Origin of the sequence: Serratia sp. ME47 (assembly GCF_903970925.1) — a bacterium.
In the GTDB taxonomy this organism is placed as follows: domain Bacteria; phylum Pseudomonadota; class Gammaproteobacteria; order Enterobacterales; family Enterobacteriaceae; genus Serratia; species Serratia ureilytica.
In genome coordinates this window covers 220,615-276,759 of the sequence record NZ_CAJCKE010000004.1, presented here as the reverse complement: position 1 = coordinate 276,759, position 56,145 = coordinate 220,615, and the positions used below count along the sequence as shown (strand labels likewise).

55 protein-coding genes and 4 tRNA genes (2 of these 59 cut by a window edge) are annotated in these 56,145 nt (G+C 58.8%); 29 read left to right on the top strand and 30 right to left on the bottom strand.

The window, feature by feature from the left end; genetic code table 11:
* The 5 genes in view from H7A77_RS07040 to H7A77_RS07020 are tightly spaced (at most 15 nt apart) and all read right to left on the bottom strand, a layout consistent with a single transcriptional unit that may run on beyond the window.
* Positions 1-516, bottom strand: the 5' portion of a protein-coding gene (locus tag H7A77_RS07040) for an enoyl-CoA hydratase-related protein (RefSeq protein ID WP_033650705.1). The gene continues 204 nt to the left of window position 1, outside the view; only the first 516 of its 720 coding nucleotides appear in the window; the start codon lies at positions 514-516; the stop codon falls past the left edge of the window.
* On the bottom strand, positions 509-1,681 hold the full coding sequence (locus tag H7A77_RS07035; RefSeq protein WP_033642618.1) for an MFS transporter: 1,173 nt from the start codon (positions 1,679-1,681) through the stop codon (positions 509-511). Before H7A77_RS07035 ends, H7A77_RS07040 begins: the two co-directional genes overlap by 8 nt.
* Positions 1,678-2,889: a 5-aminolevulinate synthase gene (gene hemA, locus H7A77_RS07030; protein WP_094141843.1), complete on the bottom strand. Its 1,212-nt coding sequence runs from the start codon at positions 2,887-2,889 to the stop codon at positions 1,678-1,680. Before hemA ends, H7A77_RS07035 begins: the two co-directional genes overlap by 4 nt.
* A gap of 15 nt (positions 2,890-2,904) precedes the next feature.
* Positions 2,905-4,116 (bottom strand): acetyl-CoA C-acyltransferase, encoded by a 1,212-nt coding sequence (locus tag H7A77_RS07025; RefSeq protein ID WP_147837868.1) that lies wholly within the window; start codon positions 4,114-4,116, stop codon positions 2,905-2,907.
* A gap of 9 nt (positions 4,117-4,125) precedes the next feature.
* Positions 4,126-5,655, bottom strand: coding sequence for a 3-hydroxyacyl-CoA dehydrogenase NAD-binding domain-containing protein (locus H7A77_RS07020; protein ID WP_099782744.1), 1,530 nt, complete (start codon positions 5,653-5,655; stop codon positions 4,126-4,128).
* A gap of 347 nt (positions 5,656-6,002) precedes the next feature.
* Between H7A77_RS07020 and H7A77_RS07015 the strand changes: the two genes are divergently transcribed.
* From H7A77_RS07015 to H7A77_RS07005, 3 genes are all read left to right on the top strand, one after another.
* On the top strand, positions 6,003-6,719 hold the full coding sequence (locus H7A77_RS07015; RefSeq protein WP_182073975.1) for an autoinducer binding domain-containing protein: 717 nt from the start codon (positions 6,003-6,005) through the stop codon (positions 6,717-6,719).
* 179 nt (positions 6,720-6,898) lie between these two features.
* Entirely contained in the window at positions 6,899-7,327 is a 429-nt protein-coding gene (locus tag H7A77_RS07010) for a universal stress protein (RefSeq protein WP_033642623.1), read from the top strand.
* 177 nt (positions 7,328-7,504) lie between these two features.
* Complete coding sequence (locus H7A77_RS07005; RefSeq protein ID WP_033642624.1) at positions 7,505-8,185, top strand: hypothetical protein; 681 nt, start codon at positions 7,505-7,507, stop codon at positions 8,183-8,185.
* A gap of 46 nt (positions 8,186-8,231) precedes the next feature.
* Here H7A77_RS07005 and H7A77_RS07000 read toward each other — a convergent pair whose 3' ends face one another.
* The 5 genes from H7A77_RS07000 to H7A77_RS06980 all read right to left on the bottom strand — a co-directional run bounded on the left by H7A77_RS07000 (position 8,232) and on the right by H7A77_RS06980 (position 14,527).
* Positions 8,232-9,245 carry an Ldh family oxidoreductase gene (locus tag H7A77_RS07000; RefSeq protein WP_033642625.1) on the bottom strand — a complete coding sequence of 338 codons (1,014 nt, stop codon included), beginning with the start codon at positions 9,243-9,245 and terminating at the stop codon, positions 8,232-8,234.
* A gap of 18 nt (positions 9,246-9,263) precedes the next feature.
* Positions 9,264-10,829, bottom strand: a complete 1,566-nt coding sequence (locus H7A77_RS06995; RefSeq protein WP_182073974.1) for an APC family permease — start codon at positions 10,827-10,829, stop codon at positions 9,264-9,266.
* A gap of 44 nt (positions 10,830-10,873) precedes the next feature.
* Entirely contained in the window at positions 10,874-12,490 is a 1,617-nt protein-coding gene (locus tag H7A77_RS06990; protein ID WP_182073973.1) for an aldehyde dehydrogenase (NADP(+)), read from the bottom strand.
* 54 nt (positions 12,491-12,544) lie between these two features.
* Positions 12,545-13,465, bottom strand: coding sequence for a dihydrodipicolinate synthase family protein (locus H7A77_RS06985; protein ID WP_182073972.1), 921 nt, complete (start codon positions 13,463-13,465; stop codon positions 12,545-12,547).
* Positions 13,466-13,672: 207 nt separating this feature from the next.
* Positions 13,673-14,527, bottom strand: a complete 855-nt coding sequence (locus tag H7A77_RS06980) for an AraC family transcriptional regulator (RefSeq protein WP_033642629.1) — start codon at positions 14,525-14,527, stop codon at positions 13,673-13,675.
* A gap of 387 nt (positions 14,528-14,914) precedes the next feature.
* On the opposite strand from H7A77_RS06980, the gene H7A77_RS06975 reads away from it, so the two are divergent.
* The 4 genes from H7A77_RS06975 to H7A77_RS06960 are packed head-to-tail and all read left to right on the top strand — an operon-like array spanning position 14,915 to position 18,504.
* A complete protein-coding gene (locus tag H7A77_RS06975; RefSeq protein WP_033642630.1) occupies positions 14,915-15,862 on the top strand; it encodes a 4-hydroxyproline epimerase in 948 nt (315 codons plus the stop codon).
* Complete coding sequence (locus H7A77_RS06970) at positions 15,862-16,986, top strand: FAD-binding oxidoreductase (protein WP_182073971.1); 1,125 nt, start codon at positions 15,862-15,864, stop codon at positions 16,984-16,986. The genes H7A77_RS06975 and H7A77_RS06970 overlap by 1 nt, the downstream gene beginning before the upstream one ends.
* A complete protein-coding gene (locus H7A77_RS06965; RefSeq protein WP_033642632.1) occupies positions 16,983-17,243 on the top strand; it encodes a (2Fe-2S)-binding protein in 261 nt (86 codons plus the stop codon). Before H7A77_RS06970 ends, H7A77_RS06965 begins: the two co-directional genes overlap by 4 nt.
* Positions 17,236-18,504 (top strand): FAD/NAD(P)-binding oxidoreductase, encoded by a 1,269-nt coding sequence (locus H7A77_RS06960; RefSeq protein WP_033650712.1) that lies wholly within the window; start codon positions 17,236-17,238, stop codon positions 18,502-18,504. Before H7A77_RS06965 ends, H7A77_RS06960 begins: the two co-directional genes overlap by 8 nt.
* A 47-nt stretch (positions 18,505-18,551) precedes the next feature.
* On the opposite strand, the gene H7A77_RS06955 is transcribed toward H7A77_RS06960, so the two are convergent.
* Positions 18,552-18,911 carry a hypothetical protein gene (locus H7A77_RS06955; protein ID WP_033642634.1) on the bottom strand — a complete coding sequence of 120 codons (360 nt, stop codon included), beginning with the start codon at positions 18,909-18,911 and terminating at the stop codon, positions 18,552-18,554.
* A 542-nt stretch (positions 18,912-19,453) separates the two neighbouring features.
* Here H7A77_RS06955 and H7A77_RS06950 point away from each other — a divergent pair.
* On the top strand, positions 19,454-19,768 hold the full coding sequence (locus H7A77_RS06950; protein WP_033642635.1) for a hypothetical protein: 315 nt from the start codon (positions 19,454-19,456) through the stop codon (positions 19,766-19,768).
* A 173-nt stretch (positions 19,769-19,941) separates the two neighbouring features.
* Complete coding sequence (locus H7A77_RS06945; RefSeq protein ID WP_033642636.1) at positions 19,942-20,373, top strand: hypothetical protein; 432 nt, start codon at positions 19,942-19,944, stop codon at positions 20,371-20,373.
* A 17-nt stretch (positions 20,374-20,390) separates the two neighbouring features.
* Here the strand turns inward: H7A77_RS06945 and H7A77_RS06940 are convergent, their stop codons facing one another.
* Together H7A77_RS06940 and H7A77_RS06935 are read right to left on the bottom strand one after the other, a co-directional pair.
* Complete coding sequence (locus tag H7A77_RS06940) at positions 20,391-20,732, bottom strand: GlpM family protein (protein ID WP_025302360.1); 342 nt, start codon at positions 20,730-20,732, stop codon at positions 20,391-20,393.
* Between the two features lie 122 nt (positions 20,733-20,854).
* Positions 20,855-21,079: a DUF2594 family protein gene (locus H7A77_RS06935; protein ID WP_004927950.1), complete on the bottom strand. Its 225-nt coding sequence runs from the start codon at positions 21,077-21,079 to the stop codon at positions 20,855-20,857.
* 694 nt (positions 21,080-21,773) lie between these two features.
* Here H7A77_RS06935 and uvrY point away from each other — a divergent pair.
* The 7 genes from uvrY (at position 21,774) to H7A77_RS06900 (ending at position 26,415) form a co-directional block, all read left to right on the top strand.
* Positions 21,774-22,430, top strand: coding sequence for a UvrY/SirA/GacA family response regulator transcription factor (gene uvrY, locus H7A77_RS06930; RefSeq protein ID WP_004927947.1), 657 nt, complete (start codon positions 21,774-21,776; stop codon positions 22,428-22,430).
* Entirely contained in the window at positions 22,423-24,255 is a 1,833-nt protein-coding gene (gene uvrC, locus H7A77_RS06925; protein ID WP_071845073.1) for an excinuclease ABC subunit UvrC, read from the top strand. The genes uvrY and uvrC overlap by 8 nt, the downstream gene beginning before the upstream one ends.
* A gap of 58 nt (positions 24,256-24,313) precedes the next feature.
* The gene (pgsA, locus tag H7A77_RS06920; RefSeq protein WP_033642639.1) at positions 24,314-24,862 is read left to right on the top strand and encodes a CDP-diacylglycerol--glycerol-3-phosphate 3-phosphatidyltransferase; all 549 of its coding nucleotides are present in this window, start codon (positions 24,314-24,316) and stop codon (positions 24,860-24,862) included.
* A gap of 144 nt (positions 24,863-25,006) precedes the next feature.
* Positions 25,007-25,082 (top strand) — tRNA-Gly (locus H7A77_RS06915).
* Positions 25,083-25,441: 359 nt separating this feature from the next.
* The gene (locus H7A77_RS06910) at positions 25,442-25,894 is read left to right on the top strand and encodes a hypothetical protein (protein WP_047026313.1); all 453 of its coding nucleotides are present in this window, start codon (positions 25,442-25,444) and stop codon (positions 25,892-25,894) included.
* 351 nt (positions 25,895-26,245) lie between these two features.
* Positions 26,246-26,319 (top strand) — tRNA-Cys (locus H7A77_RS06905).
* A 10-nt stretch (positions 26,320-26,329) separates the two neighbouring features.
* Positions 26,330-26,415 (top strand) — tRNA-Leu (locus H7A77_RS06900).
* A gap of 164 nt (positions 26,416-26,579) precedes the next feature.
* Here the strand turns inward: H7A77_RS06900 and H7A77_RS06895 are convergent.
* A complete protein-coding gene (locus H7A77_RS06895) occupies positions 26,580-27,920 on the bottom strand; it encodes an anaerobic C4-dicarboxylate transporter (protein ID WP_033642641.1) in 1,341 nt (446 codons plus the stop codon).
* Positions 27,921-28,157: 237 nt separating this feature from the next.
* On the opposite strand from H7A77_RS06895, the gene H7A77_RS06890 reads away from it, so the two are divergent.
* The 3 genes from H7A77_RS06890 (at position 28,158) to H7A77_RS06880 (ending at position 29,551) form a co-directional block, all read left to right on the top strand.
* Positions 28,158-28,610 carry a PaaI family thioesterase gene (locus H7A77_RS06890; protein WP_033642642.1) on the top strand — a complete coding sequence of 151 codons (453 nt, stop codon included), beginning with the start codon at positions 28,158-28,160 and terminating at the stop codon, positions 28,608-28,610.
* Between the two features lie 142 nt (positions 28,611-28,752).
* Positions 28,753-29,034, top strand: a complete 282-nt coding sequence (locus tag H7A77_RS06885; RefSeq protein ID WP_182073970.1) for a hypothetical protein — start codon at positions 28,753-28,755, stop codon at positions 29,032-29,034.
* Entirely contained in the window at positions 29,000-29,551 is a 552-nt protein-coding gene (locus tag H7A77_RS06880) for a hypothetical protein (RefSeq protein WP_033642644.1), read from the top strand. Before H7A77_RS06885 ends, H7A77_RS06880 begins: the two co-directional genes overlap by 35 nt.
* A gap of 56 nt (positions 29,552-29,607) precedes the next feature.
* On the opposite strand, the gene H7A77_RS06875 is transcribed toward H7A77_RS06880, so the two are convergent.
* The 8 genes from H7A77_RS06875 to H7A77_RS06840 all read right to left on the bottom strand — a co-directional run bounded on the left by H7A77_RS06875 (position 29,608) and on the right by H7A77_RS06840 (position 39,463).
* Positions 29,608-29,877, bottom strand: a complete 270-nt coding sequence (locus tag H7A77_RS06875; RefSeq protein ID WP_033642645.1) for a hypothetical protein — start codon at positions 29,875-29,877, stop codon at positions 29,608-29,610.
* A 102-nt stretch (positions 29,878-29,979) separates the two neighbouring features.
* The gene (locus H7A77_RS06870) at positions 29,980-30,147 is read right to left on the bottom strand and encodes a hypothetical protein (protein ID WP_154219868.1); all 168 of its coding nucleotides are present in this window, start codon (positions 30,145-30,147) and stop codon (positions 29,980-29,982) included.
* 129 nt (positions 30,148-30,276) lie between these two features.
* Positions 30,277-31,902, bottom strand: coding sequence for a GMC family oxidoreductase (locus H7A77_RS06865; RefSeq protein WP_182073969.1), 1,626 nt, complete (start codon positions 31,900-31,902; stop codon positions 30,277-30,279).
* A 108-nt stretch (positions 31,903-32,010) separates the two neighbouring features.
* A complete protein-coding gene (locus tag H7A77_RS06860) occupies positions 32,011-32,937 on the bottom strand; it encodes a LysR family transcriptional regulator (protein WP_182073968.1) in 927 nt (308 codons plus the stop codon).
* A gap of 98 nt (positions 32,938-33,035) precedes the next feature.
* Positions 33,036-34,538: a glycine betaine/L-proline transporter ProP gene (gene proP, locus H7A77_RS06855; RefSeq protein WP_025302375.1), complete on the bottom strand. Its 1,503-nt coding sequence runs from the start codon at positions 34,536-34,538 to the stop codon at positions 33,036-33,038.
* A 414-nt stretch (positions 34,539-34,952) separates the two neighbouring features.
* Positions 34,953-36,320 carry a TolC family protein gene (locus H7A77_RS06850; protein ID WP_169539529.1) on the bottom strand — a complete coding sequence of 456 codons (1,368 nt, stop codon included), beginning with the start codon at positions 36,318-36,320 and terminating at the stop codon, positions 34,953-34,955.
* A 3-nt stretch (positions 36,321-36,323) separates the two neighbouring features.
* Positions 36,324-38,261: a MacB family efflux pump subunit gene (locus tag H7A77_RS06845; protein ID WP_042784175.1), complete on the bottom strand. Its 1,938-nt coding sequence runs from the start codon at positions 38,259-38,261 to the stop codon at positions 36,324-36,326.
* The gene (locus H7A77_RS06840; RefSeq protein ID WP_080280844.1) at positions 38,258-39,463 is read right to left on the bottom strand and encodes an efflux RND transporter periplasmic adaptor subunit; all 1,206 of its coding nucleotides are present in this window, start codon (positions 39,461-39,463) and stop codon (positions 38,258-38,260) included. The genes H7A77_RS06845 and H7A77_RS06840 overlap by 4 nt, the downstream gene beginning before the upstream one ends.
* A 216-nt stretch (positions 39,464-39,679) precedes the next feature.
* Here H7A77_RS06840 and cho point away from each other — a divergent pair, with 216 nt between their 5' ends.
* From cho to H7A77_RS25570, 5 genes are all read left to right on the top strand, one after another.
* Positions 39,680-40,528: an excinuclease Cho gene (cho, locus tag H7A77_RS06835; protein WP_033650719.1), complete on the top strand. Its 849-nt coding sequence runs from the start codon at positions 39,680-39,682 to the stop codon at positions 40,526-40,528.
* A 112-nt stretch (positions 40,529-40,640) separates the two neighbouring features.
* Positions 40,641-40,737: transfer RNA gene (locus H7A77_RS06830), tRNA-OTHER, on the top strand.
* Between the two features lie 186 nt (positions 40,738-40,923).
* The gene (locus H7A77_RS06825) at positions 40,924-41,223 is read left to right on the top strand and encodes a sigma-S stabilization anti-adapter protein IraP (protein WP_033642650.1); all 300 of its coding nucleotides are present in this window, start codon (positions 40,924-40,926) and stop codon (positions 41,221-41,223) included.
* A gap of 123 nt (positions 41,224-41,346) precedes the next feature.
* Positions 41,347-41,850: a YlaC family protein gene (locus H7A77_RS06820; RefSeq protein ID WP_047026308.1), complete on the top strand. Its 504-nt coding sequence runs from the start codon at positions 41,347-41,349 to the stop codon at positions 41,848-41,850.
* A gap of 69 nt (positions 41,851-41,919) precedes the next feature.
* A complete protein-coding gene (locus tag H7A77_RS25570) occupies positions 41,920-42,051 on the top strand; it encodes a hypothetical protein (RefSeq protein ID WP_015377413.1) in 132 nt (43 codons plus the stop codon).
* A 60-nt stretch (positions 42,052-42,111) separates the two neighbouring features.
* Here the strand turns inward: H7A77_RS25570 and H7A77_RS25565 are convergent, their stop codons facing one another.
* The 5 genes from H7A77_RS25565 to mdoC all read right to left on the bottom strand — a co-directional run bounded on the left by H7A77_RS25565 (position 42,112) and on the right by mdoC (position 47,380).
* Entirely contained in the window at positions 42,112-42,240 is a 129-nt protein-coding gene (locus H7A77_RS25565) for a hypothetical protein (RefSeq protein WP_033642652.1), read from the bottom strand.
* A 243-nt stretch (positions 42,241-42,483) separates the two neighbouring features.
* Complete coding sequence (locus tag H7A77_RS06815; RefSeq protein ID WP_004927894.1) at positions 42,484-44,205, bottom strand: potassium/proton antiporter; 1,722 nt, start codon at positions 44,203-44,205, stop codon at positions 42,484-42,486.
* A 283-nt stretch (positions 44,206-44,488) separates the two neighbouring features.
* Positions 44,489-44,713 carry a hypothetical protein gene (locus tag H7A77_RS06810; RefSeq protein ID WP_033642653.1) on the bottom strand — a complete coding sequence of 75 codons (225 nt, stop codon included), beginning with the start codon at positions 44,711-44,713 and terminating at the stop codon, positions 44,489-44,491.
* 302 nt (positions 44,714-45,015) lie between these two features.
* On the bottom strand, positions 45,016-46,032 hold the full coding sequence (locus H7A77_RS06805) for an acyltransferase (RefSeq protein WP_182073967.1): 1,017 nt from the start codon (positions 46,030-46,032) through the stop codon (positions 45,016-45,018).
* Positions 46,033-46,249: 217 nt separating this feature from the next.
* Entirely contained in the window at positions 46,250-47,380 is a 1,131-nt protein-coding gene (gene mdoC, locus H7A77_RS06800) for a glucans biosynthesis protein MdoC (protein WP_042784177.1), read from the bottom strand.
* Between the two features lie 259 nt (positions 47,381-47,639).
* Between mdoC and mdoG the strand changes: the two genes are divergently transcribed.
* From mdoG to H7A77_RS06785, 3 genes are all read left to right on the top strand, one after another.
* A complete protein-coding gene (mdoG, locus tag H7A77_RS06795) occupies positions 47,640-49,208 on the top strand; it encodes a glucans biosynthesis protein MdoG (RefSeq protein ID WP_169539530.1) in 1,569 nt (522 codons plus the stop codon).
* Positions 49,201-51,759, top strand: coding sequence for a glucans biosynthesis glucosyltransferase MdoH (gene mdoH / locus H7A77_RS06790; RefSeq protein ID WP_033650723.1), 2,559 nt, complete (start codon positions 49,201-49,203; stop codon positions 51,757-51,759). The genes mdoG and mdoH overlap by 8 nt, the downstream gene beginning before the upstream one ends.
* A 164-nt stretch (positions 51,760-51,923) precedes the next feature.
* Complete coding sequence (locus H7A77_RS06785; RefSeq protein ID WP_033642658.1) at positions 51,924-52,169, top strand: YceK/YidQ family lipoprotein; 246 nt, start codon at positions 51,924-51,926, stop codon at positions 52,167-52,169.
* A 6-nt stretch (positions 52,170-52,175) separates the two neighbouring features.
* Here H7A77_RS06785 and H7A77_RS06780 read toward each other — a convergent pair whose 3' ends face one another.
* Both H7A77_RS06780 and H7A77_RS06775 read right to left on the bottom strand, forming a co-directional pair.
* Positions 52,176-52,721: a GNAT family N-acetyltransferase gene (locus tag H7A77_RS06780; protein ID WP_033650724.1), complete on the bottom strand. Its 546-nt coding sequence runs from the start codon at positions 52,719-52,721 to the stop codon at positions 52,176-52,178.
* Positions 52,722-52,754: 33 nt separating this feature from the next.
* Positions 52,755-53,132 (bottom strand): MysB family protein, encoded by a 378-nt coding sequence (locus tag H7A77_RS06775; RefSeq protein ID WP_015377419.1) that lies wholly within the window; start codon positions 53,130-53,132, stop codon positions 52,755-52,757.
* Positions 53,133-53,341: 209 nt separating this feature from the next.
* On the opposite strand from H7A77_RS06775, the gene leuA reads away from it, so the two are divergent.
* A complete protein-coding gene (leuA, locus tag H7A77_RS06770; protein ID WP_182073966.1) occupies positions 53,342-55,030 on the top strand; it encodes a 2-isopropylmalate synthase in 1,689 nt (562 codons plus the stop codon).
* Here leuA and H7A77_RS06765 read toward each other — a convergent pair.
* Positions 54,981-55,781, bottom strand: a complete 801-nt coding sequence (locus H7A77_RS06765; protein WP_182073965.1) for a helix-turn-helix transcriptional regulator — start codon at positions 55,779-55,781, stop codon at positions 54,981-54,983. The genes leuA and H7A77_RS06765 overlap by 50 nt on opposite strands.
* Before the next feature lie 137 nt (positions 55,782-55,918).
* Between H7A77_RS06765 and H7A77_RS06760 the strand changes: the two genes are divergently transcribed.
* Positions 55,919-56,145, top strand: partial view of a helix-turn-helix transcriptional regulator gene (locus H7A77_RS06760; protein ID WP_033638023.1) — the 5' portion only. 91 nt of this gene lie beyond the right edge of the window; 227 of the gene's 318 nt are visible here — the first part of the coding sequence; the start codon lies at positions 55,919-55,921; the stop codon falls past the right edge of the window.

Below are 56,145 nucleotides of genomic sequence, written 5' to 3'. Positions count from 1 at the left end.
TGACAGGGCCTCCCGCGCACCGACGGTTCTGCCGGTCAGCAGCCAGTCGAGGGCGACATAGGGAGAAACTCGCGCCGGCAAGCGCGCGCATCCGCCTTGCGCGGCGACCAATCCGAGCCCGGTTTCGGGGAAGCTGAAGCGCGCGTTCTGGCCGGCGACGATCAGATCGCAAGCCAGGGCGAGCTCAAAGCCGCCCCCGTAAGCGATGCCGTCAACGGCGGCGATGATCACCTTGGCGATCTGCGCATGGATCAGCCCCCCGAATCCCTCCGGCGTGACGATGGGCAGTTCGCCCTGTCGGAACGCGTTGACATCCATGCCGGCGGAAAATACCGCCGGCTGACCGGCCAGGACGATCGCGCGTATCGTATCGTCATTATCCGCCTGCCGCAGGTAACTGCGGATCAACTCGGCCATCTGCAGGTTGATGGCGTTCTTTTTCTCCGGCCGATTGAGGGTGATGACCGCAACCTGCGCGCCATAACGTTCGTAAAGCACCGGCGGTGATTCACTCATCGCTGGCCTCCCCGCGGAAAAAGATCAGCGTCAGCAGCAGGGCGATGGCGCCGAGCGGCAGCGAAAACAGCGGCAAATAGTGGGCCGGCAACGCGTAGAGCGTCAGGCCGCCCAGCATGCCGCCCGCCGCGATGCCGGCGTACAGCACCGAGCTGTTGAGCGACACGGTCAGCGCCCCAAAACGCTTCGACAGCGACAACAGGTGATGTTGGATCGGCACCAGATACATCCAGCCGGTAATGCCCCAGATAAGAAAGATGGCCAATACCCACCACGGCGAGGTGACGTAAAAGGCCAGCAGGAACAGGGACAGCGTCTGGATCGCCACCGAAAACAGCAGCACGAATTTGCTGCCCAGGGCGTCGGTCAGCGCGCCGGAGGCAAAATTGCCGATCACCGCGCCAATGCCGAACACCAGCAGCGCCAAAGGCAGAATGGCTTCCGGGCCGAACTGGGTGTCTTTCAACAGCACGCTGACGTAGCTGTAAACAATGTGCTCCGAGCACACGGCGAAAAAGGTGATCAGCAGCGTGGTCAGCACCGCCTTTTGCCGCAGTGGGGCGAGCCGTTCTTTCAACGAATGTTTGCCCGGCGCCGCAATGGCGCGCAGCGCCAGCGACAGGCCGAGCAGCGCCACCGCCCCCAGCAGGGCGATGAACAGAAAGATGTCGCGCCAGCCGATCAGTTTGGCCAGAAAGGTGCCGAACGGAATGCCGAGCGCGATGGCCAGCGTCATGCCGCCATAGACGATGGAAATAGCCAGGCCGCGGCGTTTTTCCGCCACCAGCCCCACCGCGGCGGCGGCGGCCTGCGGGGTGTAACAGGCCGCGCCCAATGCCGCCAGCACTCGGCCGAACGATATCTGCAGATAGCTGGTGGCCCAGGCGCAGGCCAGGTTGCCGGCGATGAACAGGACCAGCGCCAACTGCAGGATGTGCTTGCGGTTGACGTTGCCCAGCAGCCAGGCGGTCAGAGGCGCAAACAGCATGTAGGCCAGCGCGAATACCGATATCAACTGCCCCGCTTGCGCGGGGCTGACGGCAAATGTCGCGGAAATGTCGCTGAGCACGCCGGCGACGATAAAGGCGTCGGTGCCGATGGCGAAGGTGCCGGTCGCCATCAGACACAGCGTGACCAGATGGCCGTTATAATCCGCTAACTTCATCCCGCCCTCCGCAGATCGTTTACCGCCCAGACCCGGCTCAACGCCGCCAGGAAGGTCTCCACGTCGGCATGGGAATGCGCCGAGGTCGGCGTCACCCGCAGCCGCTCGCTGCCTGCAGGCACCGTCGGGGCATTGACCGGTTGCACGTAAATGTCGTGCTCATCGAGCAGCACTTTGCTGATGTGTTTGTTGCGATGGGGATCGCCGACCAGCAGCGGCAGGATATGGCTGTCTGCCGACACCAGCGGGATGCCGGCGGCGCGCAGGCCGGTCTTCAGGTGATCGACGATCGCCAGCAGGTGCTTGCGTTGGGTGTCGTGCTCGAGGTTGTATTTAAAGCTGGCCAACGCGGCGGCCACCACCGGCGCCGGCGACGAGGTGCTGAAGACGAATGCCGGCGCCCAGCTGCGCACGGCTTCCACCACCGAACGGGGCGCGGCGATATAGCCGCCCGCCGCACCGTAAGACTTGCCGAACCCGCCCTGGATAATGGTGATTTTATCCAACAGGCCCAGCTGTTCGGCATAGCCCAGCCCCCGTTCGCCATACACGCCGGCCGAATGAATTTCGTCGAGATAGGTCAGCGCCTGATACTGTTCTGCCAGCGCCACAATCTGCGCCAGAGGAGCAAAGTCACCGTCCATGGAATACAGCGACTCAAAGGCGATCAGCTTTGGCCGCGCCGGATCGGCGGCCTGCAGCAGCTCGGCGAGGTGCGCCACGTCGTTATGGCGGAAGATTTTTTTCTCCGCCTTGCTGTAGCGAATCCCGTAAATCATCGAGGCGTGATTCAGTTCGTCAGAGAACACGATCAGATCGGGAATGGCGTCGCACAGGGTGGACAAGGTGGCGTCGTTGGCGCCGAAGCCGGTGGTGAACAGCAGCGCCGACTCTTTGCCGTAGGCGCTGGCCAGCAGCGTTTCCAGTTCAGTGTGATAGACCGAGGTGCCGGAAATGCTGCGGGCGCCGCAGGTGCCTAACCCGACTCGGTTAACCGCGTCGGTGGTGGCCAGCAGCACTTTGGGGTGGTGGCTCATGGCCAGATAGTCGTTTGAGCACCAGACGTTGAGACGGCGCTCGCCTTGCTGCCCGTGGCTGGTGGCCCAGGGTTTGTCCTGCACGCCGCGTTCAAGGTTGAGGAACTCGCGAAAACGCCCCTGCTTTTTGGTTTCCGCCAACTTTTCTTCAAGAATGTTCAGTACGCTCATAGCATGTTCCTTGTGTTAAACGGCTTTAAGGTTTAATGACAGGCCCTGACCGACGCCGACGCACATTGTGACCAATGCGTTGCCGGCCTGCCGATCGCGTAATTCCAGCGCCGCCGACAGCACCAGGCGCGCGCCGGACATTCCCAGCGGATGGCCGAGCGCGATGGCGCCGCCGTTTGGGTTGACGCGCGCGTCGCTGGCGTCGATGCGCCAGTGTTTCAGCGCCGCCAGAACCTGCGCGGCGAAGGCTTCGTTAATCTCAATGATGTCGAAGTCGTTCAAGGTGAACCCGCCGCGCTGCAGTAAGCGCTCGGTGGAAGCGATCGGCCCCAGCCCCATCAGCGCCGGCGCGACGCCGGCGGCCGCGCTGTCGCCGATCTCCGCCAGCGGTTGCCAGCCCTGGCGTTTCACGTAGCGTCCGGAGGCCAGCAGCAGCGCGGCGGCGCCGTCATTGATGCCGGAAGCGTTGCCGGCGGTGACCGAACCACCGGCGGCGAAGGCCGGTTTTAGCGCCTGCAACTGCTGCAGCGTGCTGAGCCGGGGGAATTCGTCCTGTGCGAATATGCGGGTGGTTTTACGATCCGCCGGCACATCCACGGGTGTGATTTCCCGCGCCAATCGACCACTGTCGATCGCCCGGCGGGCTTTTTGCTGCGAGCCCAACGCGAACAGATCCTGTTCCTCGCGCGAGATACCCTGCTGTTGGGCCACGTTTTCCGCCGTGATGCCCAGCGGATCGCTGCCGTAACGTTCCGCCAGGCGCGGGTTGACAAAGCGCCATCCCAGCGTGGTGTCGTACAGCTTTACCCCCTTGTCGAACGGCGTTTCGCCCTTGCTCAGCACATAGGGCGCGCGGCTCATGCTTTCCACGCCGCCGGCCAGAATCAGTTCGCTGAGGCCGCTGCGGATTTTCGCCGCGGCGTAGATCACCGTATCCAACCCGGAGGCGCAAAGGCGGTTGAGGGTGATGGCCGGCACCGACTGATCCAACCCGGAAAGCAGCGTCGCCATGCGGGCGACGTTGCGGTTGTCTTCGCCGGACTGGTTGGCGCAGCCCAGCACCACTTCATCCAGATCCTGCTGCGCCGCCGGATGGCGCTGAAGCAGGCTGAGAATAATCGTCGCCGCCATATCATCGGGGCGGGTATGCGCCAGGCTGCCGCCATAGGCGCCGATCGCCGTGCGCGTGCCGTCGATCAGATAAACACCGTCATCTTTAATGCTCATCATGGATCCTTAAGGCGTGGTGGTCAGCGCCGGTTGGGCGGCGTGCAGAAGGGTGTAATGCGGCGCATAGCGCGCCGCGTGCAGCAATTGCGCCAGGTTGCTCAGCGTCGTCCTGACATTTTCCTCCCCGAGGCGAGTGAGCCAGCCGAAAATACCGTCGGCGTAGTTCACGCCGGCGACGGCGGCGACATCAATGTCTTCCCGGCTGCAGACGCCGCTTTCCACCATGATCACCGACTCGTTGATCAGGCTGCTGAGCACGCGGGCGACGATCAAGGCCGGGGAATCCTTGATAAATTCCACCTGCGGGATCGCGGTGTGCAGCAGGCGTAAAAACAGCGCCTTATTGGCCGCAGAGGCGTGGCGGCTATGCGCCGCCACCAGGTACGCCGTATCGCCGTAGTTCAGGGCGACATCGACGACAAAGGCGTCCGCCGCGGTCTGTTCGGCAAGCTGGTTTGCCGTGCGGCCATCGGTAACGCTGACGGTGAAAGCGTCATTGACCTGAATGGCGGCGCCCAGGCCCGGTAATGTCGGCCGTTGTTCAACGCGCAGCCGCGGCCATTGCAGGGCGGCCCGCTGCTGTAGCAGGGTAAAGAGAGGATGTTCACCGTAAATGCGTAGCGTCTCGACCTCCGCATCGACGGCGGCCGCAAGCGGCGGGGGAGATTCTTCGGCGGAAAAATAGGAGCGGCCGTTCTTTTTGCCCAACAGACCGGCATCGACCAGCGAGCGCTGCAGATGGCCCGGGGTATAGCGCGGATCGTACTGCATGTCCTGCCAAATTTGCCGACTGACCTGATAGTTGATGTCCTGGCCGATAAAATCGGTCAGCTCGAGCGGCCCCATGCGAAAGTGTCCGCCGGCTTTGAGGGCGCGGTCGATCTGCGGCGCACGCGCCACGTGTTCTTCCAACAGGCGGAACCCTTCCAGATAGTAGGGGCGGGCCATACGGTTGACGATAAATCCCGGCGTGGCCTGACAGACGACATCGCGTTTCCCTAACGCCGCCACCAGTTGACGGCAACGTTCGGTGGTGACCTGTGCGGTAAAATAGGCCGGAATGATTTCAATCAGCTTCATCAGCGGCGCGGGGTTAAAAAAGTGCAAACCGATAAAGCGTTCGCTGTGCGTCACCGCCGTCGCCAGCTTATTAAGCGACAGTGAGGAGGTATTGGTGGCGATCAGCGTGTCGGGCTTGACCGTCGCGGCGATGGCCGCCAGCACCTCGAGTTTGGCTTGCTCATGCTCTGCGATGGTTTCGATCACCAGATCGCTGTCGGCGATGGCCCCAAATTCCGCGGAGAACGTCAGATTAGCCAGCACCGCGTCTTTGTCCTGCAGCGCGAGCTTGCCCTGTTCCACCTTTTTGTTCAGATCTTGCACGATAGCGTCGCGAGCTTGATTGAGGGTATTGCCGTTGCGATTATAAAGCACCGTACGAATGCTTTTTTGCGCCAAAAGATAAGCGATGCCTCTGCCCATCGTTCCCGCGCCGATAATCGCAGCCGATTGAATTGCCGCATTACTTTCTGCCATAGAAAATCCCCGTCACTGTATGCCATGCGAAATTCGCAAATGCTTATTATCTCTTTGGATTTACGGCGGCACCGGGTGCCTGTGAGGAAAGTAATTGGCGGTGTCTTGGCTGTCTAACGGTAGAAATGACAGGTTTACCTGCAGACGGGGTTATGCTATTCGCGTAGTTTTGCGGCTCAGCCCAATAAAAAGGCTTATTCTGAGGGAAATAAACCGGGGAATAGCTTTTTTCGTTATAGCGTTCGTATTTTTTATTATATGACACGACTATTGGCGCCGGGCGGCGATATCCTATAGTGAGTCTGACCTATCGATAAATCGACATCGCTATTTGGAGAACCTGCGTTATGGATACCCGCACTCAACGGCTCATGGCGGAGGTGATTGGCAGTTTGACCGATCGCGAACGTTTTCTGACCCAACTGGGGCGCTGCGTCGAGGCGCTGGGTTTTGATTATTTCTCCTACATCGTTTTTTCCTGTTACCCGGCGAGCCGGCCAAAAATGCGGGTTGAAGGAACGTTTCCAGCGCGCTATCTCGAGGATTATCGGCGGCAGCGGGCGTATTTGCAGGATCCTGTCATCGAGCGAGCTCACCATTCCACGTTGCAATTCCAGTGGGACGAAAGTTTTTATCACGAGCGGCCGGCGCTTTGGCAGCGCATGTCGCAGTTTGGTCTGCACACCGGGTGGTCGCAGTCGGTCAGGGATTGCTATGGCCGCCTGGGGATCCTGACTTTTGCCGGCAAGACGCTGCCGCAGCAAACGCCGCAGGCCGGCGCGGTGAATGAACTCTTTTTCCTTTGGCTGGCGCAAACCGCCCACAAAACGCTGCGTGAAGCGTTGATATCGGTGAACGACGAAGCGATAAAAGATGTGCTGACGCTGCGCGAGAAAGATATCTTGCGCTGGTGCAGCGAAGGCAAAACGGCGGAAGAGATCGCGCTGCTGATGGGGGTGAGTGAACGTACGATCAATTTCCATATCGGTAACTCGATTAAAAAACTTTCGGTCGCCAATAAGACCGCAGCCACTGCCAAAGCCGTTTATTTACAGCTGATTTAATTGCGAGAAATAAATAATTAATCGCCTATCAGTTAGCGGCGCGATGTTTATATTTTGTTAAATTAAGCATTGTCCTTATCAGTATTTACCTCCGATCACAAAAGCGTGATAAAGCGGTTCACCGCGCCCGTGCGCGGCAGTACTCTGTAGGCACCCGGTTTACATAGAAAGGATGTGATATGTACAAGACTATTTTAGTGCCGATAGATATTGAAGAGGATCTGTTGACCGAGCATGCGCTGAAGCATGTGGAATATTTGGCGAAGATGTCCGGCGCTAAAGTGCATTTTTTCCATGCGCTGCCGGATGCCTCGGCTTTTGTTACTGCCTATTCGTTCGGTCTCAAGGAGTTTGAGAATCAGGCGGAAGTGAAGGCGGTGGAGAAGCTGAAGAAAATCATGTCGGAAATCGATCTGCCGTTAGATCGCCTCAATTACACCGTCAGCTTTGGCTCTGCGCGCGATCAGGCGCTGGAACTGGCGGAAGAGATCGACGCCGATCTGATCATCATCGGTTCGCGTCGCCCGAGCGTGAAAACTTATCTGTTGGGCTCCAACGCCGCCGCCATCGTTCGCCATGCCAATATATCGGTGATGGTGGTCCGATAATCCTCCTTTAAGCCCGCCGTTTTCATGCGCGTTCTGCGGTCGCCGGTCGGCCGCAGAACGCAGGCTGCTTTATTGCCATCTCAGCCTGAGCTGCTACGATTTTAGCTGACGTTTTTTATGCCGACTGGGCCAGCGGCCTTGCGCATATTCTTTATTTCAGCCAGAAGAGGGGCAGCCATGCCATTAGAAGTCGATGGGATCATCAGAGGCGATCGAGGCAGTGAACCGAGCCATTGGCAACATACGCCAACCAAACCGCTTATCACGCTGACCTGGCATCACACCATCCCCTGGAACTGTTTACGCAATGTCTGGAATGGTCTGGTGGCTGGCGAGCACTGGAACGCGCTCGACGAGTTTATGAATCTGATCGGTGTGCCTAACCGCGCCGAGGTGCTCAAACAGATCAAGAATGAAAATCTGCAGGATCGCGATGGGTTACATACCCTGGTGACCTGGCAAGGCTGGAATATCGTCGAGGGTCCGGGTAACGAATATCGCGCGCAGGGTGACGATCCCGGTGAAAATTTCGACGACTGGTCCGGCAAAGGCATGAGCACGAATCAGCAAGCGACGCTACAGCAGGTCAAAGTGTTGTATCAGGTGATGGCACCGCTGGGAAGCCGCGCGCTGGACGCCGCCAGACAGGCGCCGAACATTACTGCGGAAGAAGCGAGCGTCTTGCAACGAACGATTAAACAGACCCGCCCAACGTTGCGCGGAAAGGAACCGATCCGGTGGCAAGAGGGCATGTGGCACAAAGTGCAACCTGGTAAAGAGGCGAAACATTTCGCCCAATGGGACAGCAAACCCGTGTGGCGCAAGCGCCTGCACAGCGACTTGGCTCAGGCAGGCTAAACTTCGCCCCGCGCCGGATTGGCGGCGCGGGGGCATCAATTCGGCGCTAATCGCACAGCGCCGCTATCTCGTCGTACAGCGTCCTGGGGATTTCCACGCCGTATTGTTCGCTGTGGCGTCGTTGCCGATAGCGCCGCTCGCCGGGAATGCGGGCGCCTTGCGCTTGCATGTCGGCAAACATCGCCTCCGCGCTGGCGAAATACCGCTCCTTATCCGCGCCGAGAAAACGCTCGGGATCCAACGCGATGATCAGTTCACCGCCGTAGGGCGATGAACCCGTGCCGTCGTCATAGGCCAGCGATTCTTTGCTGGTCATGTCGCCGATCAGCGGCCCAGCCAACAATTCAACCATGGCCGCCAGCGCCGAGCCTTTATGGCCGCCGAAAGTCAGCATCGCACCCTCCAACACGCTGGCGGCGTCGGTGGAGGGGTTGCCTGCCTTATCAATGCCCCAGCCTTCCGGCAGCGGGGTGCCGGCGCGGCGATGCAATTCGATTTCGCCGCGCGCCGCCGCGCTGGTGGCCATGTCGAACAAAAACGGCGGCCGAGCCGGGCGCGGCCAGCCGAAGGCGATGGGGTTGGTGCCGAATAGCGGGCGTGAGCCGCCGGCCGGCGTCACCCAGGCGTGGCTGGGCGTGCAGGCTAAGGCCACTAAACCCTGTTCGGTCAGCGGTTCGATGTCGGCCCACAGCGCGGAGAAATGCACGCAGCGGTTGATCGCCAGGGCGGCGATGCCGTTGGCGCGCACCTTATCGATAAAGGCCGGCAGAGCGGTGCGGTAGGCGAGCAGGGAAAAGGCGCCGCCGGCATCGGCGCGCAAGATGGCCGGCGCCTGGTCGAAGAGCCTGGGTTTCGCATCGGCAGAGACTTTGCCCGCCCGTAATGAGCGGACGCAGCCCAACAGCCGGTACAACCCGTGCGAAGCACAGCCGTCGCGCTCGCCCTGAATGACATTTTGCGCCACTGTCTCGGCATGCGCCTGATTGAAGCCGTTGCAGCGCAGTGCGCGTAGCGCCAGTTGATAAGCGTGTTCCAGCGACAAAACGTGCATGGTTGTCATTTCGATGTCCTCCCTGGGTCATTCTTCTTCATCGCCGATAAAATTGGCCTGGGGTAAACAGGTATAGGCGCCCCAGTAGTAAATCGCCAGCGCAATCACCGCCATGGTGAGGGTGTCCCACGGATGAGCAATAGCGCCAATGCCGCCGAAACTGCTGAGGTAGGAAAGCGCGATCGTCAGCGCATAGAAGACGATTAGCCACAGCGAGGACCAAATTTGCTGCCTGAGGCTAACGGCGTGGGTCGGCACCTGATTCTTGAACAGGATGTAGATGAAGAACATCAGTATCTGCAAGCCGAGCAGCCAGGAGACGGTGTCCCAGCCGGACCAGAAGACGATCAGCGCCGAAATGATAAATGACAGCGGGCCGAGCACGCAGAAACCGCGCACCCGGAACGGACGCGGCATATCGGGCGCATTACGCCGCAGCCCGGCGGCGGTGACCGGGGCGATGGCGTAACTCAGCACCAGCGCGGCGGACACCACGCCGATCAGCTTTTCCCACGATGGGAACGGCAGCGTCCAGAAGACCGAGAGGGCGAAGGTGAGCCACAACGCCGGGCGCGGGATACCGGATTCACCATCCACCCGGGTGAACAGTTTGAAGAAGGTGCCAGCGCGCGCCCACCCGTAGATCACGCGAGGCGTGGCGTTCATGTAGATGTTGCCGGTGCCGCTGGGCGAAACGATCGCGTCGCTGACCACCAGAAACGCCAGCCATCCCATGCCGAGCGTGATGGCGATATCGCGGAAAGGCAGGGAAAACTGTTGGCTGATGCCGGCCCAGCCGCAGATCAGCATCTCGCTGGGGATACTGCCGAGAAACGCTATCTGCAGCAGCACATAGATGATGGTGGACAGCACTACCGACAGGATCAGCGCGATGGGAATGGTGCGCTGCGGTTTTTGCACCTCGCTGGCGACCGAAATGATCGGCGTCAGGCCGAGGTAGGCGAAGATGATGCCGCCGGCGGAAATGGCGGCTTCAACCCCAGCGGAGCCGAAGGGGGCAAAGCCCTGGCTGTGCAGGTTTTCCGGTTTGAAAAAGCTGAACAGCACCACGATCACCAACAGCGGCACCAGAAACTTCAGCACGCTGATGAGATTATTGGATTTGGCGAAGGTTTTGACGCTGTAGTAGTTGAGCGCGAAGAAAAAGCACAGCAGCGCCAACTGCACCAGCCAGCCGAGCGCTGTCGGATCGCCGGAACCCGGCTGGCTGAGGAGCGGGAACCAGGCGGCGGCGTACTGACGGGCGGCGACGACCTCGATAGCGATCAGGCTGGAGAAGGCGATCAGCGTGATAAACCCCAGCAGATAGCCCATCAATTCGCCGTGCGAGAACACCGGATAGCGAATGATGCCGCCGGCGCGCGGCAGGGCGGCGCCCAGCTCGCAGTAGACGATGCCCAGCAGCAGCACCGCCAGGCCGCCGATCAGCCAGGAATAGATGCCGGCGGGGCCGGCGATGGAGGAGACATGGCTGGCGGCGAACAGCCAGCCTGAGCCGAATATGGCGCCCAGACCGATGAACGTCAGATCGGTGAGCGTAAGCTGCTTCTTGAATTTGCCTTGGGTTGTCATGGTATTACCCTTTTGTTATTGAGTGGCAGGCAGATGCGGCCGGGCTAATGTTGGGCAGGTGAAACTATGGGATCTCGGGTGTAAACGCCGTTCACCAGCCGCAGCAGGTTGAGCGGGTTGGCGTCCTGCAGCGGCGGCGGCAGCAGCGCCGCTGGGGTGTTTTGCAGGCAGACCGGCCGCAGGAAACGCTCGATGGCCAGCGTGCCTACCGAGGTGCCGCGTGCGTCGCTGGTCGCCGGATAAGGGCCCCCGTGCACCATGGCGTCGCACACCTCTACCCCGGTTGGATACCCGTTGAACAGCACCCGGCCGGCTTTGCGCGTCAGCAATGCCGTCAGCCCGGCGGCCATATCGAGATCGCCGTCTTCCGCCAGCAGCGTGACGGTCAGCTGGCCTTGCAACGCCGCCAGCGCCGCATGCAGCTGCGCTTCGTTATCTACCGCCACCAGCACGCTGGCCGGGCCGAAGACCTCTGTTTGCAGCAGCGGATCGGCCTGCAGCAGCAATGTTTCCTCCGCCTGATAAAGCTGCGCCGCTGCCCGGTGGGGCAGAATCTCGCGCCCCCCCGCCAGATGCCGTATGTGCGGATGGGCATCGAGCGCGACCAGCCCGCGCCGGTAGTGCTCCAGCGTGCCGGCATTCAGCATCGGCTGTGGGGGGGCGGCGTCGACCAATGCGCTCATCGTCGCGGCCAACCGTTCGAAGGCGACGCCGCGCAGCGCGACGATCACGCCGGGCTTGGTGCAAAACTGGCCACAGCCGAGTGTGAAGGAGGAGACCAGTTCCTGCGCGATGTGCTGCCCGCGCCGAGCCAACGCCTGTGGCAGGATCACGACCGGGTTAATGCTCGACATCTCGGCGAAGACCGGGATCGGCTGGGGACGCTGTGCGGCCAGATCGAACAGCGCCCGGCCGCCTTGCAGTGAGCCGGTAAACCCCACGGCCTGAATCGCCGGATGCTGCACCAGCTCGGCTCCGACACGGTTGCCGAAGATCATGTTGAAGACGCCGGCGGGCATGCCCATACGTTCCCTTGCGCGCTCGATCGCCTGAGCGGTCAGCTCGGCGGTGATCATATGGCCGCTGTGTGCCTTGAACACGACCGGGCAGCCGGCGGCGAGCGCGGCGGCGGTATCACCGCCCGCGGTGGAAAACGCCAGCGGAAAGTTGCTGGCGCCGAACACCGCCACCGGACCGAGCGCCGTGCGATATTGACGCAGATCGGGACGCGGCAGAGGAGAACGCAGCGGCAACGCGCAGTCGATGCGCACGCCCTCGACGTCGCCGCGTCGCAGCAGCGTGGCGAACAGCCGCATCTGGCCGCTAGTTCTGGCGCGTTCGCCGCTTAACCGCGCCGGCGGCAGGGCGGTTTCCTGCATGGCGAAGGCGAAGAAGGTCTCATCCAACGCGTCCAGCTCCTCGGCGATGGCGTCGAGAAAACTCGCGCGTTGTTCGGCGCTGCATTGCGAATAGGGAGCAAAGGCCGCCGCGGCGGCTTCGGCGGCGGCGGCGGTTTCTGCCGCCGTAGCCTGGTGGAAGCGGTAGCCGGTCGGCTGACCGTCGTCGGCGCGCAGGCTGAGCAGCGCCGCTTCTCCCGTAGCACGGCGCTGGCCGCCGATAAATTGTTGGCCGCTGATGGCGGCATCGCGAGCGTTGGGCATGGGTCCCCCCGGTAGAGAAAGTGCGACGCCCGGCGTGGCCGGGCGGTGAAGGCGTTACAGGCCGACGTTCGGCAGCGCGGGACGAGTGGCCAGCGCTTTATCGATCACGGCGTTGATTTCGGAGAGCGTTTCACCCTGCAGCGCCAGACGCGGCGGGCGAGTGATGGAGCTACCGCGGCCGACCCGCTGTTCGCACAGCTTGATGCATTGCACCAGATCGGGGCGGGCATCGAGATGCAGCAGCGGCATGAACCAGCTGTACAGCGCCAGCGCTTCCTCATAGCGTTTTTCCTTCGCCAGACGGAACAGGGTTTCCCCTTCGCGCGGGAAAGCGTTGGACATGCCAGAGATCCAGCCTTGCGCGCCGACGGCGATGCTCTCCAGCACCACATCATCCAATCCGGCGAACAGTACGAAGCGATCGCCGACTTCGTTGCGCAGATCGATAAAGCGGCGGGTGTCGCCCGACGAGTCTTTGAAACACACGATGTTCTCGCAGTCGACCAGTGAGGTCAGGATGTCGGGCGTGACGTCATTTTTGTAAATGGGAGGGTTGTTGTAGACCATGATCGGCAGATCGGTAGCGCCGGCGACGCTGCGAAAGTGCGCGGCGGTTTCGTGCGGCTTGGCGGAGTAGACCAGCGCCGGCATCACCATAATGCCGTCGACGCCGGCCTTTTGCGCTTCACGCGCCATGTTTTGCGCGAAGGCGGTGGTGAATTCGGCGATGCCGGCGATCACCGGCACTTGGCCGTCGGCGGCGTCCCTTGCCACTTCGATCACCGCCAGCTTTTCCTGTACCGTCATCGAGGTGTTTTCACCGACGGTGCCGCAGACGACCAGGCCGGAGACGCCGTCACGCACCAGGTTTTTGATCACCGTATGCGTGGCGTCGAGGTCCAGAGAAAAATCGTTGCGGAACTGGGTCGTCACCGCCGGGAATACGCCGCTCCAGCTTAGGGTTTTATGGCTCATCGTGTTTGTCCTGTCGTCCGAAAGTGTTAATAAAAAGTGAATCTTTGGTGAGGCTCACCGACAGATTGACCGGTATTGCACAGGGAGGCTTGACGCTTTTCGCCGATTGCTGCGACGAAATTGGCACAATGGCGCCGGAAATCGGGCATGCAGAAATCGGGCGCCGGTGCGCCATAAAGAATGCTTTTAATGCGGTAAATCAGCGAATTAAGCGGAAAGCGTCAGGCGGAAATCGCGCGGTGTGGAACCGGTCATCGCTTTGAACTGACGGCTGAAGGCGCTGTGATCGGTATAGCCGCACTGCAGCGCGATGTCGGTGATCGGCAGCTCGCCCGCCAGCAGTTCCGTGGCCTTTTCCAGCCGCACTTTGTGGATCATCTGGCGCGGAGTGAGGTGGAAGATACGTTTGCAGTAGCGTTCTATCTGCGCCACCGATAACCCGGTCAACGCCGTCAGCTCCTCGAGCGCGATCGGCCGGGCGTAGTGGCGGCGGATGTATACGTCGATCGCGGCCAGCCGTTGGTAAGCCGGATGATTGGCTTTGGCCTCTTGCAGATCGTGTGAAATGCCCGCCATTCCGATGATTTTTCCCTGCGCGTCGTACAGCGCCAGCTTTTGCGTCAGGCACCAGCCGGTTTCACGGCCGTTGTACAGGTGCATTTCCAGCTGATCCTGGATCAGCACGCCGTGGCGCAATACCCGCAGATCTTGCTCGGTGTAGCCGGATCCGAGCTGCGCGGGGAAAACGTCGGCGGACGTCTTGCCCAGCAGCGGCGCGACGGTCTTGAAGCCGCAGCGCCTGGCCAGCGTCAGGTTGGCCAACAGGTAGCGCGCCTGGGCGTCTTTGATAAAGAACACCACATTGGGAATCGCGTTCAGCAACGGCGCGATCAGCGCCAGCGTATTGAGCAGATCGCGCAGGTTGTTCGGACGCTGCTGCGCCAGCCCGTCGCACAGGCGCGACAAATGTTCGACGGCGAAAACGTCCTCCTGATCCGGCAGCTCCACCAGGGCAGGCGGTGAGGGAGAAATCTGATGTTGATGGTCTGAAATGGATCGCATAGCAGTCCCTTTTCGGTCGTTAGCCGGAAAAACAGGCGGCCAGGTTGGCGCTTTCGCATCAATATTAACTTTTTTGTAACGAATCAAGCGCTATTTCCGGCTGGCTACCAAATATGCGGATCGCCGCATACTTTTGCCGGACGGCGCGCGCCGGTTGCTTGAAAACTGCGGTATTTCTCGCTACGCGGTGGTCTAGCATGAAAGTAACGTAATGATAAATAAGTTATTGTTATGGTTGCGTTAAACGTATGCCCGTGATGGGCCAGGCTAGCCTGTCCTCATTGTGCTGATTTCTTCATTCGCCACGCCGAAACGCATCAAGCCGTCATGCGCGCATTCGTTCAGGCTAACGCTATTGGTAACATCTCATTAACCCTGGAGACGCCGATGGCACTTTCTGCGCATATCACCGCTTTGCGGGCGATCGATTCTCATACCGGCGGGGAGCCGACCCGGCTGATCGTCGAAGGCTTCCCCGACCTTGGCGAAGGCAGCATGGCGGAACGGCGGGCGCATTTCGCGCAACATTATGACGATTGGCGCTGCGCGGTGATGCTCGAACCCCGCGGCAATGACGTGTTGGTGGGGGCGTTGCTGTGTCGGCCTTGTTCGCCGCAGGCTACCGCCGGGGTGATCTTTTTCAACAACACCGGCTATCTGGGCATGTGCGGCCACGGTACTATCGGGCTGATTGCTTCGTTGGCGCATCTCGGGCGCATCCGCGCCGGGCGTCATCTGATCGAGACCCCGGTCGGCCCGGTGAACGCCACGCTGCATGATGACGGCAGCGTTACCGTAGAGAACGTGGCGGCTTATCGTTATCGCCACCAGGTGCGAGTTGAGGTGGCCGGTTACGGCCCGGTGACGGGGGACATTGCCTGGGGGGGAAACTGGTTTTTTCTCATCGGCGAGTCGCCGTTGACCATCGATAAACACAATCTGGAGGCGCTGACCGCGTTCACCTGGGCGGTCCGGCAGGCGCTTGAACAGGCGGGCATTCGTGGCGAAGACGGCGGGGCGATCGACCATATCGAGCTGTTCGGTGACGATCCGCAGGCCGACAGCCGCAGCTTCGTGTTGTGCCCCGGCAAAGCCTACGATCGATCGCCGTGCGGCACCGGCACCAGCGCCAAGCTGGCGTGTCTGGCGGCGGACGGCAAACTGGCGCCCGATATGCACTGGCGCCAGGCCAGCGTCATCGGCAGCGAATTCCAGGCTTATTACCGCTGGAACGGCGAGCGCATCACCCCCTTTATTCGTGGGCAGGCTTATGTATGCGCCGATAGCCAACTGTTGCTCGACGAACGCGATCCTTTTGTCTGGGGCATACGCTGATGGGCGGCGGACGGGGAGTTGATGCCATCGTGGTGGGTGCCGGCATCATCGGCGCCGCCTGCGCCTGGCGGTTGGCGAGGGAGGGGTACCGCGTCTCGGTGGTGGACGACTGTCGCGCCGGCGCCACCGCCGCCGGCATGGGGCACCTGGTATGCATGGACGACAACCCGGCCGAGCTGGCGTTGAGCGCTTATTCGCTGCGGTTATGGCGTGAAGTGACGGGCCGGATGCCGCAAGCCTGCGCCTGGCGCGGCTGCGGAACGCTGTGGTTAGCGGAGCAAGCGAATGAAATGGCCATCGCCGAACAAAAGCGGGCGCGGCTGGCGGAGCAGGGCGTGGCGGCGGAACTGCTGACGGCGGAGCAGGTTGCCGCTATGGAGCCGATGCTGCGGCAGGGGCTCGCCGGTGGGCTGCGGGTGCCGGGCGACGGCATTTTGTATGCGCCGCAGGCGGCGCGTTGGCTATTGGCCGACGCTGGCGTGGCGATCGATGTGGTGCAGGGTGAAGCGATCGCGCTGGACGAGGCGGCGGTGCGATTGGCGGACGGCAGAGAGCTGGCGGCGCCGGTGGTCGTCTTGGCCTGCGGCCTGCGGGCCAATGATTTGTTGTCGCAGCCGTTGCTGCGTGCCAAGAAGGGCCACCTGGCGATCACCGATCGTTATCCGCCGCGGGTGCGGCATCAGTTGGTGGAGCTGGGGTATGGCGCCAGCGCGCATGCCAGCGACGGCGCTTCCGTGGCGTTCAATGTGCAGGCGCGGCCCACCGGGCAATGGCTGATCGGTTCTTCCCGCCAGTTCGATTCCGTCGATTCGTCATTGGATATGCCGCTGCTGGCGGCGATGCTCATGCGCGCGCAGCATTTCTTGCCCACACTGGCGCAGATGAACATCATTCGCTGTTGGACCGGGCTGCGCGCCGCCTCTGCCGATGGATTGCCGCTGTTAGGCGCACATCCGCGGCATACCTGGTTGTGGTTGGCGCTGGGGCACGAGGGGCTGGGCGTCACGACCGCCCTCGGCAGCGCCGCGCTGCTTGCTGCGCAGATCGGCCGGCAGGCGCCGGAGATTGATGATTCCCCGTATTTGGCGGCGCGGGCGTTTGCCGCCGAGGAGCTGCCCGTATGAAAGAGAGGCAAAACACGCTCGCGTTGAGCATCGACGGCAAACCCTACCGGGTGCCGGTTGGCATCAGCGTTGCCGCGGCGCTCAGTTTGTGCGGCGGGGATCATTGCCGGTTGTCGATTTCACGCCAGCCGCGCGCACCATTTTGCGGCATGGGCGTTTGTCAGGAGTGCCGGGTAACCATTAACGGTCTGCGCCGCCTGGCGTGCCAGACGTTGTGCCAATCCGGCATGCGGATTGAGAGGAGCGATGATGAGTGACTTCGATTGCGAGGTGCTGATCGTCGGCGCCGGGCCGGCCGGCATGGCGGCAGCGCTGGCGGCGGCGGAAAACGAGGGGCAGATACGGGTGATCGATGATAATCCGCACCCCGGTGGGCAAATCTGGCGTGATGGGCCGCAGGTGGCTTTGCCTGAAGCGGCGAGACGATATCGGCAGGCGATGGCGGCGCGGGAAAATATTGTGCTGCACTCCGGCTGCAAGCTGGTGGCGCAGTGTGGCGCTAACCGATTGGCGTATGAAGACGCCGAAGGCTGCGGCGTGATTCGCTATCAAAAGCTGATTCTATGCAATGGCGCCCGTGAGCTGCTGCTGCCGTTTCCTGGCTGGACGTTGCCGGGAGTGAGCGGCGCCGGTGGTCTACAGGCGCAAATCAAGCAGGGGCTGGCGATCCGCGGTGAGCGGGTGGTGATAGCTGGCAGCGGTCCGTTGCTGCTGGCGGTGGCGAAAAGTGTGAAACAGGCCGGTGGCGAGGTCGTGCTGGTAGCGGAACAGGCGGCTCTGCGGCGATTGGCGGCGTTCGCCGGCGGCCTGTGGCGTTGGCCGCCCAAGCTGCGTCAGTCGTTTTCTCTGATTCAGCCTCATTACCGTGCCGATAGCCGAGTATTGGCGGCATTGGGGCAAGAGCGCTTGACGTCAGTGCGCGTCGGCAACGGCGGGCGGGAAAGTACGGTGGCCTGCGACAGGCTGGCCTGCGGCTTCGGTTTGGTGGCGAATATTGAACTGGCGATGCTGCTGGGATGCCGGATCGCACACGACGCCGTTGCGGTGGATTATTGGCAGCAAACCAGCCAGGCGCAAATTTATGCCGCCGGGGAGTGTACCGGTATCGGCGGCAGTGAATTGGCGCTCACCACCGGCGCCATCGCCGGTTATGCCGCCACCGGGCAAAAGGCAAAAGCCGAATCCCTGACGGTGCAGCGGCGGCGATGGCGGCGTTTCGCCACGTCGACAGCGGCCGCTTTTGCGCTTGATGAACGCACGAGTTATCTGGCCAAACCGCAGACGCTGCTGTGCCGCTGCGAAGACGTCACGCTGGAACAGGTATGCCATCAACCTGACTGGAACACGGCCAAGCTGAGCAGCCGCTGTGGTATGGGAGCCTGTCAGGGCAAGGTTTGTGCGACGGCGGCGCGGCACCTGTTGGGGTGGCCTTTGCCGCCGCCACGCGTCCCTTTAACGCCGGTGCGGACGGAAACGCTGGTTGCTCTGGGAAGGCATTGCAGCGACGACGATAATTGATGGGGCATCGCGGCAGTGGCGTTTCAGTCCAAATCGATTTCGCTGCATCACCACTGCGGCCAATAGTAGGTTTTCTCTCGCCAGCCCTTGCCGTACATGCAAGCCTCGATGGTGGCGTTTCGGGCTGACTGATTGCGATCGGTCTGTACCGTTTTGATCGACGGCTCTTTGTCATAGCGATATCCCGATGGACAATCTTTCTTATTCTTCTCGCAAGGGATGTATTTGTTTTCGTAGCTGAACTCTACGTCCCGCACGACGTCTGGCGGGAAGCGATCGTAGCCCCGACTGCGGCATTCGGCATATTCGGCATTTCGGGTGCTCTCAACTGCGCCGGGTCTTTCCCATTGGGTACAGGCAGTCATCATCAATAACGGCAAAACAATCAAACAACGGTAATTCTTCATGGTGTCCCTAACTCTTCCTCTATCCTGGTGATCACTGACTAGGAATCTTCCCAACCAGCGATGCGAAAAAGTGTAATCAACTGACGACACAATTGGAAATGATAATGGTTATTGTTTAGGTGTGATTGAGGCAACGGCACCCTGAAATGCGCCGTCGGCGATAGGGGAGAGGCTTACAAGGGGCAGATCTGACGATGAGAGTGTGTGGGCAGAGCGATTTTATATCTTTTCTCTTTTTGCTGCATGGCTTGGTCATTATCTCAGCGTTATGAGAGGGAAGAACAGTATGCAAGCTAAGTATTTTCTTATCCTGTTTAAATGGAATTTTGAATTAAGATATTTACCCATGGCCAAGTTTTAATGCACGGTATTAATGCTCTATTTTTTTATTTCTGTTTTTTTATTGTGCCTTTATTTTCGGAATTCTTCCATTAAATACTTTTTAGTTACAGGGAATTCATTTGCATTTTAAATTTGGATTTTTTAAATTCAGCTCAGATGAGGGATAACCGTTAGCGACAGGTTCAAAAAAGGAGTTTATTTTGTCTGGGATAAAGAAAACGCCTGAAAGCCATGGCGGTTTGCCTTCACCATCAGGGGATTATGATAATTTTAAGCACCTTTCCGATGTTGGCACCGTGTTGGGATATGGGCGAACTCGCTTTTATCAGTGGTGCCGCGGACGCGGATTTCTAACGCCGATGAATGTTCCTTCGCATGAAATGCTCAGTCTGGGATATATGGTGGCAGTGCTGTCAGAGACCGGTCATACCCGGGTTTACGTCACGCCGGATGGCTTCAGCTACGTCAGTGACGCGTTTGCGGCAGATATCCAACGCGGCATGGTAAAGTTTTAAATTTTTAAAAATCGCCTTTATTTCAAGGTCTTTAATACAGAATCTTCTTATCCGGAAAGACGCGCAGGGCGATGAGTAGGAAGTTATCCGATTTTTTCGTCTTTGCGACATGAAGGCTACTGACAGCAGCTATTCTCTTGTTACGATAAGCATTATTTTTTCAGGAGCCAAGGATGAAGCATTACGCCGCGTTGTTGTTCGCCTCTGCACTGTTGACGGGATGTGCGACCCAAGCCGTACCACCGCAACAGGCTGAATTACCGCCCCCAAGCCGTCTGATGCTTTATCAGAATATCCCGGATACGCCATACGCCACGGTGGTGGTGGTGCGCGACAGTGGAATGCTGGCGGGTAGCTGCCGCACCGGCGTTTATGTGAATGGGGAGTTCGCCGCTTCGCTGGGCGCGAAAGAAAAAGCGGAGTTTCGCGTGCCGCCGGGCAATACTTCGGTGAGCATCGGGCAAGATATGATAGAGAACTCTCTGTGTATTTGGCGTGATACCAGCGGCAGCGTGCCGATGACGCTGCGCGCCGGTGAAAGCCGCTATCTGCGTATCGCCGGCGATCGGCAGCGAGGCTTCGTTTTGCAGGCAGGGCGGCCGTAACCGCCCTGGCAAGGGCGTTAACGTCCTTGCCACCATCCCCACAGCGTAATTAATAGCCACGCCGCCGCAATCCAGCACAGTACCGCCGCCCCCAGCGCTAACGACAGCCGCAGACTGTTAATCAGGAAATACAGCGAAATCAAATACACCAGATAGGGCAACACCGCCCACATGCCGAAAATCAGCGTCGTTTTCAGCGCCGCTATTGAACGTTCGCTGCCGACAACATAATGCGCAATCAAAGCGAAAGTGGGGAAGAGCGGGACTAAACCGGCGATATAATAGTTGCGCGTTTTGGCCAGCAGGCCGATCAGAACCACGACCAGCGCGCCTATCAGCGCTTTGACAAGGATGCCCATAACGGTCTCGGGTGTCGGGGGAAAGCCAACACACTGCCCGAAAGCCTGAGCAGAATCAATGGCGTATTGCGTAGTGCGGGGAAAAACAGACCCGCATGAATCGCGGGTCTGAGCGGCAACGTTTACTGGCGGTAAGCGTGCTTGATTTGCTGAATGCTGTTCTTGAAGATTTCCGCCTGAGTCGGATCTTCAATCTGGGCGATGAAACGTTCCATGTTGATGATGACTTTCCCGGCATCGGCCTGGCCGATCGACTTCAGGATCAGCGTCAGCGTGGCTTTGAGGCAGGCAACCTCGGTCGCCAAGATCTCCGGGTTTGCAGACGTAGTGAAATCAACGTTGCTCATTTTCTCTCCTGATTTTTGAGGCCGTAGCCTGATACAAGCTGCTTTAGCGCACCGCGCGCGGACTATAGGCAAGTTGCCTACGCACGGCGGCGAATTTAACTGGGCGCGGAGTATAGCATAGCATGCGTCAGCCATCTGCACCGGGCTTGCTCTGGCGGCGCTGGTGGGTGAAGTTTGCTCATTGCACGTCCGGGTCATCCATTGTCGGCCAGTTATTTCGAGGCGGTTAACAAGTATTTGCCCGGCTCGTTATTGTTGAACAATCGGGGTTATTATAATTATTAGGGGCGGGTGGCACTGATTTTGCCGGCGTTGGTCGGTAATAATAGTTTTGTACGCCGGCTGTCAGGCTCGCGTTGGCCGCGGCTTTAAATATCAAATGATTACAAACAGCCAACAGCCGTGTTAATATTATTCATGTCGTGATTGCTTACACAGATTTCTCCCTCGCGGCATGATTGTCGCGCTATCCTGTGTCTGACGCAGCGCGACGAAATTATTTTCGTCGCTCGATCTTTTCCGACGTGACGATTTATCGGCGGCATAGACGGCTAAAATTGAAAAATCAGCTATGCTCCGCAAAGTTATTCGGAAGTATGTATTAATCTGTGTTCATTCTTGTCTGAAAAACAAGTAATATCTCTGGCGAAAACAGAGGCTGATTGCGTTACTCCCTTTTTTTGGAGAATTTTCCTTGATTAGCGTTCTTCTTGTTGATGACCACGAACTGGTGCGCGCAGGGATACGACGCATTCTTGAAGATATCAAAGGTATAAAAGTTGTCGGTGAGGCCCAGTGCGGTGAAGACGCCGTAAAATGGTGCCGTGGCAACGCTGTCGATATCGTGCTGATGGACATGAATATGCCGGGCATTGGCGGGCTGGAAGCCACGCGCAAGATTGTGCGTTATGCACCCGACGTCAAAGTCATCATGCTGACTATCCATACCGAAAATCCCTTGCCCGCGAAGGTGATGCAGGCGGGTGCCGCCGGCTACCTGAGCAAGGGCGCCGCGCCGCAGGAAGTGATTAACGCCTTGCGTTCCGTGCATGCGGGGCAGCGCTACATCGCGTCTGACATCGCCCAGCAAATGGCTCTGAGCCAGCTGGAGCCGCAGGCCGAAACGCCGTTCAGCTGCCTGTCTGAGCGCGAGCTGCAGATCATGTTGATGATCACCAAAGGCAAAAAAGTGAATGAGATCTCGGAGCAACTGAGTCTCAGCCCGAAAACGGTGAACAGTTACCGTTACCGTATGTTCAGCAAATTGAATATCAGCGGCGACGTCGAACTGACCCACCTGGCCATCCGACATGGATTGTTCAATGCGGAGACGTTGTTAAGCAGTGAATGACCGTTTTGATGCCAAAGCTTTCCTGAGTACCGTCACCAGCCAACCTGGCGTCTATCGTATGTATGACGCCACTGGCACGGTGATCTACGTCGGTAAAGCCAAAGACCTGAAAAAACGTCTCGCCAGCTATTTTCGGCAGCAGGTCAGCAGCCGTAAAACCGAAACGCTGGTTAAAAATATCGCGCAAATAGACGTAACGGTTACCCATACCGAAACAGAAGCGCTGTTGTTGGAACATAACTACATTAAATTGTACCAACCGCGATATAATGTTCTTTTGCGAGACGATAAATCTTATCCGCTGATTTTTCTCAGCGCCGATACCCATCCCCGTTTAGCGGTGCATCGCGGCGCCAAACACGCCAAGGGCGAATATTTCGGTCCTTTTCCCAACTCTTACGCCGTGCGCGAAACGCTGGCGCTGCTGCAGAAGTTGTTCCCGATCCGCCAGTGCGAAAACAGCGTGTATCGCAACCGCTCGCGCCCGTGTCTGCAGTATCAGATCGGCCGCTGTCTGGGCCCTTGCGTCGCCGGCCTGGTGAGTGAAGAAGAGTACCGGCAACAGGTGGACTACGTGCGGCTGTTTCTTTCGGGCAAAGATCAACAGGTGTTGCACCAGCTGATTGCCCGCATGGAAGAAGCCAGCAAGCTGCTCAATTTCGAAGAGGCGGCGCGCATACGCGATCAAATTCAGGCCGTGCGCCGCGTTACCGAGCGGCAGTTCGTCTCGGGCGACAGTGACGATCTGGATGTCATCGGCGTGGCGTTCGACGCCGGTATGGCATGCCTGCACGTGCTGTTCATCCGTCAGGGCAAGGTGTTGGGCAGCCGCAGCTATTTCCCTAAGGTGCCGGGCGGTACGGATATGAGCGAAGTGGTGCAGACTTTCGTCGGCCAGTTTTACCTGCAGGGCAGCCAGGCGCGCACGCTGCCCGGCGAGATCCTGTTGGATTTCAGCTTGCCGGAAAAGGACCTGCTCGCAGAATCGCTCTCCGAGTTGGCGGGGCGCAAGATCCAAATTCAAAGCAAGCCGCGCGGCGACCGCGCCCGTTATCTGAAGCTGGCCCGCACCAACGCGGCAACGGCGTTGACCACCAAGCTTTCGCAACAGTCGACGATCCATCAGCGGCTGGCGGAATTGGCCAAGGTGCTGAATCTGGCGGAAATCAATCGTATGGAGTGCTTCGATATCAGCCATACCATGGGCGAACAGACCGTAGCTTCGTGCGTGGTGTTCGACGGAAACGGCCCGGTGCGTTCGGAGTATCGGCGCTACAATATTAGCGGCATCACCCCCGGCGATGACTACGCGGCGATGACGCAGGTGCTGAAACGCCGTTACGGCAAAGCGCTGGAAGAGAAAAAAATCCCGGATGTCATTTTCATCGACGGCGGCAAAGGGCAGCTCGGCATGGCGATCGACGTGTTCAACTCGCTGAACGTCACCTGGGACAAGAATAAACCGTTGCTGATCGGCATCGCCAAAGGCGCCGATCGCAAGGCCGGGTTAGAAACGTTGTTCTTCGTGCCGGAAGGCGAAGGGATTTCGTTGCCGCCGGATTCGCCGGCGCTGCATGTGATCCAACACATCCGCGATGATTCACATAATCATGCGATTACCGGTCACCGGCAGAGAAGGGCGAAAGTCAGAAATACCAGCGCACTGGAACTGATTGAGGGCGTAGGGCCGAAACGGCGCCAGGTGCTGTTGAAGTATATGGGCGGACTGCAACCTTTGTTGAACGCCAGCGTGGAGGAAATTGCAAAAGTGCCGGGTATTTCACAAGCATTGGCAGAAAAGATCTACAATGCATTGAAACACTGAGGGCAATGTAGCAACATACTCTTAATTTCCACTTTAGCCAGATAGTTACCGTAGCATTATGCAATTGAATATACCGACTTGGCTTACCCTGTTTCGCGTAGTTCTGATCCCATTCTTTGTGCTGGCGTTTTACCTGCCGTTCAGCTGGGCTCCGATGGTTTGCGCCGTTATCTTTGTGTTTGCCGCTGTCACCGACTGGTTTGACGGTTTCCTGGCGCGCCGCTGGAAACAAACGACGCGCTTCGGGGCGTTTTTGGATCCGGTCGCGGACAAAGTGATGGTGGCGGTAGCGCTGGTGCTGGTGGCGGAGCACTACCACAGCTGGTGGATCACGCTGCCGGCGGCCACCATGATCGCCCGCGAAATCATCATTTCGTCGCTGCGCGAGTGGATGGCGGAAATTGGCAAACGCAGCAGCGTGGCGGTGTCCTGGATCGGCAAAGTGAAGACCATGGCGCAGATGATGTCGCTGGTGGGCTTGCTGTGGCGCCCGGATCGCTCTGTGGAATATGTGGCGATCGGCTTACTGTATATTGCGGCGGTGCTGACTTTCTGGTCGATGTTCCAATATTTGAACGCGGCGCGTAACGATTTGCTGGAACCGTGATCGATACGCTGCAAAAAGCGGCAAACGATCGTGATGGGCCAACAATTTTATTGACTCATCACGTCAGGTAAGTAGAATGCATCGCATCAGACGACAACGATGAATTGCCGAAAGATAGCAAAGAAATCAGTCAGTTCTGGTAATGCGGGAATAGCTCAGTTGGTAGAGCGCAACCTTGCCAAGGTTGAGGTCGCGAGTTCGAGCCTCGTTTCCCGCTCCAAATATTAGCCTGTTGAATCCCCCGTGATTCGGCAGGTAAGGAAAAGGGGCTTCGGCCCCTTTTTCGTTTTCTGCTTCTGCGCCATTCGGCGAAACCTTTCTTCATCTTCCCATATCGATTATTGACTCTTCTCACGTATCTTTCCTGTCGTTGTCATACTGTTGGATGCAGCCGTTAAACGGTGAAACAATAATTTGATACGTCCGGCGGTTCGCCATGCAAGAAGAAAATAATGCGGCGTATGACGCCATCAGAGCACTCAGGCACAGCCATGCATCGCTGTCGCCTCGTCAAATCGCTGGGTTATCGGCAAAGTGAAGCTGTAGGTCGGTCTTTTGAAACCGGGCATAGGAGGATGTATGGAATCTGGTGCTTTAAAGCATCTGATAAGAACGGCGGCGGGATGTGCGCTGTTCTTCGGCCTGGTCGCCCCGCCGTTGGGGGGCGTGCTCATGTTTCTGCTGATGGCGTTCGGCAGCGGTGAGTGGGTGGGAATAAGTCTTCTCGATGCCGGCGACTTGCTGGGCATGGCCGGGTTTATCGGCATTTTTTCTTATGCGCTCGGTTTTTTGCCGGCATGTTTGGCGGGGGCTATTGCCGGTATCGCCCATTCAGGCATTCGCCAATTGCGGTGGTTTCTGCTGTTGTGTGCGGTGGTGTCCGCCATTGCTCCCGGTTTGCTGAATGCCGATCAGCGTATTTTTGGCGCGATCGCGGTCTTACCGGGAATGTTCGCCGGGTTTTTATGGTGGCGTCGAAGATTGCGTGATGCCCCGACCGATGAGGTTTTGCACGATAGCCCTTCGCCATAAGCAAGCGAAAAGCCGGGGAGAGCTATTCCTGTCGAGAAAAAGAACCGTTTTGCCCATGAATTTCTGAGCCGATGCATATAATATCAACATTGCGCTTGCCTTTTCGTTGGCATTGTGAACAGTGCGCCCACAAAATAAGCAGTTGAAAGCGTTAGAGAACTTTTTGCTATTTCGGGGGGTTGCCAAGGTGGGGGGTTTAGTCCATAATGCAGTCCATCGATTCGGCAGTAACGAAATAAATTACTTGAGAATCAGATGATTAGGATAAGCGATTTTATCATCGCAATCCCGAAGAACAAAACGAAGTGGGTGATTCACCGGCTTTGGCCTGAAAAGGCAAAACAGAATAAAGGCGCGTTAACAAAGCGGTTATGTAGCGGATTGCAAATCCGTCCAGTCCGGTTCGACTCCGGAACGCGCCTCCAACTTTCCCGAGCCCGGGTGGTGAAATCGGTAGACACAAGGGATTTAAAATCCCTCGGCTTATGGCTGTGCGGGTTCAAGTCCCGCCCCGGGTACCAGGGAACGAAAATACCGAATAATCAAAGCAATAAGTAGTAATGTCGTAGACCGCCGAGAGGCGGTTTTTTTGTGCCTGAAATTCGCATTACGCCTGCATTTTTTTCCTTTCTTGTCATGCCGCCATCCTGCCTGCAGGGAGCCCCGCAGGGCTCCACACTACAGATCATAAGAAACCGAACGCCGCGGCGAGGATCCAGCCGAAGACGCAGGAGACGCTGACGCCGATCAGGCCCGGTAGAATGAAGCTGTGATTGATCACGAAGCGGCCGATGCGGGTGGTGCCGGAGCGGTCGAACTGAATTGCCGCCAAATCGCTGGGGTAGGTCGGTAAAATATAATAACCGTAGCAGGCCGGCGCCGAAGCGACGATATAGGCCGGGTTGACGCCGATCGCCAGCGCCACCGGCACCAGCGCCGCCAGCGCGGCGGCCTGCGAATTGACGAATTTCGACACCAGCAGCAGGATCAGCGCATAGGCCCAGGGGTACTCTTTCACCAGCACGCCCAGCGTGGCTTCTATCTGCGTCAGGTGGGCGCCGAACATGGTTTCCGCCATCCAGGCGACGCCATACACCGCCACGATGGCAATCATGCCGGAACGGAACACCTCGTTTTTAGAGATAGACGCCGGGTTGGTGCGGGTAATGATGACGATCAGCGCTCCGGCCATCAGCATGCACATCTGGATCACCAGGACCATGGAAAGTGGCTTGCCACCGAAGCTGGGCCGCAGGTCGGAAAAAGCCCCCAGCACCGCCACCAGGGCGATCGTGGCGAGGAAAATCCACATGGCGATCCAGTTGCTGCGTGGCAATACCCGGTCCAGCAGGGTGGCGGCGTCGCCATAGACGTAGCGATGGTTCTCCGGCACCGAGATGAATTTCTGAAACTCGGGATCTTTGTCCAGGTCTTTGCCGCGGAACCAACTGAAGATACCGATCGCCAGAATGCCGCACAGGGTGGAAGGAATGGTGATCGACAGCAGATCGAGGAATTCCAGATGGCGGCCATTGAAGGTGTAGCTGCTGAGCATCGCCACCAGTGAAACGACAGCCACCGAGACCGGGCTGGCGATAATGCCCATCTGCGCGCCGATCGAGCTGGCTGCCATCGGCCGTTCCGGGCGGATGTTATTTTTGATCGCCACGTCATAGATGATCGGCAAGATGGTGTACACCACATGGCCGGTGCCGCACAGAATAGTGAGAATGCAGGTGACGAACGGCGCGATGATTGAGACATACCGCGGGTTGCGCCGCAGCATCCGCTCGGCGATCTGGAGCATGACGTCCAACCCGCCTGAGGCCTGCAGGGTGGCGGAGGCCGCCACCACCGCGATGATCACCAGCATCACGTCTACCGGCGGTTTGCCGGGCTGCAGGTGAAAGCCGAACACCAGAATCATCAAACCGATACCGCCCAGCAACCCCAGCGCAATGCCGCCTTTACGCGCCCCATACAGCAGGCATGCCAATATAACCGCTAATTGCAGAAAGAAATCCATGATAGATACGCCTTAATAATGTTGAACTTAACTACGTTCAGTTTCCGGCGGCGTTTACAGCAGAAAGTTGTTTTAAATCTAAAGGCATTAATAAATTGTGGTTATTAACCTTAAAGAGTGATGTCGGTCACATTCAAAGAACATAGAGAGCGGGCGGAAAGCGGCATCAGCACGAAAAAGCAAGTCAAGAGGTCAGACCTCTCCTATATGACGGATTTACCACCAGAGGAGAGAGTTATGGATCCGACAAAAATGACGGGGCTGGCGTTATTACAGGCAGCGATGGCCGGCAAAATTCCACCGGCTTCGATCGCTGAAACGGTGCCCATGAAACCGGCCGCGGTTGAAGAGGGATATATCCGCATCGTGGCGCGGGCCGACGAACGCCACCTTAACCCGCTGGGCGGCGTTCATGGCGGCTTCGCCGCCACGGTTTTGGACTCGGTGACCGGTTGCGCGGTGCACAGTACGCTGGGCGCAGGGACGGGTTATGGCACCGTCGATCTGCAGGTGAAAATGTTGCGCCCGGTGCCGAAGGAGATTGATCTGATCGCCGAGGGGCGTCTGGTCTATGCGTCGAAAAACGTCGCTTTCGCGGAAGGCACGCTCAAAACGGCGGAAGGAAAATTGCTGGCTTCGGCAACCGCCACTTGCTTTATCATTCGCTCTACCGAACAGCCGCCACAATAACCTGCCATTTATCAGGCCCCGGTTCTTCCATCCGGGGCCTGATGCATTTCTCTGTCGGCTGCACCGACCGCCGCGATACGGCTGCAGGCGCGATGCGTCATTGTGGTCTAGTATTCTTGGGTAAAAATTTATCGGGGTGAGTATGCAGCCGTATAAAGAGGTTGAGTTTGATCATGAGCTTTGTCTGGCGATCGGCAGAGCGGTATTGGACGTGGTAGCGCAAGGGGAAGAAACCAGCGCGACGTCGGTGATGAGCGCCATTGAGCGGTCGGTGGAACAGGGGCTGAACGACGACGACACCGCCGTTGCCGACGACGCGCTGGATTTGATGGCTCGTCTTATTCACGGCTGCGGATTTATTAATCTATCGGGTGAAGAGGAGACTTCCCATGCATTGGTTGAATTTCAAGCGCTACAAGAGTGACGTCGCCAAACAGGCCGTGCCGCCGCATCTGAATGCCGCTGAATTTGCGCGGCATTATGCCGATAAGCCGCAGGAGAATACGGAAGAGTATCTTTCGCTCAGCGGGGAGATGTGCTGGGATGCGGTGGTGCTGTGCGCCCACCGTTCCGGCGCGCTCAGTAAGGCGAAATACAAGCAACTGTGGCTGACGGTGTTCGATAAGCAGTACAAACATTTCGTCAGCCCTGACGATACCGAGATCCGCACCATGGCGGATATGCTGCGCGCCCCACAGGGATGTTTTATCGGGATATTCTCCATGCGCGACGCGGCCTCGCCCCGATTGCTGCATGCCATGATCGGCACCGGCGCGGGATTTGCCGCAGGCAATAAAAATCTTTGCATCGGCGTGGGAGGCGCGGTCGGCTGGGAAAATCTCAATCTGGCGCGCGATCTGCGCTGGCAGCCGGAAGGCGGCTTTCTACGCCAGGGCGACAGTGAAGTGCTGCGTATTTTTTATCGGCCTTTCCCCGCCTGAAACGGTCCGGACGCTTTTTAGGGTAAAAAAACCGCCGTTGGGCGGTTTTTTGCGTCTTATTTGAACCCGCCGCTGCGGATGAAGTCGAGACCGGCGGCGGTGATCCGCGTTTGGTGCGGATCGATATCATAGTTGTTCTCGTCGATGTCGCTCATCACGTAGGCCTGTATCAGCCCCTTGGTTTTGAGATAGGCGAAGGGATCCGCGAAGGCGTGCGGGCTGGTGGCGTCCTGCTTCCACAATTCGTAAGTTTTCTCATCCAGCGTGCCGGGATGATTGGCGGCCAGTCGGGTCAGGATCTGATTGTAGAACACATAGTCGGTCATGATGCGGTCCTCTTTATCGCGAGCGACAGTCTCGGAAAATGACGTAACGTCTATCAATCATAGCCGATGTTTGCTCGCCGCCTGCGTTATCGCGAATCCAGGTTATCCACGCTGGCTTTCGAACCAGTGAAACAGACGCGAAATGGTGAGGCTGAGATCGCCGATGTTGAAGAGCGCGCCGAGCCACAGGGTTAGCATAACCAGGATGCCGATGATGACGGGAAGATCCATTTTGCCCATGAGAATGTTTTGCAGAGGTGACGGTGCCACAAGGGTAACACCGTTTTCCGGCAGGATAAAATGTGCCGCCGTTATTTCGATTGTGCCGCTGCGGAATGGCGAAGGCCGGCCATCAGGATGACCGGCCGGGTTTCAACAGCCTATCTTGCCGCCAAACGATCAGGCATAGTGGCGGGCGATATGCTCGGCGGTGGCGATCGTCGTCACATTAGTGGCGACGGAGGGCACGTCGGGGAAAATTGAGGCGTCGACAACCCGAAGCCCGTGCACGCCGTGCACGCGGCCCTGAAGGTCAACGACCGCCTTCGGGTTGCCGGCATTCCCCATTGGCGCGGAGGAGGTCGGGTGATGATAGGTATCCAACGTCGCCGTCATCGAGGCCAGAATGGCCTCGTCGCTGTCTGCGGCGGGCGCAAGCTCGCTGTGGATAAGCGTAGACAGCGGGGCGGTTTGCCCTATTTTTCGCGCCAGTTTAACCCCCTCCAGCAAGCGAACACGGTCGCTCTCTTGCGCCAGGAAGTTAAGGTCAATGTGAGGGGCTGCCATTGGATCGCGGCTTTCCAGCCAGATGCGTCCGGTGGATTTCGGCCGGGTCAGCGCCACCGCCAGGACAAAACCGACGCCGGTGGGGCTTTGGTCATGTGGGAACAGATGCGTCGCGGTAATGTGCAGATCGAGCTCCCCCGGTTCCGCCCGGCTGCTGCGGGTCCACAGCTTGGCGCCGATAACCGGCGATTGGCTGCCGATGACGTCGGGGCGGGCTGCGTAGGCATTGTAATAAAAAGGGTGATCGACCAGGTTTTCACCGACGGGCAAATCGGCGACGACGGGGATCCCCAGACGCTTCGACTGTTGCGCAGGCGCAATGCCGGATCGCATCAAAACGGCGGCGCTGCCGTAGGTTCCGGCGCTCAGGATCACTTCAGCGGCATGGATTTCTTCGCCACTGGCCAGGCGAACGCCGATCGCGCGCTGCCCGTCAAATATCACGCGGTCGACCAGCGTATCGGCACGCAGGGTGAGATTGTCTCTGGCGCGCGTTTTCTCATCCAGATAGGCCATGCCGGTGTTAACGCGCACACCGTTGACGATATTCATCGGGTAGGGGCCGACGCCATTCGCTGAAGGGCCGTCAAAATCGTCGATGGCGTCATAGCCGTTGGCGCGCGTGGCGGCGACGAAAGCGCGTTGCATTGGCGTGATGTCATCCAATGTGAGTTGCACGACGGGGAAAGGACCGCTATCGCCATGGATTGCGCGGTCGTGCAGGCCATGACGAGTCTCCAGTTTTTTGAAGGAGGGCAGCAGATCCTGATAGCGCCATCCCGGCAGATCCCAGCGTTTGAAATCTTCCGGGCGGGCGCGGATCGCCACGGCGCCGTTGACGCCAGAACTGCCGCCCAGGACTTTACCGCGGATGGCGCCGATCGCGTGGCTGACATAGCCGGGTTCTGTCCGGTATCCCCATTCGAATTCCGGGTCGCCATTGGCGCCGAGCACGTCGCTGTTCGCGATGAGGCGCGGATAATCGTAGGGCGCGTAACTGTGCCCGGCCTCTATCAGCAGGACCCGGCGCGCCGGGTTTTCGCTGAGGCGAGCCGCCATCACCGCGCCGGCGGAACCGCCGCCGACGATGATCACGTCGAAGGTGGATGGCTCGCTGGCGCGTTGGGCCGGTTGTGTTTGCGCCGCCGACGCGGAACTCGATGCGCAAGCGCTGAGCGTGGCGGCGGCTGAAACGGCCAGCGTTTGGGATATCAGCTGACGGCGTGACAGGTCTTTCATGGCGTAGTCTCCAGAGCGGTCGGAAGGTGTGTTCTGCAGACTAAAACCCGGAGATAAAAGCGACAAGCGGGCGAAATTCGAACCTGCTGTTCGCGTTCTGCGAACCTTTCAGGTTGACGTCAGGAAAGGGGACAGCGCGGTTTCCCAACTGGGCGTAGGGCCAATGTGCTCACTCAGAAAGTCCACCAGCGCCTTGATCTTGGGGGATGCCCGTTTTGAACGGCGATAGACGGCGGAAATGTCGCCGCCGTCGGGTGAATAGGCGGCCAGCACAATGCGCAGTTCCCCTGCGCGTATCGCGTCGGCGGCGATAAATGCGGGCAGGATGGCGAGGCCCAAACCGGCTTTCGCCGCCGCCAGCAGGTGAAAAGCATTATCGGTGCGCAGGCGTTTGCCGATACGAAACGATCGGATCTCGCCTTCGATGGGGAGTTGCAGCATGCCGGTCGGCTCGCGGTGAATATACAGCAACCCCTGATGCTGTTGCAGGTGTTGCGGGTGCGTCGGCGTGCCTTGACGCGCAAGATAGGCTGGGCTGGCGCAAATCAAGTGACGGTTGACGCAGATGCGCTGCGCGATCAGGTCGGAATCCGCCAAGGCGCCGATACGGATGGCGACGTCGAAATTTTCCTGATTCAGATTGGCCAGGCGATCGCTGTACTCCACGTCCAGATTGAGGTTCGGGTATTGTTCCATAAAGGCGGATAACAGCGGCGCCAGATAGCGGATGCTGAACGCCATCGGCGCGGTTAACCGCAATGGGCCCTGCAGTTGGCCGTGCAGTGTTCGCACCGACTCTTCGGCATCGCTCACTTCGCTTAATATGAGAACGGCGCGCTGATAGAACAGATGGCCGGCGTCGGTCAACCCAAGCGTTTTCCCGCGTTCGAACAGCACAGTCCCAAGGCGCGTCTCCAACTGCTGGATGCGTTTGCTGACCACCGACTTGGTGGTGCCCAAGCGGCGGGCGGCGGCGCTGATGTTGGCGGCCTCGACCACGGCGATATAGGTCGCCATCTCCTGAAACTGATTCATTCATCTCTCCTTCGGTATCCGCCGGGTCAAGTTACCACTCTGTGCACGCCAGGCAAAAAAAACCACCCGGGCGGGTGGCTTTTGTCTTTCAGCGCCGATCAGTCCAGTTTGGGGTGCTGGTCGATCAGGATCTGTTTTTTCTTTTCCAGTTCGGCGATCTGCGCGTTGATGTCCTCGACTTTCTGTTCGATGTTGTCGTAGGTTTCCTGCAGCAGCTCTTTTGCCTCGGAGCGGTCAGAGGCGGCCGGCGTCGCGCCGCGTAGCGGCTTGTTGGCGGTTTCTTTCATGTACAGACCGGTGATAAGACCGATCACCGCAACAACCATCAGGTAGTAGGCCGGCATGTACAGGTTGCCGGTTGCTTCCACCAGCCAGGCGGCAACGGTCGGCGTCGCACCGGCGATCAGTACCGAAATGTTGAACGAAATCGCCAGCGCGCTGTAGCGAATGTGCGTCGGGAACATCGCCGGCAGGATGGAGGCCATCACCCCGGTGAAGGAGTTGAGCAGCACCGCCAGCACCAGCAGGCCGACGAAAATCAGGCCGATGACGTTGCTGTTGATCAGAATGAAGCACGGGATCGCCAAGGCCAACAGGCCGATGCTGCCGCCGATGATAAACGGCTTACGGCCGATGCGGTCACTGGTCAGGCCGATCACCGGCTGCACGAACAGCATGCCGATCATGATGGCGATGATGATCAGAACGCCGTGATCTTCCGAGTAGTGCAGGTTATGCGACAGGTAGCTCGGCATGTAAGTCAGCAGCATGTAATAGGTCACGTTGGTGGAAATCACGATACCCACGCACACCAGCAAACTTTTCCAGTGTTTGGCCGCGATCTCTTTGAACGAGGTCTTTGGCGGATTCTCGATGGCGTTGCGATCCTCTTTCTCCATCTTGTCCACGTGCTGCTGGAACGCCGGGGTTTCTTCCAGCGCATGGCGCAGGTAGAGACCGATCAGGCCCAGCGGCGCGGCGATGAAGAACGGGATACGCCAGCCCCAGTCGAGGAAGTTGGCTTCGCCGACGATACTGGAGATCAGCACCACTACGCCTGCGCCCATCACAAAGCCGGCGATGGAGCCGAAGTCCAGCCAGCTGCCCATAAAGCCGCGTTTGCGGTCCGGTGAGTATTCGGCGACGAAGATCGCCGCCCCGGAATATTCACCGCCGACGGAGAAGCCTTGCGCCAGTTTGGCCAGCAGCAGCAGGATCGGCGCCCAGATGCCGATCGACGCATAGGACGGGATCAGGCCGATACAGAAGGTGCTGACCGCCATGATGATAATGGTGACTGAGAGCACTTTTTGACGGCCGAACTTGTCGCCCATGGCGCCGAAGAACAGACCGCCGAGCGGACGCACCAGGAAGGGGACGGAGAAGGTCGCCAGCGCGGCGATCATTTGTACGCCGGGAGAGGCGCCGGGGAAGAAGACCTGGCCAAGCGCATAGGCGACAAAGCCGTATACGCCGAAGTCGAACCACTCCATTGCGTTGCCGAGGGCCGCGGCGGTAATGGCCTTCTTGAGTTTGCTGTCATCGATGATGGTGATGTCGTTAATGTGCATCGGTTTATGTCGTTTTTTTCTTAACTTCATATAATCATCCCTTAATGAATTATTCGTTGTTCGTGAAAGCGTAATCTCCGTTCACTGTTGTTTTCGAGTTATCAAATCGGCTAATCGAATCGCGGTTCAAGACGATTCATTATCCACATTTAAGTTGAGATGTGGATCACAAAATAGCGTCGCTCATGCCGATGTTATGTCATTTAGGTGACTAATTATTTTGCATCTATAGCTTAACGTTATATCTTGCGGCGATCAAATCCAGCAGTTTAACTTAAGTATTTGCACCGATTTGGTGCGAGAATGGTCTGATAATTGTGCGATATGACGATTTTTCGGCTGATTGATGGTGTTTCCAGTATAGAGAATACGGGAGATAAAACAGGAAAAATTGATGTGTTCGCCGCTAAAAAAGCGCCTGGCCGGGTGGCCAGGCCGCTGAGATTACGGCGCCGATGAACCGCCGAATTCGAGATAGATTTTCGCCAGATTCTGGTACTGCGCGAAACGGTTTTCATCCACCGCCAGTTCCGCCTGACGGCGTTGTTCCTGAGCGTTCAGCCAGTCGGTAATGGTGACGGCGCCCTGTCGATAACGCACCTCGTTCAACCGCTCCGATTTACGCGCCAACGCCAGTGAGGCGCGCAACTGCGTCTCCTGCGCCAGCAGCTGCGTGCGCAGTGACAGCGCGTTGTTCACATCGCCCATCGCTTTGTACAGCGCCTGCTTGAAGGCCAGAACTTGCTGTTCATAGTCGTTGCGGGCGATCTTGATCTCCACGCCCATTTGCCGCCACTGCAGGAACGGCAGCGTCAGGCCGGCGCCGAGGCTGCCCGTCGGGTTGCGCAGGAATTCCAGCAGCGCGCTGCTGCTGGCGCCCAGTGAACCGGTCAGGCTGAACGCGGGATAGTATTGCAGACGTTTTTCATCGACGTTGGCCAGGGCGGCGCGCAACCGCAGCTCTTGAGCGCTGAGATCCGGGCGACGGCTCAGGACGCTGGCGGGAATGCCGGTGTTGATCTGCGGCATCGCCGTCGTCGGCAGGCGCGCGGGCGCGATGGTGGCCTGGCCTGATGGCGCGCCCAGCAGCACCGCCTGTTCGTTCAGCGCCTGTTGACGATCGTGTTGTAACGCCACCAGGCTGCGTTCCTGAGTCAGCAAGTTTTGTTCCGCATTCACTACGTCCAGCGCCGAGATGCTGCCGGCCTGATAACGGGCGTTGGCCAGCCGCAGCGTCGTTTTGGCATAGGCGATGCTCGCCTGGCTGACGCTGATTTGTTGATTGAGAAAACCGATGCGCCAGTAGTTGGTGGCGGCGTCGGCCAACAGCTTCAGGCGCGCCGCCTGCAGATCCTGCACGGAAGCCTGGCTGCTCCACTCGGCCGCGTCGCGTTGGCGCGCCAGCTTGCCCCACAGATCGACCTCATAGCTGGTGGTGAGCGACGCGTTGCTGGTTTTATTCCACGCGGAGGACTCGGACAGCGGGCGATTAATGCTGCTGCCTAATGAGGCGCTGACGCCGGGCGCGGTGCTGATGCCGACGCGTTCCGCCTCGAGCCGTGCGCGGTAAACGCGCAGCACGGCGGCGGCCAGATCGTTATTGCTCGCCATCACCTGTTGCAGCCAACGGTCGAGCTCGGGATCGTGGAAATCGCGCCAGTCGAACGGCGTCGGCGCGGCGTTGTCGGCAGCGTATTGCCACCCCGCAGGATAGTTGACCTGCGGCGCCCGGTAGTCGCTTTTCAGGGCATTGCCGCAGCCGGCGGTGAGCAGGGCGGCGAGGCTTAACGCCAGGGGAGATAAAATTTTCATGGGTTACTCGCTGGCCAATGAAACGACCGGATCCATCCTTGCCGCTTTGCGGGCGGGGAGATAACCGAAGATCATGCCGATTAAGGTTGAACAGAAAAATGCCGTGGCGGCGGCTTGCCAGGAATAGATGGCGGTGAACATGCCGCCCGCCAGCGAGGTGAACAGCGACCCGGCGGCGAACGACAGCGCGATGCCCAAAGCGCCGCCGATCAGACAGACCAGCACCGCCTCTATCATGAACTGTTGCATGATGTCGCTGCGCCGCGCGCCGACCGCCATGCGCACGCCGATTTCGTGGGTGCGTTCGGTCACCGAGACCAGCATGATGTTCATCACGCCCAGGCTGCCGATCACCAGCGCGATGGACGCCACCATCAGGATCAGCAGGCTGAAAGTCATTGACGTGCGTTCGATGGACTTTCGGATTTTATCGAAGTTGTACAAACGGAAATCTTTTACGCCATGGCGTTGGGTCAACAGCTGTGTGATAGCGGTGACCGCCGATTCGCTGGCGACATTGTCCTTTAGCCGAACGGTGATGCCGCTGAGCGTCGGTTTGCCTACCATGCGATACATCACCGTGCTGTAGGGCATCCAAACAGTAATGCGATTGGGCGCGTAGTTGCGATTGCTTTTCGCCACACCGATCACTCGGGCCGGCACCGAGCCGAGAAACACGATCTGGCCGAGCGGCTCGACGCCGAAATCGCCGAACAGCGCCTGGCGCGCATTGTCGTCGATGATCACTTCCTGCAGCGCATTACGATCGTCGCGGAAAGTCACGCCTTGTAACAGCTCGACGCCGTTAACGCGGAAATAGTCGCGCCCGACGCCGGTGATCGAGGCGGTGGCGGATTTGCTGCGAAAACGGATGCTGTCGGAAGCGTCTACTTCCGGGCTGACGCTGTCGACGAAGCTTTGCTGCGCCAGCGCGTCGGCATCGGCCGGCACCAGGGTGCGGATGCTGTCGATGGCGTCGTCGAAGAAATCGCGGCCCGGATAGATGCTTACCACGTTAGTGCCGAGATCTTTGAGGTTTTCCAGCGTGCGCTGTTTGGCGCCTTCGCCCAGCGCCACTACCGTGACCACGGCGGCGATGCCGAAGATGATGCCGGTCATGGTCAGCGCGGTGCGCAGACGATGAGCGTTCATCGCTTTCAGCGCCATGTGCAGCGATTCGCGGGTGCGGTCAATCAGGCGTTGCCAGCCGCTTTGCCGGCTGCGGTGCGGCGGCGGCAACGATGAGCCGGACGCCGACTTGCGGCCGCTGTCAGCGATGATCTTGCCGTCTTGCAGTTCGATGACGCGCTGCGCATGTTGCGCCACTTTCATATCGTGGGTGACGATCACCACGGTGTGGCCGCGCTGATTCAGTTCGCTCAGGATCGCCAGCACTTCCTGGCCGGATTGGGTGTCCAGCGCGCCGGTCGGTTCGTCCGCCAGGATGATCTCACCGCCGTTGATCAGGGAGCGGGCGATGCTGACGCGCTGCTGTTGGCCGCCGGAAAGCTGGCCGGGCTTGTGGTCTTCGCGTCCCTCAAGCCCCAACCGCGCCAGCAATTGCGCCGCCCGCTGCCGACGCTGATCGCGCCGGGCGTTGGCGTAGATGGCCGGGATTTCGACGTTGCCCAGCGCGCTGAGATCGGGCATCAGGTGATAGCGCTGGAAGATAAAACCGATATGTTCGCGGCGCAGGCGGGCCAATTCGTCCGGCGACAGGTGGGCGGCGTTTTGGCCGCTGATGTAGTAATCGCCGCGATCCGGCACGTCGAGGCAGCCCATGATGTTCATCAGCGTCGATTTGCCGGAGCCGGAGGCGCCGATGATCGCCACCAGCTCGCCGGCGGCGATGGTCAGATCGATATCTTTCAACACCGTTAACGCTTGACCGCCGTTGGTGTACGTTCGGCTGATGCCTTTTAGTTCGATGATCGCGTTCACAGGAAGATGCCATCCTCAGCCGATTTGGCGGCGGGCTGCGACAGCACCACGGTTTCACCGGCTTTCAGGCCGCTGAGGATCTGAATGTCGACATTGTTGGTGATGCCGGTGGTCACTTTGCGCGTTTCCAACCGCTGGTCCTGGGTCAGCACCTGCACCTGCTGCTCTTTGCCATCGATTTTATGCACCGCCTGGATCGGCACCAGCAGGGTGTTCTTCGCGTCGCCGAGCAGCAAGGACACCTGCGCGGTCATGGCGATGCGCAGGCGGTTTTCCGGGTTTGGCACGTCCAGCAGCGCGTTGTAATAGACCGAGGCGTTCGAGGTGCCGGAGCCGGAAGCGGAGCTGGTGCCGGCGAGCGAGTCGTCTTTCATCACCGATTCCGGTGCCAGCTCGATGGTGCGCAGCGTGGCGTCGTAGCGCTTATCCGGATCGGAGAAAATAGTGAAGTAAGCCTTTTGTCCCGGCGAAATGCGGGTGATGTCGGCTTCGGAGATCTGCGCCTTAATGGTCATCATATCCAGCCGCGCCAGCTTGACGATGGTCGGCGCACTTTGGCTGGAGTTGACCGTTTGTCCCTGCTGCGTGACCACGGCGATAACAATGCCGTCCATCGGCGCAACCACGCGGGTATAGCCCAGATCGATTTTTTTCTTCTCGACTTCGATCTGCGATTGCACCAACTGCGCATTGAGCGCCTGCAGATCGGCGCGAGTGGTGGCGAGCGAGGCTTCGGCGGTCTCGAAGTCTTCCCGAGAACTGGCTTCGTCGTTCAGCATGCGGCGCTGGCGTTTGAAACGCGACTCCGCCTGTTTCAGCAAGGCCTGTTTGGCTAACATATTGGCTTTGACTACGTTCAGCGCCGCTTCGGCGTTGCGCAGATCGTTGCGCTGTTGCAGATCGTCGATGTCGGCGATCGGTTGCCCTTTGGTGACGCGATCGCCCAGCTTGACCTTCAGCGATTTGACTTCGCCGGAGACGCGGGCGCCGACGTTGACGCGTTCGATGGCATCCAGCCGCCCGGTGGCCAGCACGGCGTTTTCGATATCGCCCAGGCGGGCCGGCGCGGTAACGTAATCCTGCTGCGGCGGGCGTTGCCAAAAGATGGCCAGCGCGACGGCGACGGCGATGAAAACGATGGCGGCGATCAACGCCAGACGGCGGGAGGGGAGTTTCAGTGATGACATACCCAGGTTTTCCATAACGATAAAAGCGGCGGTTCCAGTCTGCCATCATGGCAGCGCCAGCTTGAACTGGCGCTAAACGTGAGGCGCTTTCCCGCTGGAAAGGGGATAGTAAAGGCTTTCCCGTTAAAGATCACGGTGAGTTATTATCCGCCGGGTGTGCAACCGGCTGCGTTGGGCGTTATACTGGGTAAAAAACCAGTATTCATTCATCAGCAGGATAATGCCACCGCCATGATGCCAAACCGCCTCGAGCCAGAACTCGACATTTATCAATACCCGGAGCACCTGCGCGCCTGCCTGGCGCCGTTGCCTAAAGGGCCGGGCGTGTATGTGTTTCACGGTCAAAGCGAGAGCCTGCCGCTTTACATCGGTAAAAGCGTCAATATACGCAGCCGGGTGATGGCGCACTTCCGCGCGCAGGACGAGGCTAAAATGCTGCGCCAAACCCGACGCATCAGCTTTATCGAGACCGCCGGCGAGTTGGGCGCATTGCTGCTGGAGGCGCAGTTGATCAAACAACAACAGCCGCTGTTCAACAAACGTCTGCGGCGCTCGAAACAGCTGTGCGCGCTGCGCTTGCAGGCTGATGCGGTGACGATTGCTCACGCCAAAGAGATCGACTTCGCCGTCACGCCCCATCTCTACGGGCTGTTTGCCAATCGCCACGCCGCGCTGGAAAAGCTGCGCGCCATCGCCGACGAGCATCGTTTATGTTACGGCAAGCTGGGGATCGACAAGCTGCCGGCGGGGCGAGCCTGTTTCCGCTACAGCCTGCGCAAGTGCGCGGGCGCCTGCTGTGGCGTGGAGTCGGCGCAGGAGCATGCGCTGCGGCTCAGCGCGGCGCTTGAGCAGCTGCGCATCGCCTGTTGGCCGTTCGCCGGGCGCGTGGCGCTGGAGGAGCAGGGCGAGACGCTGCGTCAGTACCATGTGATTCACAATTGGTTTTATCTGGGCTCGGTCGGCAATCTGGCGCAGGCGGAGCGGCTACAGAGCGCGGCCAGCCATTTCGACAGCGATGGCTACAAGATTTTGTGCAAGCCGCTTATCGCCGGCGATTACCCGATTATTGAGCTGCCGTAAGGCCATAACGCTGGCGATAACCTAAGACTTATCCGTAAAATCAGGGCATTATGCTAAAAAAGCTTGAGTCCATAATGTTGTTATGGATAATAACGCCCCGAAGCGAAGGAACGCGCTATTAACTCAGTTGGCAGAGTGATTGGTTTTATAATGGCTTGTTTTGGCTTGAAAATTGATAGACGCGGGTTCGAGTCCTGCATAGCGCGCCAGCTTTCTTTCACTTCATCTCATCGCGCTTACCGTAAAGCGCACCCGGGTTGATTTGCACTATCGGCTCCTCGTTGGGATTTTCGGGTGTGCTTTACCGTAACCGCTGGCTTTCCTTCCTCTTTCTCTCTCGATCCTTTGCTAAACTGTAATCAGGCAGGTTTGCTGCCCGGCAACAGGAGGTCGATATGTCCCACTCCGAGCAACTGCAGGAACTCTTGCAACGCGTCGCCGCCCTCGAGGCGAGAGAGAAGGCGCTGACCGCCGCGTCCAACGCTTACCAGGCGATTATCACCACCATGTTGGGCAATATGGAGAAGACTGAACGGGATCGCATCATCGCGATGATCGATCAGGCCCATGAAATCGCCTACGCCCGCGCCATTCAACGCAGCAACGAACCGCAAAAGCAGAAAATCAAACAGGCCGACGACGTAGCCCAGCGCATGTTCATGTTTGCGCAAGGCAAAGCCGCTCAACCGCGCTGAATCCGAACTATAACAGTTGCCGCCATTAAGTTGGTTAACTGATCTACCCGGCAAAACTGTACTTGTGTTACTTTTAGCGGTGAGATTTGATGGCAATGCTGTTTCCAGCATAAGGTTGTAACGATGGACGCGATTAAAAGCATCTTGGTTAAAGAGATTGAACAGATCAATCGGCGCGAAGGGCGCGACGGCAAGCCGCGCTTCAACAGCGAATTCGCCCGCACTCACCGCTATTTGTGCCTTGCCATGTTCGCCGGTTACTTCGCGGTGATCGCCGTGATGTATCAGGTGCCGTACATGGGGATGTATGCCTTCCTCGGCTTCACCGCCTTTGTGCTGTTCATGTTCGCCATGCTGCTGATAGAGATCCGGCCGGTCTACCGCTTCGAGGACATCGGGGTGCTGGACCTGCGGGTGTGCTATAACGGTGAGTGGTACTTCACCCGCGCGCTGTCGCCTTATGCGGTGCAGCAGTTGCTGGATGAGCCGTCCATCGGCGCCGCGTTGAAACAGAAGATGCGGGTGATCATCGGCAACAAGGGCGAAATCGACTTCTACGACGTGTACGACATGGCCTACGGAAAAAAGCCGCAGGATGAGCCATCGCAGCTGGCGGCGGCAAACTGAAAGGTTTCCGGCCGGCGGCTTGTCGATTATACTCAGCGTTTGAACGCGAAGCAGAATGAGGACCAAGCGATGAGTGATGATATTTTCGATTTTGATATCGATGCCGAACTGGCGAAAGCCGAAGAAAAAGCGGCGCAGAAGGTAAAAGAGGTCCCTGAATTCCTCGAAGACGAAGCGGACTGCGAAGGTTGCAAGATCTGATCGCCTGACCCATAAAAAAACCGCCGCGGCGGTTTTTTTTATCTCTGAGCGTCCTCGGTATCAGTCCAGCATGAATCCCCAGATGAGGAACGCCGCCACCAGAATCAGGCAAAGCGCGGACACCGTCACCAGTATTTTCCCCAGAATGTCTTTTTCTTGTTCCCGCTGCGTCACGTTGAAATTATCCAATTAAAAGTCTATGGACCAAACCGGCGATGCTGAGATCGAGCGCCGCTACGCCCAGCGCCATAATCATCATCACCGAAAGAAATCGAGTCTTGCCGTTCACATCCCTAATCCCCGTTGGTGCCGCTGTTAAATTGTTTTTATATCAAACGGATATAATTCAGCGACGCCGTACTTCATGCATCATGATAGTGATTAAGAACGTTCTTAAGGCCAGAAGTTCCCTCATCTGATAACGCGGCCGCGTTAGTCGGTCACGATCCTGACGCCTATCTTGCTGACCTGATTGCCCTCCATTTCGGCAATGGTCCAGGTCAGGCCGTCCCATTCCACCTGGTCGCCGATCACCGGTTCACCGCCGATCAGCTGAATGACGAACTGCCCCAGCGTCTGTTGCTCGTCGACATCGTCTTGCAGATTGAGGCCATAAACCTGCGAGATGTCGCTTAAACGGGCGTCGGATTGCAGGATAAAGTCGCCGAAGAAGCGTTCGTCGAGCGTCACGGCCGGCGCTTGGCTAAACAGTTTGCCGAGGATCGGCAGATCGTGCTCATGGCCGATAACGCACAGGATATCGTTCTCGCGCAGCCGGGTACTGCCGCTAGGGTGCAGCAGCTCTTTGCCGCGGAACAGGGCGGCGATGCGGGTATTGGGCGGCATTTTCAGCTCGCGCAGCGCGGCACCGACGCACCAGTTTTCCGCCGAAAGCTGATACACAAACTGTTCCCACTGGTTTTCCGGGTGCACGTCCAGCCCAACGCGGGAGATCGGCGTCAGCGCCGGCGGCACGATCACCTTGGCCTTTTTGGCGGCGAACGACAGCGTGGTGCCTTGCAGCAGCAGGGAGACCAGCACCACGAAGAACGCCACGTTAAAGAACAGCTGGGCGTTGGGCAGCCCGGCCATCATCGGGAACACCGCCAGGATCACCGGTACCGCGCCGCGCAGGCCAACCCAGGAAATAAAGCCGCGTTCGCGCAGGGTAAAGCTGCGGAACGGCAGCAGGCCGATAAACACCGACAGCGGGCGTGCGAACAGGATCATCCACAGCGACAGCAGCAGGGCAGGGATGGCGATCGGCAGCAGCTCATGCGGGTTGAGCAGCAGGCCGAGCACCAGGAACATGCCGATCTGGCTGAGCCATGCCAGGCCATCGAAGGTTTGCACGATGCCGTGACGGTTGCGAATTGGACGGTTGCCCAGCAGCAGGCCGCACAGGTACACCGCCAGAATGCCGCTGCCGTCCAGCGCGGTGGTCAGCGCGAAAATAAGAATGCCGCCGCTTACCGCCAGCAGTGGGTAGAGGCCGTCCGCCAGCTTGATGTGGTTAATCAGCGTCAGCAGCAGCCAGCCGCCGCCGAGACCGAAGACGATGCCCATGCCGAACTGCTGCATCAGATGCAGCGGGAAGGTCCAGCTCAGCGCGGTTTCCCCGGCGGCGATCATCGCAATCAGCGTGATGGTGAGAAATACCGCCATAGGATCGTTGCTACCGGACTCGATCTCCAGCGTGGCGCTGACGCGTTCGTTCAGCCCTTTGCCGCCCAGCAGCGAGAATACCGCGGCGGCGTCGGTAGAACCGATGATGGCGCCGATCAGCAACCCCTGCAGCAGATCGAGATTGAACAGCCAGGCGGCGGCCATGCCGGTCAGGCCGGCGGTGATCACCACGCCGACAGTGGCGAGAGACAGTGCCGGCCACAGCGCCACGCGGAACGAGCTGACCCGGGTGCGCATGCCGCCGTCGAGCAGGATCACCGCCAACGCGAGGTTGCTGACCAGATAAGCGACCGGATAATTGCTGAAGACGATGCCACCGGGGCCGTCAACGCCGGCCAGCATGCCGATCGCGAGGAAGATCACCAGGATCGGAATGCCGAGCCGGGAAGAAAATGAGCTGAGCAGAATGCTTGCCCCCACCAGCACGGCACCGATGACGAACAAGCTGTTAATGGTGCTGGCATCCAAAATATCGTTCTCCTGAGGCTGGGGGATAGGGGGCACTGCGCGTATTTCGATGATAACGTGTTTAGTGGGTAAAACGCCAAGGCTGATTGCGAAAACAATCGATCAATTATTACCCTTTGGTGCGATTAAACTAAGAAAGTGAGGGGAAGGGGTGAAGTTCTGCCTTTTATCCAACATTATCAGGCTGCTGTATTTTGGTTTTGGCAACAATGTCGGGTTTGCACGGCGGGAAAAACCATTAAACCCGCGCAGGCAGGCTTAATGGTTTGCAGGCGCGGTAGGGTTAATGGTCGAGCGATTCCAGCGACCGTTTGATCAGCTCGGTGGCCAGTTTGCGTTCCGCTTCGGAAATGCCGTCGAGATTGAAGTTGGAGAGCTCAGCGACCAAAACGCTGCGTTCTTTACCGCTGATCGAAGCATCCAGCGCGGACAGCAACCTGCTGAGGATCTTCAGCAGGGTGGCGTTTTCCGCTACGGCTTCCTGAGCCTGGGTGTTTTTATCGGTCATTCAAAATCCTCTCTGTCGTGACGGAAGGGAGAGACAGGTAACGCCATCGAATCAATCAAGCGATCGCGCAGCCCTTCGGGGGTTGAGCCCAATCACTACCGTAAGGCAGGGATCCGGATTTCTACTTATGCATTACAGTTATAACGGCCAGGTTATCTATGCCGCCGTATCACTTTGCCTTAACGGACGACGTCAAGCTGAACAATGTGTGCTCTGTGTGACATGGGGAAGAAGACGCAACCGGCAGGTTGCGCCATCAAGTATAGTGTCAGGAACAGCGGGCAGGGGCGGCGAAACCGCCCTCAGGAGATTTTTTCTTTTTGCAGATGGCTATTGAAGCGAGGACGCTCCAACAGAAAATTGAGATGCAGGCGCTGTATCAGCAGATAAGCGATAATGGGCGCGATCAAGCCAACCAGAGTGCCGAGGATCGCATGCGCCGGCCAATTGCTGACGTGCAGAAACTTGGTCAGTATGATGCGTAAACCGCTGGTGGCGAGGATATGCATCAGATAGATCACCATGCTCAATTCACCGAGTCGGCGCAGCCAGGAAAGCTTCGTTTTAGCCAACATAACCGATAGGGTGACGATGAAGAAGATGGCTTCAACCGCCAGTATCAGGGATAAACTTCCTGCATCGGTATACAGCAAGCCGGAATAGCCGTGGAATCCCCATTGCAGCGCGATAAACGCGAACAGGGAAGCCAACAGCGAGCCAAAGCCCAGATTGGCGATGTGAGAAGCGTAACGAACGGCCAAAGCGCCAAGCAGGAAGAAGATCAAGAACCGGGTGATGTAATCGAAATGGAAGGCTTTGGTGAGGTTATCTTGGTAGAGATACAGCCCCATGCTGATGACGATCAACACCGGCAGAAGATAACGGTATGCATCTTTGCTATACAGTAAAGTTGCTAACACAAAGACCATAAACAAGGCATACAAGAACCAAAACTGCGCGCGAGGATGCGTAAACAGCGCCAGGACATCGCCGAGGCTCGAAGGATTATTGGTGTAACGTGACAATAAGACCTCCACCAAGCCTTGCAGCAGCGACCAGATCACGTAGGGGTAGACGATGGTATCGATCTTGCTGATGACGAAGCGAGTTTTGCCCTTTCTCTCCAGCGACTGCGTAAAAAACAAACCTGAAAGGAAGAAAAACAGCGGCATATGGAAGCTGTAGATAACGCTGTCTGTCAGTTGATAGAACGAGCCGGGAAGTTGAATGCCTGCGCTGTATAGACCGCGGTTGACGTGGCCGAAAACCACGAGAATGATGCCGATCCCTTTTGCATAATCGACCCATGCTTCTCTCATATGTGTACCTTGCCCAGAAAGTAACGCAACTAATTTATAAGTATCAATAGTGAGCGTAACAGGCAGTTGCCGTTTTGCAATGCGTCCCAGGGATTAGGATTAATATTAGGAAAATGCTCAGGGTGCTGCCGATGCCGCAGCGGTAATGGAAGGGATCATAACATTGATGCGGTTAATTTCTGGGCGATAATTCATCACCCAGAAATGGCGTAAGGCCTTATTGCGGCTTGCCGGAGAACAGGAAGCGCAGCACCGGGATGCGTTTGTGCAGCTCATATAAAGCGAAGGCCAGCGAGAACACAAACAGCAGGCCCAGCAAGAACCCCAACAGGTTGTTGCCGATATAAGGCGTCACGAAAGCGCCATATATCAGGGTCAACGGATGGTGCACCAGATATATAAACAGCGAGGCGTTGACCAGATAGGTGATGCGCGGCGAGTGATAATTCAGCAGGTTATGCCCGAAAGAGAACACCACATTGGTCATCAGGATCCCCATTAGGGTTTTGATCACCACTTCCAGCTCGAACATATAGCTGCTGTGCGCCAACAGTTTCTGGTTCAGCATATATGCGATAAACAGCAGCAGCGAACCGAGCAGCGCCAGCGGCGAACGGCGCAGAAAAATCTCTTTAAGCCACACATACTTAAACGCATAGGCGCCGAGGATGAAGAACGGCAGGTAGAACATCGTCTCCATCACCACGAAATTGAACAGGCCATTGGATAATAGCTGTGGCGCGAAAATTAAAATAATACGGTGCGCGGCCGAATAGCATACCGCATAAATAAAGAAACACAGTGAGATGTTTCCTAATCCACGCATTCTGTTGATTAACGCTGGAATAGGCTCGCGGGTTTGACGCTTGATTTTGCGGAACAGATAAAAGCAGGCGAAGGTTAACAATGACAGGGTCAATAAGAACCACAGATGAGACACCAATTCCCAAACTGTTACATTTATTTTCTGATAGAGAGAAAACTCGTCCCAGCCGTTTAATTTATCGGTGAAATATTTCAGCATGAAAAATTGCGGCACCGTAATTAGCGGGATGGAGCTCAACAGCGGGATCGCCACTCGCTCCAGCCTGACCTTCAGCCACTGATGGCGCTCGTAACGCTCGTAGAGCATGTAGGAGAAGTAGCCGGAAATCACGAAGAACACCTGCATGCGGAAGGCGTGGATGAAGTCGTTCAGCACCGTGAGTGAGAAGGAGGGCGACGCGCTGTTCACCGCCCAGGCGTGGCTGGAATAAATCAGGGAAAGGTGAAACGGAATGCCGAGCAGCATCAAATAGGCTCGGATCGAATCGAGGAAAAACTCGCGCTGTTTGCTGCCTTTAGTCATAGATTACCGCTGGTGATTTAATCGGGTGCTCATTAACACGCTTAATAAGTCGTCAAACGTTAAATTGTTATCCGGAACCCTACTATAGCCCCTCGCATTTTTCCATAGCGTCTTGTTGCGCGGCTTGCTACGCTGATGCTCCATCAGCTGCTTAAACAATGAGCCGTAAACATGAACCATCCATTTATCATGTTGTCGGAAAGCTGAGTAATCCATTAATATGGATTTAAATGATTTGAGCACACGAATAGGGGGGGATGTGCTAGTTAATATATTATCCGGACAACCACGCGCCGCGAGCGTTCGTTGGTTAGGTGCTACCGTATTGTTCACGCTGTTCAGTTCGCCGGCATGGGCCTTTTCTATTGATGATGTGGCCAAGCAGGCGCAGGATCTGGCTGCGAAAGGTTTCGAAGCCCCGAAGAGCAACCTTCCTTCTCAGTTCCGCGAGATGAAGTTCGCAGACTATCAGCAGATTCAGTTCAATCACGATAAAGCCTATTGGAGCAAGCTGAAAACCCCTTTCAAGCTTGAGTTTTATCATCAGGGGATGTATTTCGATACGCCGGTGAAAATCAACGAAGTCACCTCTACCAGCGTAAAACAGATCAAGTACAGCCCGGATTACTTCAACTTCGGCTCGGTCAAACACGATCCTGAATCAGTGAAGAACCTCGGCTTTGCCGGCTTCAAGGTGCTCTACCCGATCAACAGCGCCGACAAAAACGATGAGATTATGAGCCTGCTGGGCGCGAGCTATTTCCGCGTGGTGGGTAAAGGGCAGGTTTACGGGCTTTCCGCTCGTGGCCTGGCTATCGATACCGCTTTGCCTTCCGGCGAAGAGTTCCCGCGTTTCCGCGAATTCTGGGTTGAGCGTCCGAAGCAGGGCGACAAACACCTGGTGATCTACGCGCTGCTGGATTCCCCGCGCGCCACCGGCGCTTACCGTTTCACGGTGATCCCGGGCCGTGACACCACCGTGGACGTCGAGTCCAAAGTGTTCCTGCGCGATAAGGTGGGCAAATTGGGCCTGGCGCCGCTGACCAGCATGTTCCTGTTCGGGCCGAACCAGCCGTCGCCGACGCTGAACTACCGCCCGGCGCTGCACGATTCCAACGGTCTGTCTATCCATGCCGGCAACGGCGAGTGGATCTGGCGTCCGCTGAACAATCCTAAACACCTGTCCGTCAGCACCTATACCGTTGAGAATCCGAAAGGCTTCGGTCTGCTGCAGCGCGGTCGCAACTTCAAAGAGTACGAAGATCTGGACGATCGTTACGATCTGCGCCCGAGCGCCTGGATCGAACCGAAGGGCGACTGGGGCAAAGGCAAGGTCGAGCTGGTGGAGATCCCAACGGCGGATGAAACCAACGACAACATCGTCGCGTTCTGGACGCCGGATACCTTGCCGGAAGCCAAAAAACCGCTGACGCTGAGCTACCGTCTGAACTTCACCCGCGATGAAGACAAACTGCATTCGCAAGACATCGCCTATGTGGCGCGGACCATGCGTTCGACCGGTGACGTGAAGCAGTCCAACCTGATCCGCGAGCCTGACGGCAGCGTTGCCTTCCTGGTCGATTTCGTCGGCCCGGTGCTGAAAGCGCTGGACGCCAATACGCCGGTCGCTTCTCAGATCAGCATCGGCGACAACGGTGAAATGGTAGAAAACAACGTCCGCTATAACCCAGTGACCAAAGGCTGGCGCCTGACGGTGCGTCTGAAAGTGAAAGACGACAAGAAGCCGGTAGAAATGCGCGCGGCGCTGGTCAATGGCGATAAGACACTGTCGGAAACCTGGAGCTATCAGCTACCTGCCAATGAATAAGCCTACTCAACCCGCCCAGGATTATCTTGCGGCGCTGCCTCTGACCGCCGAGCGGTCGGAGGCGCTTACCCCTAAAACGGCGGATGACGCTCAGGCTCTGGAGGCGCTCCATCGGCAGATGGGCGCCGCCGACGCCAACGTCAATAGCCTGTCGGCGGATGACGTTGCGCTGGCCTCGGTCAAACCGCGCATCGAAAGCGCCTGGCCGGATGCGGTCAGCGATGACGACTTCGATACCGACGCCGAAGGGCGCGCCATTCTGAAGGCGACGCCGCCGATCAAACGCACCACCATGTTCCCGGAAGCCTGGCGCACCAACCCGGTGGCGCGCTTCTGGGATTCTCTGCTGGGGCGGTCGCCGCACAATCGGCACGCCACCAAAGAGGAGGCCGAGGCCGAGAACCGCTGGCGTACCGTCGGCTCCATGCGCCGCTATGTGCTGCTGGTGCTGATGCTGGTGCAAACCGGCATCGCCACCTGGTACATGAAAACCATCTTGCCTTACCAGGGCTGGGCGCTGATCGATCCTATCGCCATGCTGGACCAGGATCTGATGCAGTCGGTGCTGCAGCTGCTGCCATATGTGCTGCAAACCGGCATTCTGATCCTGTTCGCCGTGCTGTTCTGCTGGGTCTCGGCCGGTTTCTGGACCGCGCTGATGGGCTTCCTGCAGCTGCTGATCGGCAAGGACAAATACAGCATTTCCTCCACCATCAAGGGCGATGAGCCGATCAACCCGGCGCACCGCACCGCGCTGATCATGCCGATCTGCAACGAAGACGTCGAACGCGTGTTCGCCGGCCTGCGCGCGACCTATGAGTCCGTCGCCGCGACCGGTCAGCTTGAACACTTCGATATCTACGTGCTGAGCGACAGCTACGATCCGGACATCTGCGTGGCGGAGCAAAAGGCGTGGATGGAGCTGTGCCGCGATGTCGACGGCCACGGCCGCATCTTCTATCGCCGCCGCCGCCGCCGCGTCAAACGCAAGAGCGGCAACATCGACGACTTCTGCCGTCGCTGGGGCGGTGAGTACAGCTACATGGTTATCCTGGATGCCGACAGCGTGATGAGCGGCGAATGCCTCACCGGGCTGGTGCGCCTGATGGAAGCCAACCCGAACGCCGGCATCATCCAGTCCGCGCCGAAGGCGTCCGGCATGGATACCCTGTACGCGCGCGTGCAGCAGTTCGCTACCCGCGTTTACGGGCCGCTGTTTACCGCCGGTCTGCATTTCTGGCAGCTGGGCGAGTCGCACTACTGGGGCCATAACGCCATCATCCGCGTGAAGCCGTTTATCGAGCACTGTGCGCTGGCGCCGCTGCCGGGCGAGGGCTCCTTCGCCGGTTCTATCTTGTCGCACGACTTCGTTGAAGCGGCGCTGATGCGCCGCGCCGGCTGGGGCGTGTGGATCGCTTACGATCTGCCGGGCAGTTACGAAGAGCTGCCGCCGAACCTGCTGGACGAGCTGAAACGCGACCGTCGCTGGTGCCACGGCAACCTGATGAACTTCCGCCTGTTCCTGGTGAAGGGCATGCACCCGGTGCACCGTGCGGTGTTCCTCACCGGCGTGATGTCCTACCTGTCGGCGCCGCTGTGGTTCATGTTCCTGGCGCTCTCCACCGCATTGCAGGTGGTGCATACCCTGATGGAGCCGCAATACTTCCTGCAGCCGCGGCAGCTGTTCCCGGTCTGGCCGCAGTGGCGGCCCGAGCTGGCGATAGCGCTGTTCTCCACCACGCTGGTGCTGCTGTTCCTGCCGAAGCTGCTCAGCATCGTGCTGATCTGGGCCAAGGGCGCGAAAGAGTACGGCGGCGCGTTCCGTTTGTTCATTTCGATGCTGATGGAAATGCTGTTCTCGGTGCTGTTGGCGCCGGTGCGCATGCTGTTCCATACCGTGTTCGTGGTGAGTGCCTTCCTCGGTTGGGAAGTGGTGTGGAATTCGCCGCAGCGTGACGACGACGACACGCCGTGGGGCGAAGCGTTCCGCCGCCATGGCTCGCAGATGTTGCTGGGCCTGGTGTGGGCCGGCGGCATGGCGTGGCTGGATCTGCGTTTCCTGTGGTGGCTGTCGCCAATCGTGTTCTCGCTGATCCTGTCGCCGTTCGTGTCGGTGCTGTCGAGCCGCGCGACGCTGGGCATGAAAAGCAAACGCGCCAAGCTGTTCCTGATCCCGGAAGAGTACAATCCGCCGCGTGAGCTGCTGGCGACGGAAGAGTACCTGCATCTCAACCGTAACCGGGCGTTGACCAACGGCTTTATGCACGCGGTGGTCAACCCGTCCTTCAACGCGTTGGCGACGGCGCTGGCGACGGCGCGTCACCACCTGCGCGCGACGCTCGATCGCAATCGCGAGGAGCGGGTGAACGAAGCGCTGCAGCTGGGGCCGGAGAAGCTGGTGAAGGGCAAGCGCCTGGAACTGCTGAGCGATCCGGTCACGCTGGCTCGTCTGCACCAGCGCGTCTGGCTGCTGCCGGAAGGCGCCGCCTGGCGTGAACACTACCAGCAGTTGCCGCACAACCCGCTGGCGCACCCAACGGGCCGGCGTTAATCGCTTAGCGGCAACGCTTAGACGGGGAATGCGCACGGCGCGTTCCCCGTTTTTTTTTACCTTTTGCCTGAGCGCGCCGGTGCCGGTGAAAAAAGGGAACTGTGATAGACTGCGGCCGATGCGTTGTTCACTCGCGAAACAACCCCTTTCTCAGAGTCAATGTCGTGAAGCTCTCTTCCTACTTTCGCCTGGCCTGCGTGACGGCCGGCGTGATGGCCCTAACCGGCTGCGGCAGCATCATCAGCCGCACCGTGCCCGGCGCCGGGCACGGTCACCAGTATTATCCCGGCGTGCAGTGGGATCTGCGCGATACGCCCTGGCGCTACGTCACGGTGATAGACGTGCCGCTGTCGATGGTGGTGGACACCTTTATGCTGCCGTTCGATGCGCAGCATGGCCCCTACGAGTAACTTCGTTCAGCGGGTGGCGAACACCACCAGCTGATAGCCTTTCTGCCCGCAATGGAAAGGCGCCAGCGCCGTCATCCCCAGCCCTTGCACGTGAGCGGCCAACGAATGCGGATTGTCGTCGTCGATAAACAGTGCGCCCACGTCGTAATCATGGCGAGTGTGCGCTTTGACTGCGGCGTAGAGGCGCTTTAATACGCCTTTGCCGCGCCAGGCCATGCTGAGGCAGACCGGGCCGTAGAGAAATACCCGCTGCTCACGCAGCGGCCGTCCGGCGAATGAGTGCGTGGCGAGCGTCGCCAGCATCGCATCCACCACCGGCGGCCGCGGCTGCGCGTCGGCGGGCATCAGGCAAACGAACCCCGCCAGTTGGCCTTCCTGTTCCGCCACCCATATGCCGATGCCGCGGTTGATCGCCGTCAGCTGCGCCTCATTCATGCGCGATACGATAAATCCCTGCCGTTTTTGGCGCTCATCGAGCGCTTCCGGCACGTTTTCCGCCTGCAGCTGCAAAATGGCGGGGTAGTCGGTGGGGCGGGCCTGGCGAATGTTCATGCTGCCTCCTTGGCGTTCAAAGCGTCGTGCGGGTTAACGTTCATCCCACTCATCGGCGGCGGCCTGGCCTTCTTCGGTATCCAACGGCGGCTCGAGCTGGAAGTCGCCTTCCTCCCATTCGTACAGGGTGTTTTCGTCTATCCACTCGGCGGTGATTTCCACCTCGTCGTAGTCACCGTCGAAGATCGCCTGCGCCGCCGCACCGCTGCGCAGCGTCAGGCATTCCACCGCCTCGCCTTCTTCTTCGAAGAACTCCGCCTGCCACATCGTGTCGCCATCCTGCATCACGTACTTTTGCAGATTGAACTGCTGCGGCACCGGCGGTTCGTCACCGCCGCCGCCTTCGGCGGTGTCGAGAAACTCTTCGCGTGCGGCCTCGATGGCTTCTTCCAGGGTTGCATACAGGCTCATGTTCGCCTCCGTTGACAATGAGAGTAAAGCGTCCGGCGTGCTGCCGGCGCGGTGGGGAAAACGTCAAAACTAATTGTTGTCTCACTGGCGCAGGATGCAAATTTTTTTGTTGTCCGCTCTGCGACGACGGTTGTCCGCAAAGCGGGAGAAGCAGGCGCGGTGGCGGGAAATAATGACGGTATCGTTCACTCAGGCATCAGGAGAAGCCCATGTTAATCGACCCTTCAAGCAAATACCGACCGTTCCCGCCGGTGACGTTACCGGATCGCCAGTGGCCTTCGCGTACCCTGCGACAGGCACCGCGCTGGTGTTCCAGCGATCTGCGCGACGGCAACCAGGCGCTGGCGGAGCCCATGGATAACGCGCGCAAGCGCGAGTTCTATCAGCTGCTGTTGCAGTGCGGTTTCAAAGAGATTGAGGTGGCTTTCCCTTCGGCGTCGCAAACGGACTTCGACTTTGTGCGCGCCCTGATCGACGAGCGGCTGATCCCGGACGATGTCACCATTCAGGTGCTGACGCAGTCGCGCGACGATCTGATCGACCGCACCTTCGAGGCGCTGCAGGGGGCGCCGCGGGCTATCGTGCATCTGTACAACGCCACGGCGCCGATGTTTCGCGACATCGTGTTCCGCCAGGATAAGGCGGCTACCGTGGCGCTGGCGGTGAACGGCGCGCGGCGCATTCGCCGGCATTGCGAGGCGCAGCCCGATACCGTCTGGTGCTTCGAATATTCGCCGGAAACCTTCTGCTTTACCGAATTGGCGTTCGCGCTGGAGATCTGCGAAGCGGTGGCGGATGTTTGGCAACCGGGGGCACAGCGGCCGATGATCATCAACCTGCCGGCGACGGTGGAGGTGAGTACGCCCAACGTGTATGCCGATCAGATCGAATGGTTCTGTCGCCACTTCAGCCGTCGCGCCGATGTGACGATCGGCGTGCACCCGCATAACGATCGCGGCACCGGCGTCGCCTGCGCCGAGCTGGCGCTGCTGGCCGGCGCCGATCGGGTCGAAGGCTGCCTGTTCGGCAACGGCGAGCGTACCGGCAACGTTGATCTGGTCACGCTGGCATTGAATCTCTATACCCAGGGCGTGGCGCCGGGCCTGGACTTCAGTCGCTTGAAGCAGGTGGTGGAGGTGGTGGAACAGTGCAATCAGCTGCCGGTGCATCCTCGCCATCCTTATGCCGGCGAATTGGTGTTTACCGCCTTCTCCGGATCGCATCAGGATGCGATCAAGAAAGGCTTCGCCGCGCAACGGCAGCGGCAAGATGGCTGGTGGCAGGTGCCTTACCTGCCGCTCGATCCCGCCGATGTCGGCTGCAGCTATGAGGCGGTGATCCGGGTTAACAGCCAGTCCGGCAAAAGCGGCGCCGCCTGGCTGTTGGAGCAGAACCATGGGCTGGCGCTGCCGCGCGGTTTGCAGATTGATTTCAGCCAGGTGGTCCAGCGGGCGACCGACGGCAGCGGTAAGGAAATGAGCGTCGCGCGGCTGTGGCGCTTATTCCGCGACACTTACGGGCTGGTGGAGCAGCCGCGCTTGCAACTGTTGAGCTATCAAACGGAAAGTCACGGCGTGGAAGCGTACAGTTTCAACGCGCGAGTCGCCTGGCAGGGGGAGCCTCTGCAGCTGCAGGGGGCCGGCAACGGCCTGCTTTCCAGCGCGGTGGATGCGCTGCGCCAACGCTTCGGTTTGCCGTTGGCTATCGAAGATTACCACGAGCATACGCTGGGGCATCAGAGCGACAGCCGAGCGGTGGCTTACATTCGCTGCGTTTTGCCGCACGGTGAGGCGAGCTACGGCGTTGGCATCGACGTCGACTCCGCCAGCGCTTCGCTGCAGGCGTTGTTCAACGTCGCCGGGCGCTATCTGGCGTCAACATCGGCGCGGCCCGGCTGAAATAGTCGCTGGGCGCTACCCCCAGCACTCGGCGAAACATGGCGCTGAACGCGCTGGGGCTGTCATAGCCGAGATCCAGCGCCACTTCCAACACCGAGCGTCCGGTCGCCAGCGCGTTCAGCGCCGCCAGCAAACGGGCGCGTCGCACCCAATCGCCAAAACGCAGCCCGGTTTCTCGCTGGAAGCGCCGCGACAGGGTGCGTCCGCTGACATTGAGGCGTTCGGCCGCCTGTTCCAGCGTCCAGGGCTGCGCCAGCGTGGCCTGAATATGGCGGCACAGGGCGAGCAGCGAGGCCTCGCGCGGCTCGGGCAGGTGCAGCGGCAAGCTCGGCAGCACCCGTAATTCATCCAGAATCAACTCCATGATGCGCTCGTCGCGCCCGCCGCTGGGGTAGCCGGGCGCAATCTCCATCGCGCTGATAATCAGCTCGCGCAGCAGCGGCGACACCTGCACCACCTGGCACTGAGCCGGCAGATCGGCGCGCGCCAGCGGATCGATGAACAACGTCCTGGCCGCTACCTGGCCGGTGATGCGCAGACTGTGCACCACTTTCGCCGGTACCCAGACGCCGCGGCCGGGCGGCACCACCCAACTGCCGAGTCGGGTAGTGACCTGCACCACGCCGCTCAGGCTGTGGATCAGCTGCGCGCAGTTATGGTAGTGCTCCGGCTCGCTGTCGCCATGATGATAATCCCTGGCTAACGGCCGGACAGGCTGATCGGGCGGCAGAACGTCGTGAAAAAACAGCATCGCTGGCGCCCTCCGCGCGGCAAAAGGATAAGACCAAACAGCATGCCATGCGGCGTTATTTCACGCCAGCCTGTGGCTTTGCGTGTCAATACTTTATAAAATAATATTATATAATTTTGTATATTGATGGAGGGGCAATGGATATTGACGCGATGCGTAAGGCGGCGGCGCAGGCCGGCGCGATGCTGCGCACCCTGGGCAACGAAGATCGGCTGCTGCTGCTGTGCCGGCTCAGTCAGGGCGAGATGGCGGTGAGCGAACTGGCGCAGGCGCTGGATATCCGCCAGCCGACGCTGTCCCAGCAGCTTGGCGTGCTGCGGGAGGAAGGGTTGGTGTCCACCCGGCGCGCCGGCAAGCAGATTTA

Excerpts from the sequence above, each read along its gene's own strand:
- H7A77_RS06890 (WP_033642642.1), top strand. The coding sequence starts at position 28,158 with ATGGATCCGACAAAAATGACGGGGCTGGCGTTATTACAGGCAGCGATG.
- H7A77_RS07020 (WP_099782744.1), bottom strand. The coding sequence starts at position 5,655 with ATGGCAGAAAGTAATGCGGCAATTCAATCGGCTGCGATTATCGGCGCG.
- H7A77_RS06980 (WP_033642629.1), bottom strand. The coding sequence starts at position 14,527 with ATGCGATCCATTTCAGACCATCAACATCAGATTTCTCCCTCACCGCCT.
- H7A77_RS06895 (WP_033642641.1), bottom strand. The coding sequence starts at position 27,920 with ATGGATTTCTTTCTGCAATTAGCGGTTATATTGGCATGCCTGCTGTAT.
- H7A77_RS06970 (WP_182073971.1), top strand. The coding sequence starts at position 15,862 with ATGGGCGGCGGACGGGGAGTTGATGCCATCGTGGTGGGTGCCGGCATC.
- H7A77_RS06965 (WP_033642632.1), top strand. The coding sequence starts at position 16,983 with ATGAAAGAGAGGCAAAACACGCTCGCGTTGAGCATCGACGGCAAACCC.
- H7A77_RS06775 (WP_015377419.1), bottom strand. The coding sequence starts at position 53,132 with ATGAGCCTGTATGCAACCCTGGAAGAAGCCATCGAGGCCGCACGCGAA.
- H7A77_RS06995 (WP_182073974.1), bottom strand. The coding sequence starts at position 10,829 with ATGACAACCCAAGGCAAATTCAAGAAGCAGCTTACGCTCACCGATCTG.
- mdoH (WP_033650723.1), top strand. The coding sequence starts at position 49,201 with ATGAATAAGCCTACTCAACCCGCCCAGGATTATCTTGCGGCGCTGCCT.
- H7A77_RS07035 (WP_033642618.1), bottom strand. The coding sequence starts at position 1,681 with ATGAAGTTAGCGGATTATAACGGCCATCTGGTCACGCTGTGTCTGATG.
- H7A77_RS06780 (WP_033650724.1), bottom strand. The coding sequence starts at position 52,721 with ATGAACATTCGCCAGGCCCGCCCCACCGACTACCCCGCCATTTTGCAG.
- H7A77_RS06975 (WP_033642630.1), top strand. The coding sequence starts at position 14,915 with ATGGCACTTTCTGCGCATATCACCGCTTTGCGGGCGATCGATTCTCAT.
- pgsA (WP_033642639.1), top strand. The coding sequence starts at position 24,314 with ATGCAATTGAATATACCGACTTGGCTTACCCTGTTTCGCGTAGTTCTG.
- H7A77_RS06865 (WP_182073969.1), bottom strand. The coding sequence starts at position 31,902 with ATGAAAGACCTGTCACGCCGTCAGCTGATATCCCAAACGCTGGCCGTT.
- H7A77_RS07005 (WP_033642624.1), top strand. The coding sequence starts at position 7,505 with ATGCCATTAGAAGTCGATGGGATCATCAGAGGCGATCGAGGCAGTGAA.
- leuA (WP_182073966.1), top strand. The coding sequence starts at position 53,342 with ATGTTAATCGACCCTTCAAGCAAATACCGACCGTTCCCGCCGGTGACG.
- H7A77_RS06765 (WP_182073965.1), bottom strand. The coding sequence starts at position 55,781 with ATGCTGTTTTTTCACGACGTTCTGCCGCCCGATCAGCCTGTCCGGCCG.
- H7A77_RS06825 (WP_033642650.1), top strand. The coding sequence starts at position 40,924 with ATGTCCCACTCCGAGCAACTGCAGGAACTCTTGCAACGCGTCGCCGCC.
- H7A77_RS07010 (WP_033642623.1), top strand. The coding sequence starts at position 6,899 with ATGTACAAGACTATTTTAGTGCCGATAGATATTGAAGAGGATCTGTTG.
- H7A77_RS06805 (WP_182073967.1), bottom strand. The coding sequence starts at position 46,032 with ATGAGAGAAGCATGGGTCGATTATGCAAAAGGGATCGGCATCATTCTC.
- H7A77_RS06910 (WP_047026313.1), top strand. The coding sequence starts at position 25,442 with ATGGAATCTGGTGCTTTAAAGCATCTGATAAGAACGGCGGCGGGATGT.
- H7A77_RS06940 (WP_025302360.1), bottom strand. The coding sequence starts at position 20,732 with ATGGGCATCCTTGTCAAAGCGCTGATAGGCGCGCTGGTCGTGGTTCTG.
- H7A77_RS06810 (WP_033642653.1), bottom strand. The coding sequence starts at position 44,713 with ATGACCGATAAAAACACCCAGGCTCAGGAAGCCGTAGCGGAAAACGCC.
- H7A77_RS06820 (WP_047026308.1), top strand. The coding sequence starts at position 41,347 with ATGGACGCGATTAAAAGCATCTTGGTTAAAGAGATTGAACAGATCAAT.
- H7A77_RS06840 (WP_080280844.1), bottom strand. The coding sequence starts at position 39,463 with ATGGAAAACCTGGGTATGTCATCACTGAAACTCCCCTCCCGCCGTCTG.
- H7A77_RS06875 (WP_033642645.1), bottom strand. The coding sequence starts at position 29,877 with ATGACCGACTATGTGTTCTACAATCAGATCCTGACCCGACTGGCCGCC.
- H7A77_RS06955 (WP_033642634.1), bottom strand. The coding sequence starts at position 18,911 with ATGAAGAATTACCGTTGTTTGATTGTTTTGCCGTTATTGATGATGACT.
- H7A77_RS06935 (WP_004927950.1), bottom strand. The coding sequence starts at position 21,079 with ATGAGCAACGTTGATTTCACTACGTCTGCAAACCCGGAGATCTTGGCG.
- H7A77_RS06990 (WP_182073973.1), bottom strand. The coding sequence starts at position 12,490 with ATGCCCAACGCTCGCGATGCCGCCATCAGCGGCCAACAATTTATCGGC.
- H7A77_RS06850 (WP_169539529.1), bottom strand. The coding sequence starts at position 36,320 with ATGAAAATTTTATCTCCCCTGGCGTTAAGCCTCGCCGCCCTGCTCACC.
- hemA (WP_094141843.1), bottom strand. The coding sequence starts at position 2,889 with ATGAGCGTACTGAACATTCTTGAAGAAAAGTTGGCGGAAACCAAAAAG.
- H7A77_RS25570 (WP_015377413.1), top strand. The coding sequence starts at position 41,920 with ATGAGTGATGATATTTTCGATTTTGATATCGATGCCGAACTGGCGAAA.
- H7A77_RS07015 (WP_182073975.1), top strand. The coding sequence starts at position 6,003 with ATGGATACCCGCACTCAACGGCTCATGGCGGAGGTGATTGGCAGTTTG.
- H7A77_RS07000 (WP_033642625.1), bottom strand. The coding sequence starts at position 9,245 with ATGACAACCATGCACGTTTTGTCGCTGGAACACGCTTATCAACTGGCG.
- proP (WP_025302375.1), bottom strand. The coding sequence starts at position 34,538 with ATGAAGTTAAGAAAAAAACGACATAAACCGATGCACATTAACGACATC.
- mdoC (WP_042784177.1), bottom strand. The coding sequence starts at position 47,380 with ATGACTAAAGGCAGCAAACAGCGCGAGTTTTTCCTCGATTCGATCCGA.
- H7A77_RS06945 (WP_033642636.1), top strand. The coding sequence starts at position 19,942 with ATGAAGCATTACGCCGCGTTGTTGTTCGCCTCTGCACTGTTGACGGGA.
- cho (WP_033650719.1), top strand. The coding sequence starts at position 39,680 with ATGATGCCAAACCGCCTCGAGCCAGAACTCGACATTTATCAATACCCG.
- H7A77_RS06860 (WP_182073968.1), bottom strand. The coding sequence starts at position 32,937 with ATGAATCAGTTTCAGGAGATGGCGACCTATATCGCCGTGGTCGAGGCC.
- H7A77_RS06885 (WP_182073970.1), top strand. The coding sequence starts at position 28,753 with ATGCAGCCGTATAAAGAGGTTGAGTTTGATCATGAGCTTTGTCTGGCG.
- H7A77_RS06985 (WP_182073972.1), bottom strand. The coding sequence starts at position 13,465 with ATGAGCCATAAAACCCTAAGCTGGAGCGGCGTATTCCCGGCGGTGACG.
- H7A77_RS06960 (WP_033650712.1), top strand. The coding sequence starts at position 17,236 with ATGAGTGACTTCGATTGCGAGGTGCTGATCGTCGGCGCCGGGCCGGCC.
- H7A77_RS07025 (WP_147837868.1), bottom strand. The coding sequence starts at position 4,116 with ATGAGCATTAAAGATGACGGTGTTTATCTGATCGACGGCACGCGCACG.
- H7A77_RS06880 (WP_033642644.1), top strand. The coding sequence starts at position 29,000 with ATGCATTGGTTGAATTTCAAGCGCTACAAGAGTGACGTCGCCAAACAG.